We start from the raw sequence: 57,671 nt of genomic DNA on the forward strand, positions 1-57,671 counted from the left end.
GCGATGGGTCCGCTGCTGGCGCTGCATCTCGGCGTGGTGTTCTCGCTGTTCATCACCATGCCCTACGGCAAATTCGTGCACGGCATCTATCGCTTTGTCGCGCTGGTGCGCTATGCGAGGGAGCGGCGGATGATGGCGGGAGTCTAATTCCGTCATTGCCATTTCTCGGCCCTCTCCACTCGTCGTCCCGGCCTTGAGCCGGGACCCATAACCACCGGCCCGAGTTGTTGAGAGAAAGCCGTCCACCAGCGCGCTCAATAATGACCGCCGCGGCGTATGGGTCCCGGATCAGCGCTCGCTGTGCTCGCTTGTCCGGGACGACGAAACCTATTTCCGATTCGGATTTCAAACAACAGATACGCGTCCGCATTCTCGCGGCACGATTTTGCCCGAGCTTTGCATTTCGTTGTCCCTCGAGAAAGGAGGGAGCAGGGAATGCCGGGTGCGCGCTGCACCCGCGATCTCGTGTGCAAAATGTGCGAAGAAAAACGCACACGAGCATACAGGTTCAGCGGAGGCAATCCGGCATTCCCTGCGCAATGGCTTTACGGCTTATACTGTGCTCTCCTCGGCGATCAGGATTTGTTTGTCACCGTCGCCCCGCGGATTGACGGCTGGCCCGACGCCCGGTTGGGCCGGCTTCGCCTCCGCGGAACTTGACGCCAACCCAGAGGCTGTCAGGACCACACGACTTCACCGTACGCTTCAGCGCCGTCGTCAGCACGCCGTTCGGTCGCTCACGGAGTTGAACCCGCCCTGCAACCACCTGCGCGCCTGACGCTGCCGCGTCCACCGCATCCCATCCCAACGTTCGTGACGATGGCCAACGCCCCTTCCTCGGGGACAGGATGGCGGGAGTCCTAGAGATGATTTGCCCGACAACGAAAGCGAAATCTTGCCCGACGGGTTATTTTGCCGCAGCCACGCCACGCGTGATGTCCGCAATGTGCCCAACTTCAGCCGCGAGCGCGCTTCCTCCTGCGCGGGCTGGCGTATAAGAGAGAATCACTTGGTCGAAGCAGGCGCGGACGGACATTTCAACCGGGGCACGGCATGTTAAATCGATTTGCGGCGCGATCCACCGGGGCGATGCGAATTTGGGGGCCTCCCGTCATTGTGACGTTCGCGGCGATGACGGCGCTGACCGCCGGCGCCGCGGCGAGACAGGCCCGCCCCGCGCCACCCACCGAGGCTGCGGCGCCGCGCGAGACAGGCGAGCCGGTCATGGCGATCGTCTCGATCAAGAGCCAGCAGGTCACCTTCTACGACGCCGACGGCTGGATCCTGCGCGCGCCGGTATCGACCGGCACCACGGGACGCGAGACGCCAGCCGGCGTCTTCGCCGTCCTCGAGAAGAACAAGGACCATCGCTCGAACATGTATGACGATGCCTCGATGCCGAACATGCAGCGCATCACCTGGAACGGCATCGCGCTGCACGGCGGGCCGCTGCCCGGATATGCGGCCTCGCACGGCTGCGTGCGCATGCCCTTTGGCTTTGCCGAGAAGCTGTTCGAGAAGACGTGGATCGGGATGCGCGTGATCATCTCGCCTGATAACGCCGAGCCGGTCGAGTTCTCCCATCCTGCCCTGTTGGTGCCGAAGGCAGAGGCCATCGCGGCCGCGCCGGCCAGGGCCGAGGCGCTCGCCCGCGAGGCGGCCGAGGCTGCGAGGTCAGCCGGCGAGGCGAAGAAAGCCGCCGCGAAAGCACCGCGCGAGGCGGCATCGCTGACGTCGTCGCTGCGCAAGCTGGAGGGGCTCAAGACCCGCGCCGAGGCCGAACTCGCCGCCGCCGACAAGGCGCTCGCCGCCGCCAAAGCGGATGAGGCCAGAGCGCGGGCCGAGGATCTCAAGCAAAAGGGCGCCGCCAGGGCCGCGGACCTGGGCACGCAACTCGACACCGCCAGGGCCGACGCGAAACCGAAGCTCGAGGCCGCCGCCGCCGCCAAGGACGTCGCCAAGGCGGCCGAGAGGAGGAAGGCCGACACCGCCAAGGCGGCAGGCGAAGCCAAGCTCGCACTGGAGCCGGCGTCGATCTTCATCAGCCGTGCGACGCAGAAGCTTTACGTGCGGCGCAACACGCATAAGCCGGCGCCGGACGGGGGCGGCGAGGTGTTCGATGCGACCATCGAGGTTCCGGTCACGATCCGCGATCCCGGCAAGCGGATCGGCACCCATGTGTTCACGGCGATGGCGCGCAACGACGCCGGCCTGCGCTGGAACGCGGTCACGATCGACAACGCCGACGACGCCAAGGCCGCGCTCGACCGCATCACCATCCCGCAGGCGGTGCTCGAGCGCATCGCGCCGACCGCATTGCCGCGATCCTCGATCGTCATCTCGGACGAGCCGCTGAGCGCAGAGACCAACTATCGCACCGAGTTCGTCGCGGTGCTGAGCCATCAGCCGCAAGGCGGCTTTATCACGCGCAAGCCCACGCCCGATATCTACGTCGCGGAGCAGAACTTCTGGGGCGACAACAGCGGCTTCGGCTTCTTTTCCCAGCCTAATCGGGACTTCCAACCCGCCAACCCGCGTCCGCGCGGCGACCCGTACTATCGTCAGAGGCAACCGGGCTGGTGGTAGGACGCGGCACGTCACCGCGTAGACCGCATGGTTGATCGGGGGCAATAGCGCCATTTTGACCGCTGATGGGCCACTCCCGATATGCCCCGAGACATTGTCAGGCCGCCCCGACATGTCCGAAAGGTGCCAGAAGCGGACTCGCGGGGCGGCAGGTGAACAGGAAGCAGGATCACGAGCATGACAGTTCTTCGCATCGCTGCATTTTCAGACGGTAATAAAGGCGGCAATCCTGCCGGTGTTTGGATCGGCGACGATTTTCCGCCTGCATCGAAGATGCAAGCGATGGCAGCGGATGTTGGGTTCTCGGAAACGGCCTTCGCGGCTCCCGAGGGTGGCGCATGGCGCGTTCGGTATTTTTCGCCACTATGTGAAGTGCCGTTTTGTGGACACGCCACCATCGCTCTGGGGGCAGCTCTTGCACTTCAACACGGCGACCGAACCTTTGAACTGAAGCTGAATCGCGCAGATATTTCGGTCGCTGGCCGCCGAGACGGCCAGACAATTGCAGCGGCGCTTCAATCACCGCCGACACGCAGCGCACCCATTGATCCCTTGCTACAAGCGGATTTGCTGCAACTTCTTGACTACTCGATCGACGATCTCGACTTGAAAATTCCGCCCGCGAAGATCCACGGCGGTGCCGACCATGTCGTCATGGCTCTCAAAACGCGCAACGCGCTTGCTCGCATGCGCTATGACCTCAAGCTCGGCCGAGAACTGATGGAAAAAGCCGGATTAGTCACGGTCGCGCTTGTTACGGCAGAGAACCCGCAATTGTTCCATGTCCGCAATGCGTTTGCAGTCGGAGGCGTACTGGAGGACCCGGCAACAGGTGCAGCCGCCGCTGCGTTTGCAGGATACTTACGCGACATAGGCTGGCCGCACGGGGGTGTCATTAATATTGTTCAGGGAGAAGACATGGGGATGCGATCGCTTATCCGTGCGGAGATTAGCGAGATTGCGGGCAGTTCAATAAGGGTATCAGGGACGGCACGCATCATGAACGACGCATGATGTCTCATTCGTGTCCACTTTGCCGTGTCGGCGGGATGTCCGGTTAGGGGCAAAGAAGCGGCGGATGATGGAGCATAGGTTTTGGCCCATCAACGTCATTGCGAGCCCAGCGAAGCAATCCATTCTAACAAACAAAGAAAGAATGGATTGCTTCGTCGCAAGCGCTCCTCGCAATGACGGAAACCAAAAGTGTCGTGTCATTCCGGGGCGACGCATAAGCGTCGAACCCGGAATCTCGAGGTTCCGGATTCGCCCGCTTCGCGTGCGCTCCGGAACGACGACTACAGATCCACCACCACGTAATCGCTCTCGACCGACACCGCGAGCGTCTCCGCCACATACGGCCCCTTCACCACGCTCGAGCCCGGCTCGACATTGACAGGATAGGCGCGGGTGCGGAATTTTTTGGGGTCGCAGTACGATTGCCCGGTGCGAATGTCGAACTCCCAGCCGTGCCAGGGGCAGCGCAGGATTTCGCCGTGCCTTGTGTATTCGATCTCGCCGGGATTGGAGGACTGCGCGAGCCCGATCAGCGGGCCTTCGCATAGCGCCGCGCCCTGATGCGGACAGCGGTTCAACAGGCCGAAGAATTCGCCGTTGATGTTGAAGATCGCGATCGGCCGCTCGTCGATGGTGAGGAATTTGCGCGTGCCCGGCGGCAGTTCGTCCACCGGGGCGATGACGTGGCGGGTCATGAGATTCCGTACAGCTTCAGCGCGTTGGTCAGATAGAACGCTTCGCGGTTGGCGTCGCTGACGCCGGCGGGCAGCACCCGCGAGGGTTCGTCGTAATCCCAATGCGGATAGTCGGTCGCGAACAGCAATTTGTCCCAGCCGATCCAGTCGATCACGTCGAACAGATGATCGCGCCGCTCCGGGTCTTCCATCGGTTGCGTGGTCCAGAAGATGTGATCGCGGAGATATTCCGACGGCTTGCGCTTGAGGTGCGGCACCTCGCCGTGCAGCTTCTCGAAGACCTTGTCGAGCCGCCACGACAGCGACGGCGCCCAGCCGAAGCCGGCCTCGATCATGATCATCTTCAGTTTCGGGTGCCGTTCGAACACGCCTTCCAGCACGAGGCTGGCGAGCGCGGTCTGCTGGCACTGCGAATGGCCAACCATCTCCTCGATGTAGTAGCTCGGCCAGCCCGAGGCGGTGATCGGATTGCCGCCGAAGCCGAAGGCGTGCACGCCGACCGGAAGCCCGGCCTCCTCCGCCGCCTGATAGATCGGCCAGTAACGGCGCTGGCCGAGCGGCTCGACGTTGCGGCTGAGCAAGAGCACCTGGACGAAGTTCCTGTCTCCGGCGCGCTTGCGGATTTCGGCGGCAGCCGCCATGCCGTCCTCGTTGGCGACCACGACGGAGGCTTTCAGCCGGCTGTCCTTGCTGGTCCATTTCTCGATCTGCCAGTCGTTGATGGCGGTCGCCAATGCTGCGGACAGATCGTGATTGCGCATGCCCTGCCCGGTGGCGCCGAGCGGGTTGAGCACGCCGAGCGCCACATTGTTGGGATCGAGATGCTGCTTCTGCATGAACGACAGCGACGAGCCCTGCTGCCCGCCTTCCGGCGGCCAAGCGTCGCGGCGCGACGCATTCGGCTGCGTCTTGGGATAGGGCGGGCCTTCCATCATGCCCTGATAGGCATGGACGCCAAAGGTTTCGAGATGGCCGTGCCAGCGCCTGGCGAGGAACGGGTACAGTTCGTCCCTGGTGGCGCGCGCGGGATGGATATCGCAATCGGCAATCGCAGTCTTGACGCTCGCCGACGATGCCGGCTCCGGACGATCACGAAACTGCACGTTCATGGCGTCGTCTCCTTCAGCACCGCCTGCTTCAGCCGTGGGTAGGTCGCGTGCGGGTTGTCGATCATGATCTTGCGCACGAGGTCTGAAGATATCCCTTCGGGCAGCACCGCATCGCCGTCGAATTGCCAGTGCGGGTAGTCGGTCGAGAATAGGAGCAATTCGTCCGACTGCATATGGTCGAACAGCCGGTTCAGGATCGCCGGGTCCGGCGGCGCATCGACCGGCTGCAGCGAGAAGCGGATGTTGCTGCGCACAATTTCCTGGGGCGAGCGGTCCACCCACGGCGTTTCCATGCGCGCGCCGCGCCAGAACTTGTGCAGCCGCCACAGATAGGCCGGCAGCCAGGTGAAGCCGGACTCCAGCATCACCATCTTCAGGTCAGGGTGCCGCGCGAACACGCCTTCGACGATCAGGCTGGTCAATTGGGTCTGGAACGCCTGTGCCTGCGCGACGTAGTCCTCGATGTGATAGGAGCCCCAGCCGACCGAGGTCGGCGGGTTGTGATAGGCGCTGCCGGCGTGAATTCCGATCGGCAACCCCAGCCGTTCGGCGGCGGCGTAGATCGGCCAGTAGGCGCGCTTGCCCAAGGGCATGTCGCCCATCACCAGCATCAGCACCTGGACGAAGCGCTTGTCTTGGGCGCAGCGCTCGATCTCGGCCACCGACTTCTCGATGCTCTGCACCGGTATCACGATCGAGCCGCGCAGCCGCTCGTCCTTGTCGAGCCATTCCCTGACCAGCCAGTCGTTCAGCGCGCGGCAGAACGCGTCCGCCATGTCCTCGGAGAACACCATCTGCACGCCGTACAGCGGATTGCAGATGCCATAGCTGACGGCGAAACGGTCGAGCGCCTGCGCCTGCATGTCCTGAAGGCTCGAGCCCGGCTTGCCCTGCGCCGGGCGCCAGTCCGGCCGCGAGGAGATCGGCGAATGGGTCGGATAGGATTGCGACACCAGATCGGTCATGCCGCGGGTCGTGACCTGATCGCGCCAGTAATCGTTGAGATAGGGCAGAAGGCTGGTCAGATGAGGAACGGCTGGATGCAGATCGCAATCCACGCCGCCCGCGATCGGTGACGTCATGACCTCAAGGTTTCCTCTTCGCTCTAGTTAGCGCTTGTTGGCTCTTGTTCGCTCTTTGGCGCCCTTCGAATTCGGCGTTGGCTCGCTGAATCCCGGCGCAGAATATGGCCCGCGCGCTTCCCCGTCCATCGGCGGGCCAGCTGCCCACGAGTCGGCAGCCATGCAATCCTGTGCTAGGAGATGACAAAGACGTCGCCAGGGAGGCATGGCATGCAAGGACTGGGAATGGCCGCAGTCACAGCCCTGCTGGCGTTGTCCGCGCCGGCCTTCGCGCAGCAGCAGCCGGCCGCGTCACCGCCGCCGATGGATTATTCGAAGGTCGAGATCAAGACCGTCGCGCTCGGCAACAATGCCTACATGCTCGAAGGCCAGGGCGGCAACATCACCGTGGTGGTGGCGAAGGATGGCATCATCCTGGTCGACGGCCAGTTCGCGCCGCTGCACGACAAGATCAAGGCCGCCGTGGCCGCGATCTCCAGCCTGCCGATCAAATATCTTGTTAACACGCGTTATCCTGGCGACGACATCGGCGGGAACGAGGCCTTCGCCAAGGAAGGCGTCACGGTCGTCGCCCAGGACAATGTCAAAAAGCGGCTCGCGGCGGGCTCCACCAATGGCCTCACCGGCGCCAAGACGCCGCCGGCGCCGCAGGGGGCGCTACCGTCCGACACCTATACGAATTTTTCCAAGATCAGGCTGGGGGGACGCGTTGCCGACCTCAAGCACATCCCCAATGCGCATAGCGACGGCGACACCTATGTCTGGTTCAAGACCGCCCGGGTGCTGGCCACCGGCGATACCTTCACCAATGGCCGCTATCCCGATATCGATTTCGCCAATGGCGGCAACATCAAGGGGATGATCGCGGCCGCCGACGTCTATCTCAAGCTGACCAACGCCAGGACGAAAATCGTGCCGGGTCACGGGCCGGTCGCCGACAAGGCGGCGCTGGCGGAATTCCGCACCATGCTGGTCACCGCGCGCGACCGGATGGCGAAGCTGGTCAAGGACGGCAAGACCGAAGACGAGGCGGTGGCCTTGAAACCGTTCGCCGATCTCGACGCCAAATGGGCGCCGGACGAGCTCGCCAGCAAGAACTTCATCCGTGTCGTCTACCACTCGCTCGCCGACAAGCCCGACAGCAAGCCGGGATTGTTGAAACGAATCTTCCGCAGGAATTGAGAATTCGATGAAAGACCTTGTCCCGATCGCCGAAAACATCGCCGCCAGACTGATCGAGCGGCGCCAGACCATCGCTGTCGCGGAGTCCTCGACCGGCGGATTGATTTCGGCCGCATTGCTCGCGGTGCCCGGCGCCTCGGCCTATTTTCTCGGCTCCGCGGTGGTCTATACGCGCGACGCGCGGCGGATCCTGATGGACATCCCCGACGAGGCGATGAAGGGCATCCGCTCCGCCTCGGAAGTCTACGCCAAACTGCTGGCGAACCAGATCCGCCAGCGCTTCGCCACCGACTGGGGCCTGTCGGAAACCGGCGCCACGGGTCCTGCCGGCAACCGCTACGGCGACGCCGCCGGCCATTGCTGCATGGGAGTCGCGGGTCCGGAGAATGCGGTGATGACGCTCGAGACCGGCAGCGCCGACCGGCTCGGCAACATGCATGTGTTCGCTGCGACGGCGCTGAATCTGCTGCTGCAGAATCTGTCGCGGTGATTGCTGGCCATGTAGACCCGTCATTCCGGGATGGTGCGTAGCACCAGACCTCAGATGTGCAATTGCACATCGGGGAATCTCGAGATTCCGGGTTCGATGCTTCGCATCGCCCCGGAATGACGGCTTGGATGGATTTGCCGAGCCTGTCAGACGACAGCGTCTCACCGCTCGCGGAACGAGCGCATCAGCTGGTCGCTCAGCGGCTTCATCAGATAGGACAGCATGGTGCGGTCGCCGGTCTGCACGAAGGCCTCCACCGGCATGCCGGGGATGATCTTGACCTCGCCGAGGCGCGCGACTTCTTCCGGAGACATCGAGACCCGGATGGTATAATAGCTCTGGCCGGTGCGCTGGTCGGTGGTGACGTCGGGCGAGACACGGGTGACGATGCCGTTCAGCTCCGGCGTGGTGCGCTGATTGAACGCCGACAGCCGCAACACGGTCTTCTGGCCGACCTGCAGCTTGTCGATATCCTGCGGATTGACCTTGGCCTCGACCGAAAGCGCATCGGCTTGCGGAACGATCAGCATGATGGCGTCGCCTGCGGTGATCACGCCGCCGACGGTGTGCACCGTCGACTGCAGCACCACGCCGTCCTGCGGCGCGCGGATGTCGATCCGGCGCAACTGGTCTTCGGCCGTCACCTTGCGTTCGACGAATTCGCCGATCTTGTCGTTGGTCTCGCGCAGATCCTTGGAGACTTCGCTGACCAGGTCCTTGTCGACCTGAATGATCTGCAGCTCGGTCTCGGTGATCTTGCCCCTGGCCTGCGCCCGCGCCGCGATGTATTGCGCCCGCTCGCCGTTGAGCCGCGCCGCGTCGCGCTCGAGCACGGTCAGGCGCGACAACTGCACCAGGTGCTGTTCGTAGAGCGAGCGAACCCCGACCAGTTCCTTTTCGATCAGCGCTATTTCCTTGTCCTTGGCCTTCTCCTGCGCGGTCAGGCCGGCGATCTCCTCGTTCAGCTGCGCCACGCGCTCGCGCAACTGGGACTTCTGTCCGGCGCGTCCGGTGGTGCGCACCTCGAACAGCTTGCTTTCGCTGGCCATGACGTTCTGGACGTCGGGATCGTCGGCGCGATCGAGCAGCATCGGCGGGAATGTGATCCTGTCGAGGCCCCGCTGTTCGGCTTCCAGCCGCGCCGCCCGCGCCCATAGCCCGTTGAGACTCTTGGTGACGATCGCAAGGCTCGCCTTGGTGACGGTGTCGTCGAGCCGCACCACCACGTCGCCGGCCTTGACCGCGGCGCCATCGCGCACGCGCACTTCGCCGACCACGCCGCCGGTCGGATGCTGTACCTTCTTCACATTGGTATCGACGACGATCTGTCCCGGCGCGATCAGCGCGCCCGAGATCTGCGCGGTCGCCGCCCAGCCGCCGAGCCCGCCCGCCAGGACGACGATGACGGCGAGACCGATGACCAGATGCAGCCGGATCGAGGCTTTCGCAGTCCGCATTTTGCTGCCGCTCATGACTTGGCGACTCCTCCCTCGGACACGATCTTGATCGGCGAAGGCGGCGCGACCCGCTGCTGCAGCACCTGCCCCAGCACGGTTTCCTTCGGCCCGAAGGCCTGCATGCGGCCGTCCTTCAGCACCAGCAGCATGTCGACCGCCTCGATCCCGATCGGCCGGTGTGCCACCACCACCACGATGGCGCCGCGCTCGCGCGCGCCGCGCACCGCGCGCGTCAGCGCCTCGTCGCCTTCGGTATCAAGATTGGAGTTCGGCTCATCCAGCACGATCAGGAACGGATTGCCGTACAGCGCCCGCGCCAGCGCCACGCGCTGCGCCTGGCCGGCCGAGAGCGCGGTGCCCTGCTCGCCGATCTGGGTGTCGTAGCCTTCGCGCATCTTGATGATCATGTCGTGGACCCCCGCCTCCTTGGCGGCGGCGATGATCCCCTCCGAGGTGGCGTCCGGATCGAACCGGCAGATATTCTGCGCGACCGTGCCTGCGAACAGTTCGACGTCCTGCGGCAGATAACCGACGTGGCGGCCGAGCACGTCGCTCGACCACTGGTCCAGCGCCGCGCCGTCGAGCCGCACTTTGCCGCGCAGCGGATGCCAGACGCCGACCAGCGCGCGCACCAGCGACGACTTGCCCGATCCGCTCGGCCCGATCACGCCGAGGCCGTTGCCGGCCTCCAGCGCGAACGTCACGTCCTGGACGATGATCTTCTGATCGCCCGGCGGCACGATGCTGACGCTCTCGACCGACAGCCGCTTCGACGGGGTCTGCAGCTGCGTCGGCGCCGTCTGCGCCGGCAATGATTCCAGCAGGCGGTTGAGGCGGTGCCAGCTCTGGCGCGCGGCGACGAAGCCTTTCCAGTGCGCGATGGCGAGATCCACCGGCGCCAGCGCCCGCGCACTCAGGATCGAGCCGGCGATGATGACGCCGGCGGTGGCCTCCTGATTGATCACGAGATAGGCGCCGACCGCGAGCACCGCGGACTGCAGCGTCATGCGCATGACCTTGGCAATAGCGCCGAGACCGCCGGCGACGTCGCTGGCGCGCTGGTTGCCCGCCAGATAATTTTCGTTGGCCTCGCTCCAGCGCCTGGTCAGGCGTCCGGACATTCCCATCGCGACCAGCACTTCGGCATTGCGGCGGCTGGTGGCGGCCAGATCGTTGCGGCGCGCGGCAAGCCCCATGGCCTCGCGCGCCGGCGCGCGCGACATGTATTCGGTGATGATGGTCAGCGTGACCAGAATGATCGCGCCAGCCAGCGCGGTCACGCCGATCAGGACGTGGAAGGCGAAGCAGATCGCCAGATAGAACGGCAACCACGGCAGATCGAAGAACGCGCCCGGCCCCATGCCGGACAGGAACGAGCGGACATTGTCGAGATCGCGCAGCGGCTGCAGGCCTTCGTTGCGCCCGCCCACCATCAGCGGCAGGCGCACCACGGTTTCGAACACGCGGGCATTGAGGGCCTCGTCGAGCGAAGTGCCGATGCGGACCAGGACGCGGCCGCGGATCAGGTCGAGAATGCCCTGGGCGATGTACAAGCCGCCGGCGAGGATGACCAGAGCGACCAGCGTCGGGATGCTGCGGCTCGGCAGCACCCGGTCGTATACCTCCAGCATGAAGATCGAGCCGGTCAGATACAGCAGATTGATCATGCAGCTCATGACGCCGACGCCAAGAAACGCGCTGCGGCAGGCGCGCAACGCATCACCGAGTTCGGAACGCCGGACACCGGGAGCGGCTGCCATCAATTGATCTCTTCACGAGGGGTGCAAGGCCGCTAGTTCTACCGATGTTTGCGGCCATCGTCCATGCAACTGGCGTTAACCTAAACGTCATCGGCAAGCCCACGCAGCGGTCCCATCCTCCGAACGGGGGAGGAGCGGCCCCATGGGCGGCGCAACCGGTATGCGGGGAGCCGGTCGCGGGGGGTGCAGGGAGCTAGTTTGCCGCCGCTGCGGGCTTCGGAAAGGGAACCAGCACGACCGCCATCGAGACCCGGCCGATCTCGCCATGGACGTCGAGCAGCGCGCCGCTGCCGATGCCGAGCCCGGCGGCCGGTCGCCAGCGGGTTTGCGCGCGGACGCCCACCCATTCCCCCAATGGCTGCCTGAACAGCTGCACCGTCAGGTTCGGGTTGGGATCGGCCACGGCATTCTCCAGCGGCCGCGCAATGCCGTGGGTCCAGTCCGCCGGACCGAGCACGGAGGACAACGGCCCGGCGCCGTCGATGATCCTGTGATTGAGACGAAACCAGGCGACGCCGTCGCCCGCACGCGCCTCCATCGCGTCCATGAACCAGCGACGGCCATGGGCGGCCTGCCGGGTGCGGACCGGAAACCGCAAGGGATCGGCGGCCTCGCCGGCGGCGTCGACAAACCCCGGCAGCTCGACCGCGCGTTCGCGCGACAGCGTCACCCGCGCGGTGGCGCAGGGCTGCGCTTCATCGTCGGGCCACAGCGTGTTGTCGATCACGCTGACACGGCCGCCCTCGGTCAGCACGGAAAGCCGCGTCCGCAAATTCGCCATCGGCGTCGGCCGCAGGAACCACGCGGTCACGCTGACCGCAGCCCCCCATTTTCGCTCCGCGGCGAGCGCCTCGACTTCGGCGGTCAGCAGGCTTGCGACCGCGCCGCCCTGCAGCCCCGCGAAGGGACCTGCGGCCAGCGCCGACGGCTGCCAATGATTGGGGGCGCTCAATGGTTCGAAAATCGCCATGATGATCCAGATGAGGAATATTGAGTGATACTGCAATCTGGCCGATAATAATGCCTATTACAAAAGGCATTTGGTCACCTGAGATGAGCCCTATTCATCTATCCGCGGCCGACGGGCCGCTGCGGGCGATCCCACCGCTCTCCGCGCTGCTGGCGTTCGAGCGCGCCGCCTCGCAATTGAGTTTCCGCCGCGCCGCGCGCGATCTGGCGCTCAGCCCGTCCGCGATCAGCCATCAAATTCGCGGACTGGAAGAGCTGTTCGGCGTCAAACTGTTCGTTCGCGGCGCCCGCTCGGTGCGCCTGACCGCGGACGGCGAGCGTTATTTCGCAAAGATCTCGGTGGCGCTGGCGGCGCTGCAGGACGCCGGCCGCGAGATGCTGCGGCACCGGCGCGACGCCGGCGGCGAACTCTGGATCAGTTCGCTGCCGTTCTTCACCAGCACGGTGCTGATTCCGGCGCTGGGCGATTTCAGGCGGCGCAATCCGACCCTGACGCTGCGGATCGAGGCGACCCATCAATATGCCGACTTCAACGCCTCCCGCGTCGACGTCGCTGTTCGCTACGGGCGCGAGCACTCGGCCGGCCTGAAATTCGAACCGCTGATCGAGGTCAGGGGTTTGCCGGTCTGCGCGCCGGCCCTGGTCAAGGGCGGGCTGCGCCGTCCCGAAGACCTGTCCCGGGAGGTCCTGATCCATCTGACGACGCAGCCGCGCACCTGGGCGACGTGGCTCGAGCAGGCCGGGATTCCGGACCTGACCCCGCGCGGACATCTCTGGCTCGACAGCGTGCCGGCGATGCTGGAGGCCGCCGAGCAAGGACTCGGCGTCACCCTCGCGATGGCGCCGCTGATCAGGGCACGCCCGGGATTCGGCAAGAAACTGGTCGCGCCGTTCGATGCCGCGGCGGTCAGTTCCATGGAGACGATCTATCTCGTTTCGCGCACCGAACAGGCGCGCGACCGCCGGATTGCCGCGCTGCGGCGATGGATCCTGGACGCCGTCGGCCGCGCCAGCCGGTAGGCCAGGGCGCTAGCTAGAGCCCCGTTCCGATTGAATCGGAACGGGGCTCTGTCTTTTTGTTTTGACGCGTTTTCTTCACGCGAACCGGTATCCACTTCGCTTGAAAACGCTCTACAGCCGGCCGCCGGTTCGAACCAGCCGCACTACCAGCAGCAGCAATACGGCGCCGATCGCCGAATAGATGATCTCCGAGACCAGGCCGCTGCCGATATGGATACCGAGTTTCGGAAACAGCAGGCTGGCGACCAGCGCGCCGGCGATGCCGACCAGGATATCGCCGATGATGCCGAAGCCGGTGCCGCGCACGATCTTGCCGGCCAGCCAGCCCGCCACTAGGCCGACGAACAGGATGACGAGAATGCCTTCGTTGGAAATCCGCATGAGTAACTCCCCCTGTCGGCGCACGTTGTTCCCGCGCACGGCACCGGAGCCTATCCGATAATGGCCCGGGGCGACGACTCCAATGTTGCGGTGTCAGGTTGCGGCCGCGGCCTCGGTACGTTCGGCCAGAATGCATCGCGCGATCCGGTCTGGTCCGACCTGGACATTGGGCGGCAGTTGCTCGACGCAGCGGGCCTGCGTGAAACTGCAGCGCGGCGCGAACGAGCAGTTGACCGGCGCCTTGTCGAGCGAAGGCGGCGTGCCCGGGATGGTTTCCAGCCGCTGACCGCGTTTGGCGCCGTGCACAGTGGAAGCCAGCAGGCCGCGCGCATAGGGATGAATCGGCGTGCGCACGATCTGGCTGAGCGTGCCCTGCTCGACGACCTGGCCGGCATACATCACGGCGACCCGGTCGCAGATTTCGATCGCGACGCCGATATCGTGGGTCACGAAAATGACGGACATGCCGAACTCGCGCTGCAGTTCGCGCAGCAGCAGCAGGATCTGGATCTGCACGGTGGCGTCGAGCGCGGTGGTCGGTTCGTCCGCCAGCAGGATCTTCGGCTTGCAGGCCAGCGCCAGCGCGATCATCGCGCGCTGCCGCATGCCGCCGGACATCTCGTGCGGATAGGCATCGAGCCGGCGTTTCGCCGAGGGAATGCGCACCACTTCCAGCATTTCCAGCGCACGCGCCATCGCGTCGGCCTGGCTCTTGCCCTCGTGGCGCATCACGGTTTCCGCGATCTGCCGACCGATGGTGTAGACGGGATCGAGCGCCAGCGCCGGCTCCTGGAAGATCATCGAGACGGTCTGGCCGCGAAACGCCGACAGCTGCTCGTCGTCGAGCGCCAGCACATCGCGCCCGAGCACCTGCACGCTGCCCGAAATCTGCGTCCGCTTCTTCGGCAGCAGCCGCATCAGCGCGCGCAAGGTGACGCTCTTGCCCGAACCGGACTCGCCGAGCAGGCCGAGCACCTCGCCCTCGCCGAGCGAGAGGCTGAGATCGTTGACGGCATGCACGGTGCGCTCGCCGCTGAAGCGAACATTGAGGCCGCGGATTTCGACGAGATTGCTCATGGCTTAATTCGGCACCCGGTCGTGGAAATCGGTGGCGCGCTGGAACGCCGCTCCGATCCGCAGCAGCATCGCTTCATCGAACGAACGGCCGACCAGCTGCATGCCGACGGGAAGCCCGCCCTGCGTGAAGCCCGCGGGTATCGCCAGCGACGGCAGGCCGAGATAATTGATCGGGCGGGTGAAGCGCGTCAGCCGCTGGATCACCGCTTCGGCGTCGGGACTGTTGCCGACATCGCTCTCGGCGATGGTGGGAGCCGCCACCGGCGCCGCCGGCGCGATCATGGCATCGACGCCGGCGACCGCGGCATTGTGCGCGGCCAGCGCAGGCCCGCGCCAGCGCATCGCTTCGAGATAGGACACGCCTGAAATCGCAAGCCCGTTCTGCAGCCGCATCAGGACCTGGGGACCGTAATCGCCCGATCGTTCGATCATCCAGCGCTTGTGGAAGGCGGCGGCTTCGGTAGCGAGAACGAACTGACAGGCCGCCGTGAGCTGGCGCTGCTCCGGCAGTTCGACCTGAACGATCTGCGCGCCTTCGCGCTTCAGCGTCGCAATGGTCTCGTCGAGAATGCGCGCGACTTCGGAATCGAGGTCATCGACATAGAAGGAGGTCGGCACGCCGATGGTCAGGCCTTTGATCGATCCGTGCGTTGCCGCCACGTAGTCCGGCACCGGCCCGATGACCGCGGTCGGGTCTTCTGGATCCGCACCCGCCATCAGGCCGAGCAGCAGCGCGCAGTCCTCGGCGGTTCGCGCCAGCGGCCCGACGGTGTCGAGCGACTGCGATAGCGGCATCGCGCCGGCGCGGCTGATGCGGCCATAGGTCGTCTTCAATCCAGTGACGCCGCAAAAATGCGCGGGCAAGCGGATCGAACCGCCGGTATCCGAGCCCAGGGCCGCGAACGTCAGCCGTGCCGCGACGGCGGAGCCCGACCCCGACGACGAGCCGCCGGTGATGCGATCGAGCGCCCACGGGTTATGCACCGCGCCGTAATGCACGTTGTGGCCGGTTGGCCCATAGGCGAATTCCACCATCTGCAGCGAGCCCAGGCGGATCGTGCCGGCGTCCTTCAGCCGCTGCAGCGCCGTCGAAGTGGTGGTGGCGACGAAATCGCGCCGGATCTTCGAGCCGCAGGTGACCACGTGGCCCGCGTCGTAATACATATCCTTGTGCGCCAGCGGCACGCCGTGCAGCGCGCCCTTGGCGGCGCCCTTCGCCAGCGCCGCATCGGCCACATCGGCTGCGCTGAGCGCCGCTTCGGCTTCAATGGCCATGAAGGCGTTGAGACGGGGCTGCCACTGTGCGATCCGGTCGAGACAGGATTGCGTCACCTCGCGCGACGAGATCTTCTTCTGCGCGATCGCCTGTGCGACCGACGTCAGCGACATCAAGGCAAGCTCGGTGCTCATTTCGACACCTTTGCAGCTTGCACGAGCAGAAAGCTCGCAGGCTCCAGGTCGAACGGCAGCGTGCCGGCGACCGGCGCAAAGCCTTCGAACGCCGGGCCCATGGAATGGGCGATACGCCCGGCGACATCGGCATCGACGGGCACGCCCGCAACGTCGGTCATCGCCTTGATCTCTTTCGCCGTAGGTTTGGTCATGTCGCGTCCGCTCCCTCTTTATTGCGCATGATCTTTTCGAAAAACCGGTGCCCACTTTTTCGGATCATGCGTGTGCCGGTGCGCGGCTGTGCCCGGATCCTGATATGGCCATATAGCACGCCGCTTCATGCCCCATTCTATCCAGCGCGGTGAGTTTTGGTGTGGCATTTGCGCAAAGCGGCTCCGCAAACGGGCAGCGGGTGTGAAACCGGCAGCCGGAAGGCGGATCGATCGGATTGGGCGGATCGCCCGAAATCGGCGGCGTCTCGGTGCGGTTGTCGGGATCGGAGGACGGCATCGCCGCCAGCAACGCCCGCGTATAGGGATGCGCCGGCGCGTCCCATACCCGGTCGACCGGGCCGAGCTCGACCACCTCGCCGAGATACATCACCAATACACGGTCGGAAATGTAACGCACCACGTTGAGATCGTGGCTGATGAAGAGATAGGTCAGTCCGAACTCGCGCTTGAGATCGACCAGCAGATTGAGCACCTGTGCCTCGACCGACTTGTCCAGCGCCGACACCGCCTCGTCCAGGATCACCAGCCGCGGCGACAGCGCCAGCGCACGGGCGATGTTGACGCGCTGGCGCTGGCCGCCGGAAATTTCGTGCGGATAGCGATTGGCGAAATTTTCCGGCCGCAGGCCCACCTTGCCGAGCAGTTCGCGCGCCAGCGCGCGCGCCGCCCCGTCGGCCATGCCGTGAACCTTCGGCCCGAACGCGATCGATTCCTCGATGGTCAGGCGCGGATTGAGCGAGGCGTAGCTGTCCTGGAACACCATCTGCATGCCGCGGCGCAGCTCGCGAAGCGACAGTGCGCGCCCGACCTGCATGCCGTCATAGATGATATCGCCGGCATCGCGCTGCATCAGGTGCATCAAGAGCCGCGCGGTGGTCGACTTGCCGCAGCCGGATTCGCCGACGATCCCGACCGTTTCGCCCTTGGCGATGGCAAACGACACGTCGTCGACCGCGCGCACCGTCTTGCGCTTGCTGAAGAGATCGCCGCGCACCGGGAAATGCTTGGTCAGGCCATTGACCTGCAGCAGCGGCTGCGCAGCCCCGCCGACATCCTCGACCGGCTCGAGCAATTCGACTGAGTTGGCGAGTTCGGTCATGGCGTCAGTTCCGTATGTCCATGGCGCTGCGCATGCCGTCGCTGAGCAGGTTGAAGCAGATCGATACCGCGAAGATCATGACGCCCGGCAAGGCCGCTACCCACGGATTGATGTAGATCGCGGTGCGCAGCGTGTTGAGCATCAACCCCCATTCCGGCTCCGGCGGCTTTGTCCCCAGGCCCAGGAACGACAGCCCCGCGGCCAGGATCATCGACACCGAGATCAGGCCGGTGGCGTAAACGAAGATCGGCCCCAGCACGTTGCCGAGCATGTGCACGCGCATGATGGTGAAAGGTCCAGCGCCGGAGGCGCGCGCTGCCTCGACGAAATCCATGTTGCGCACGCCCGTGGTGACGCTTTCGGCGACCCGGGTGATCTGCGGTACGAACACGACCGTCAGCGAGACGATGGAGTTGACGATGCCGGCGCCGAGCGCGCCGGAAATCGCGATCGCCAGCAGCACCGAGGGAAAGGCGTAGAAAACGTCGACGGTGCGCATGATTGCGGTATTGATCCTGCCGCCGACATAGCCGGCGACGAGGCCGAGCGAGGTTCCGACCGCGAAGGCAAGGATGACGGGGAGAATGCCGATCAGGAGCGACAGCCGCCCGCCATAGACCAGGCGCGCCAGCATGTCGCGGCCGAGTTCGTCGGTGCCGAGCGGATAGTTCGGCGTGCCGATGTGGCGGAGACGGCGGATCATCGAGCCCTGATAGGGATCGGCGAGCCCGAGCCACGGCGCGAGCAAGGCGGAGAGAAAGATCAGTGCCAGAATTAGGGCGCAGAACATGCTGACCTTGTCGCTGGCGATGCGGCCGCCGACCGTCGCCCAGTAGCCGCGCGCCTTGGTGGCGGGCGCGGCCTGCAGGGCGGCATCTGATATCGCGCTCATGGACGGATACTCACTGGCTTCAGCCCCGCTTGATTCGCGGATCGATCGCGGCCTGCGCGATATCGACCATCAGATTGAGGCACACGAAGAACAGCGCCAGCACCAGGATGGTGCCCTGCAGCAGCGGCAGGTCGCGCTGGAAGATCGCGGAATTGAGCAGCAGCCCCGAACCCGGCCATGAGAACACGGTTTCGATCAGGATCGAGCCGCCGAGCATGTATCCGAGCTGCAGTCCCATCACCGCCATCGCGGTCGGCGCGGCGTTCTTGATGACGTGGCGGAACACATGGGTTTCGCGCAGGCCCTTGGCGCGCAGGGCCTCGACGAAATCCTGCGAGAGGATATCGCCGGTCAGCGCGCGCACGGTGCGGGTGACGATGCCCATCGGGATCACCGAAGTCGTGATCGCGGGCAGGATCAGATAACGGATGTGCTCCCAGTCCCAGCCCCAGGCGCCGGAGCCGCCGGGACCGGCGCCGACCGCGGGCAGCCAGTTGAGCTGCACCGAGAAGATGATCACCAGCACCATGCCCAGCCAGTAATGCGGCACCGAGACGCCGGCAATCGCGATCGAGGTCGCCAATTTGTCGACCCAGGTGTCGCGGAAATAGCCGGCAATCAGACCGAAGAACAATCCGAGCGTGAAGCCGATCGTCGCGGCCGCAATCGCAAGCGTCACGGTGTTGCCGACCGCGCGCATCACTTCGGTCAGCACCGGCCGGCCGGTGGCGATGGAATGGCCGAGATCGCCATGGACCGCTTTCCACAGCCACAGCCCGAACTGCACCGGCAGCGGCCGGTCGAAGCCGTAGGCGATGCGCAATTGCGCCGCCAGCTCCTGCGACGCGTCGGCGGGGAGGATCGCGACCAGCGGATCGCCGGGCGTGATGTGCACCAGCAGGAAGCACACCAGCGCCACGCTGACGACGATCGGGATCACATAGACGATGCGGCGGGCGACATAGACGAACACGGAATTACCTTGCTGTAGTCAGATCGAATTTCTCGGCCGTCATGGCCGGGCATAGCCGTCCGAAGGACGGCGTCGCTTCCGCTCGCCTATGCCCGGCCATCCACGTCTTCGTCAAAGATAGGAAAGGCGTGGATGCCCGGGTCAAGCCCGGGCATGACGAAGAGAGAGCAAGCCCACACTACGGCGTCATGGAGATCGGCGAGAAGTCCACGAACCAGCTCTTCGGTTGCACGAAGCCCTTGACCTTGGGGCTCATGGCGCGGGGCGCGACGTCGTGGGCGACATAGAGGAAGGCCGCGTCGTCGACCGAAGCCGCGTGCAGTTCGGCAAGGGCAGCGTCCCGCGCGGCCGGCTCGAAGGTCTGGCGCGCCTTGGTCACCAGCTCATCGAACTTGGGATTGTTGATGTAACCCCAATTGTTCGACACCGGCGGCGCCATCGACGACTGCAGGAAGCGCACCAGGGCGAAGAACGGATCCATCGCCGCATAGGTGACGTTGGTGGCGTTGGCGCCGTTGGCGGACGGGTCCTTGGTGCCGCGCCGCCAGTTGGTGAACAGCGTATTCCATTCGATGACGTCGAGCTTGACGTCGAAATAGCATTCGGCCAGCGCCTGCTGCAGGTACTCGTTCATCGGCAGCGGCAGCATCTGGCCGGAGCCCGACGCCGAGGTCTGGACCTTGACCGACAACTTCTTGTTCGGACCGAAGCCGGCCTCCTGCATCAGCTTCTGCGCCGCCGGCTTGTCATACTTGATCTTGAAGGTGACGTTGCCGCGCCAGGGGTGACCGGGCTCGAAGGTGCCGGTGGCCGGCACCATCAGGCCGCCGAGCAGGCCGTCCTTGAGGCCTTCGCGATCGACGCAGAGATTGGCCGCCTTGCGAACCCGAATGTCATTCCAGGGCGAGCCTTCGACGCGCGAGAACTGCCACGGCCAGACATGCGGCGACTCGTTCGACTTGAGAATGAACCCGCGCTGCTTGATTTGCGGCACGGCATCCGGCGCTGGCGCTTCGATCCAGTCGACCTGGCCGGAGAGCAAGGCCGCAGTCCGCGCATTGGCCTCGGGCATCGGCAGCAGCAGCATCTTGTCGACCTTGGGAACGCGCGCCTTGTCCCAGTATTTTTCGTTCTTCACCAATTCCAGCCGCTCGCGCGGCGTGAAGCTCGACATTTTCCAGGGGCCCGTTCCGGAGGCGTCCTTCGCGAACGCGGCCCACGCGGCCTGCGATTTCGCCTTGGCGTCGGCGCCCTCGGCCGTATCGTAAAACTTCTGCCATTTCGAGGGGCTCGCCATGAACAGGTTGGTGAGGTTGATCGGCAGGAAGCTGTCCGGCTCCTTGGTGGTGAGTTCCACCGTCATGTCGTCGATCTTGCGGGCCGAGGCCAGCGTCGGCATCCGCGACGCGGTCACGCCGACCTGGCTCGGATCGAACTGCGGTGCATCCTGCTTGAGCACCTTTTCGACATTCCAGACCACGGCGTCGGCGTTGAACGGCGAGCCGTCATGAAAGGTGACACCGGGGCGAAGCTTGAACGTCCACTTCTTCTTGTCGGCATCGTCGACTTTCCATTCGGTCGCGAGCGCCGGGATCATGACGCTCGCCTTGTCGGCGGAGGACAGGTCCCACATCGTCAGCCCGTCATACATGGTGAGGCCCGTGAAGCGGTTGCCCTCGAAACCCTGATCGGGCTGGCCGAGTGTGCGCGGAATGTCGGCGGCGGTCATGCCGATACGCAGGGTGGTTTGCGCGGAAGCGGCCAGCGGCATTGCAGCAGCCAACCCGACCACCAGCATCGTGGCCGTCGCGGCAGTCCGGCACTTCCCTTGTTGTTCGACACGCATCGCAGCAACTCCTTTTTCTTTTCGATCTTGATGATTATTTCTTATGCAACGTTATGCAATGCCCGTGCCAATGGCGACAAACCGTCTCGCATTGCGATTTGCTGCACAATTTCTTGTAAGCGCTCGTGCAAAAGGGACAGCGCTGCCTAATCTGGCATCAAGCTTGCAACGCACGCTCCAATTCCCCTCCAATGGAGCTTAGTTGATGCGCATTCGAAATTCGATGCTTCTTGCTGCCGCGGCGTTCGCCATGGCTACCGCCTTGCCCGGCATTTCGGCGCAGGCCGAAACGGTGGTGCGATACGGCATCTCGATGGCGGATATTCCGCTGACGACGGGGCAACCGGATCGCGGCGCCGGCGCTTACCAGTTCACCGCCTATACGATTTACGATCCGCTGGTCGCCTGGGAAATGGACGTGTCCGACAGGCCCGGCAAGCTGGTGCCCGGGCTCGCCACCGAATGGAAGGTCGATGAGTCGGACAAGAAGAAGTGGCGATTCACGCTGCGGCAGGGCGTCAAGTTCCACGACGGCAGCGACTTCAACGCCGATGCGGTGATCTGGAACCTCGACAAGGTGCTCAACGACAAGGCACCGCAATTCGACAAGCGGCAGAGCGCGCAGGTCAAGACCCGGCTGCCGTCGGTTGCGAGCTACGCCAAGGTCGACAACTCCACGATCGAAATCACCACCAAGACCGTCGACTCCTTCTTTCCCTACCAGATGCTCTGGTTCCTGGTCTCCAGCCCCGCGCAATATGAGAAGCTCGGCAAGGACTGGGACAAGTTCGCTGCCTCACCTTCAGGCACCGGACCGTTCAAACTGACTAAATTAGTGCCGCGCGAACTCGCCGAACTGTCGAAGAACCCGGACTACTGGAACAAGAAGCGGATCCCGAAGGTCGACAAGATGGTCCTGATCCCGATGCCCGAAGCGCTGACGCGGACCAACGCGCTGCTGGCCGGACAGGTCGACCTGATCGAAACGCCGGCGCCCGATGCGGTGCCGCAGCTGAAATCGGCGGGCATGAAGATCGTCGACAACATCACCCCGCATGTCTGGAACTATCATCTCAGCGTGCTGCCCGGCTCGCCCTGGACCGATATCCGCTTGCGCAAGGCGCTCAATCTCGCGATCGATCGCGAAGCGGTGGTCGGGTTGATGAACGGCCTCGCCAAACCGGCCAAGGGCCAGGTCGATCCGTCGAGCCCCTGGTTCGGCAAGCCGGGCTTCGAAATCAAATACGATCTGGCGGCGGCGAAGAAGCTCGTGCAGGAAGCCGGCTACTCCAGGGAGAAGCCGCTGAAGACCACCTTCGTCATCGCGCAAGGCGGCACCGGGCAGATGCTGTCGCTGCCGATGAACGAATTCCTGCAGCAGAGCTTCAAGGAGATCGGCATCGATATCGACTTCAAGGTGGTCGAACTCGAGACATTATATACGGCGTGGCGCAAGGGCGCGGCGGACGAGATGAACGCGGGCATCACCTCCAACAACATCGCCTATGTGACCTCGGACCCGCTCTACGCCATCGTGCGCTTCTTCCATTCCGGCCAGATCGCGCCGGTCGGCGTCAACTGGGGCGGCTACAAGAATCCGAAGGTCGACGCCGTTATCGACGAGGCCAAGCAGACCTTCGATATCGCCAAGCAGGACGAGTTGCTGGCGCAGGCGCACGCGCTGATCGTCGACGACGCCACGCTGGTGTGGGTGGTGCACGACACCAATCCGCACGCGCTGTCGCCCAAGGTGAAGAAGTTCGTGCAGGCGCAGCACTGGTTCCAGGACCTGACCACGATCGGACTGGAATGAGATTCTGATTTGCGGAGCACCTCCTAACCGCCCACCAAGGCCGTCATACTCCGCGAAAGCGGAGTATGACGCGGCCTTTCGATTCCATCTCTGGCGTCTCTGGAATACTGGATCGCCCGCTTTCGCGGGCGACGACAACCGCGAATCGCGCGCGCTACTTCGTCAGCAGCGCGAAGGCGCCGTTCCAGTCTTGCGGCGGCGGACTTTCCTGGTAGCCGCGGATCCGCGTCTCGTATAATTTGTATAGATATTCCAGCGCGTGCCCGTCATCGCTCTTGCGGCCACGCTCGATCGTTGCCAGCGCGCCGTCCCAGTCGCGGTTGCGATAACAGGTCAGCATCTCGATGGTCAGGTTGCGCAGCCGCTGGAAATGTTCGGACTGCGCGGTATCCTCGCGGCCGGCGATGGCGTAGATCACCTCGGGCTCCTGCTTGCCCTTGACCATGATGAAATCGAGTTCGAGGATCGCAAACCTGTCCTTGACCGCCATCGCGGTCCTGGAGCCGATGATGATCGGGAATCCGTATTCCTTGGATTGTCCTTCCAGCCGCGACGCCAGGTTGACGCTGTCGCCCAGCACCGAATAGTCGAAGCGCAAATTGGATCCCATGTTGCCGACGACGCAGACGCCGGTATTCAGACCGACGCCGACATTGATCGGAATATAGGCGTGACCGCCGTCCTGGGCCTCGATCTCGCGCTCCTGGTTGAGGGCGTCGATCCGCTCCAGCATGTCGAGCGCCGCCTCGCAGGCATTGATTTCGTGTTCCTTGTCGTCGAGCGGCGCATTCCAGAACGCCATGATGGCGTCGCCCATGTATTTGTCGATGGTGCCCTTGCGATCGAGGATGGCGTTGGTCAGCGGCGTCAGGAACCGGTTCATCAGCGCCGTCAGGCCCTGCGGATCGTGCTTGTAGGACTCCGAGATGGTGGTGAAACCGCGGACGTCGGAGAACATGATGGTCATCTCGCGCTCCTCGCCGCCGAGCTGGAGCTTTTCCGGCGACTGCGCGAGCTGCTCGATCAGCGCGGGCGACAGATACTGGCCGAATGCCGAGCGAATCTGCCGGCGCTGCTTCTGCTCCCTGACGAAGCTGGAGAAGATCAGGGTGAGGTAAATCGACGTGGTCGACGCCAGCGGGTAGGTGAAATCGATCAGCAGGCGGTGCTGGGTGTAGAAGTACCAGGAGGTCCCCATCAGCACCGTCGCAAACAGGGCGCCGACCGCAACGAGGGTGATCGGTCCGAACATCGGAGCAAACGCGATCACCAGCAGCCCGAGGAGGAGAGCGGAGAGAAATTCGGCGACGATGGCGTAATTGGGCCGCGACAGTTCCGTTCGGGTCAGCACGCTCTCGAGCACCTGGGCGTGAATTTCGACGCCGGGCATCACGGGATCGACCGGCGTGGTCTTGACATCGAGAAGCCCGACCGCCGAGGTTCCGATCAGCACCAGCTTTTGCGCAATCCTATCCGGCGCGACGCGGCCTTCGAGCACGTCGACCGCCGAAACATAGATCGACGGATCGCGGCGCGCGAAATGAACCCAGATCTGGCCGTTGTTATCGGTCGGAATTTCGAAACCCCTGACGCCGACGCTCTGCAGGCCGGCCTTTTCGGCCTTGGTCAGAATGGTGCCGCTGCCGCTGGCGACCCGCAGCATCTCGAAGCTCAGGGACGGCATGGTGGCGCCCTGCGCCAGCATGATCATCGGCACCCGCCGCACGATGCCGTCGCGCTCGTTCTTGATCGAGAACAGCCCGCGCCCCGCGGCCGCCTCCTCCAGGACATGAACGTTGCGCACCAGCCCGGGGAAATCGAGCAGGAACGGTTGCGGCTCCTCGCCGCGCATGGCGAGCCCCGTTACCGGCAGCGACTTGTCGAATTCGGTGAGGACGTAGGGAAGCCCGGATTCGCCCAGCACCACGCGGGACCGCTTGATGGCATCGGCCAGGATTTGATCGTTGCTCGGCAGCGCACGCAGCTTGGCCCGGGTTTCCTCATCGAGGTTGCGGATCGTGTCGGCGGCCTCGCCCGGATTGAGCCGGTCGGGCTCCGCGAACACGATATCGAAGGCGATCACGATGGCGCCGAGACTGGTCAGTCTGTCGACCAGATCCGCGATCCGCGTGCGCGGCCAGGGCCACTGGCCGAGCTTCGCCAGGCTCTTTTCGTCGACGTCGATGATGGTCACCGGCTTTGCGGTCTTCACCCGGGGGTCAACGACCTGGAATTTATCGAAGGTCCTGACCCGGAGTTCCTCGACCGCGGCGGGATCGGCGACGCGCAGCGCCGCCAGCCCGATCAGGATCGCGAGGCACAGCAGCCTCGCAATCCCGAACTTCCGCATGAACCAGCGCCGTAATACTCTCAGTCGCTTCATGCTGCTTGGGTATCACGCTTGCGCGGAAGGATCACGTTGCTTGTTTCGAAAGGCGCACGCCGGTCGCGCCTCCGGGAAACGGAGCGCGATTCGCTTCCGTCGTCAACCAATGCCGAAACCGGAAGGCAGGATAAAGTCGTTGGCATGCAGCCCGGCGATGCTGATGTTTCGCACCAGGATCGTGTCGTGACCATTCAGGTTGATAAGCAGGTCGCCGCTATCGGGGACCGGCGTGACATGGTTCGTGTACCAGGCATTGAAGCTTGTTGCATCGTTCGGATTGAATGCGGCGTAGTCAAGCTGGATATGGTCCTGACCCGGCGTGAAATCGCCAATCGTATCCTGGCCGATGCCCAAGGCCTGATTGAACACGAAGGTATCGTTGCCGCCGTTACCGAACAGGATGTTGTTGCCGGCATCGCCGATCAGCGTGTCGTTGAATTGCGACCCCGTCAGGTTGGCGATATTCGTCAACGTATCCGTTCCAGCCCCGCCGGTATTTTGGGGATTCGAGGTCGATAGATCGACTGTCACGCCGCTGCCCGCGTGCTCGTAGCTCGCGGTAACGCCTGACTGACCAGCATGACTGATCAGATGATCATCTCCAGCGCCGCCTTCCAGCACGCTGTTGCTGTTACCGGTCAGGATATCGTTGAAATTCGATCCGCGAAGTCCTTCGAAGTTCGTCAGCGTGTCGAAGCCGGCGCCGCCCGTGGGCTGGGCGCCCGCCACGACGAGGCTCACGGAAACGCCATCGGTCGCATGCTCATAACTGGCGGTGTCGACGCCGTAGCCGTTGGCGCCGCCATCGAGCGTGTCGTTGCCCAGCCCGCCCTCGATCACGTTGTTCTGGCCGTCGCCGGTCAGGGTGTCGTCGAAGTCGGTGCCGCGCAGGTTCTCTATCGAAATATAGGTGTCGCCCGCGGCCGCGCCGGTGTTGTTCGCAGGCGCCGCGAGATTTGCAATAATTCCGAGCCCTGTCTGCGCATTGACCGCAGGCGCATGAAAATAATCGACAGTATCGCGGCCGGGATCCATCTCACCGAACGGACCGGGCATGCCATTGAAGACATCGGCCTGATTGCCGCCGAGGAACACGTCTGCGCCAATATGGGGCTGGCTTTGGTTGTCGGCGAAGCCGCCGCTGCCGACATAGCTGTAGGTCGCCGCGCCGAAGATGCCGTTGAGACCGGCAAGGCCGTAAGCGTGCGTTTGCGGGCCGTTGTACTGGCCGAGGTAGCCCACCAGACCGGCCGCATCGATGCTCCAGCCGTTGCTGTTGACCAGCACATGGTCCTGGGTGAGCTGAGCCGGATCGGCCGGATTGATCGTATTAAGAATGTTGATTTCGGTGATGGTGCCGCCGCCAGGCAGATGTCCGCCGTCGTAAGTGAACCCCATCCCGATCAGTTCAAACATAATGCCCCTGACTGTGTCGACGATGAACATATGGGTGTTGGTATTGACCGAGGCAAAAGTGCCGGACGCAAGGCCGGCGTAGCCGGCCGCGAGACCGTCATACACCGCGCTGAAGTCGTAGCCGGCAGGGGTCTGCACCGAGACGGCGACCTGTCCGACGAAAATAAAGTCGCTGGCCTGCAGCGTTCCGAGGGCGACTCCCTGAAGGTCCAGATGATTGCCGCCCCCGAAATTTCCGGCCGACGTGATGCTGACACTGTTCGGGTTCCCGTTGACCGTGGCAGCAGCGATTTGGAGGTCCGCCAGGCTATGGATATTCCCAAATGCCCGCAGATCGATCCTGTCCCCTTGGAAATGGTTGAAATCGGCGATCCGATCGTTGCCGGCGCCATCGTAAACGAAAATATCCGCGCCGGCTCCGCCGGCCAGCGCATCGTTGCCGTCCCGGCCATCGAGAACATCATTGCCGGCCTGGCCCTCCAGGGTGTTGTTCGCGCTGTTGCCGGTGATGATGTCGTTGAACTCAGAGCCGCGCACCCGGGTGACGCCGCTGACGATATCGTCGACGCCGCTGGATGCTCCGACCGCGCTGCCATGGGTGGCGCCGTCTCCGAGCGTCACCACCACGCCGCCGGTCGCGTTGTAGAACGCGATGCGGGTGTTGCCGTTGCCGATGACGGTGTCGTCGCCGCCGCGGCCTTCGAACTCGTTGAAGGCGTCCCCGTTGCCATTGGCTCCCGCACTGCCGGCATTGGGCAAAGCGAGCGTGGCCGTGGCGACAAACCCCGTCGCGTCAAAGGTATCCGCGAAATCGGTGCCGCTGATGCCCTCGACCGAGTCCAGCGTGTCCTGGCCGACATCGGAGCCGCCGGTCACCGTCCCCGCAGCGAGATGGACGGTGATGCCAGTCCCCACGAAGGCGCCGCCATAGATCGCGCGGTCGAATCCGCCGCCGCCATGGATGATATCGTTGCCGCCGAGCCCTTCGAAATTCTCTGCGGTGTTGAACGGATTATTGCTGCCGAAGAACGTGTCGTCGAAGAAGGAGCCGCGCACGCGCGACACGCCGGTGAAGGTATCGGTCCCGACCGAGTTGTCGCCGATGGCGTGCCCTGAGGCGCCCTGCCCGACCCAGCCGCCATCGAACGTCACCGTGACGCCGGACGTCGCATGATAATAGGAGATGCGGGTGTCGCCGTTGCCGGTGACGGTGTCGTTGCCGCCACGCCCTTCGAACTCGTTGAAGGTGCCACCCACGTTGAATGCGACGGTGCTGCCGGCGTTGGTGCTGGAAGCGTTGAAACCAGTCGGGTTACTGATCGTCGCGCCGGCGTTGAACGTGTCGTCATAATTGCTGCCGGTGACGAATTCGATCGACTGCAGCGTATCGGTGCCGACCCCGCTTTCGCCGAGGGCGGTGCCGGTGACAATACCGTCGGCAAGCTGGACATTGATCGGCCCTGTCGCGCCGCCATAATTGGCGCGGTCATAGCCGAATTCGCCCCCAAGCGTATCATTGCCGCTCCGGCCGGTGAAGATGTCGTTGACGTCGCCGGCGAAGAAGGCATCGGCGCCGGAATTGCCGACGAAACTGAAGGTCCACTGACTGACCAGCGCCTCGATCGGGCCTTGGTCGCCATTCGACTGCGCAACCACGGCGCTGTACCAGTCGGCGGCGGACACATGCAGGCTGAAGGTCGCAAGCGGCGTATGGTTGTCGTCAGTCACCTCCTGGATGAAGGTGATGGTGCCGCCGGTCAGGACATTGTTGCCGCCGTAGGTGAAGTCCGTGCCGGAGAAGATGAAGTCGCGATTCTCCAGACCATTGACGATCCTGAAGGAATGGATGGGGTCGGCGCCATCAGGCACCACGTTGCCCCGCCCCATGGCGCCGATCGGATCGTCCTGATCGAAATCATATCCGTCCGCGGTCAGCACCGTAAACTGCGCATCCACGATACTGGCGCCGACAAAGACCGTTCGCTCCGGACTGGCGCCATCCGACAAGGTGAGCGCGACGCCGCCGGCGCCCGCATAATCCGGGTCATCTGTGACGAAGAGAATCATGTCGGCCTGAATGTCGCCGAGCGTGAAATGATCTCCGGGCGCGATGGTATTGCCCGAGTCCGCGTTGACCAGATGGCCGTGACTGGATTCGACAACCGTGAAGGTCAGGCACGCCGGATCGCCGTCCAGATCGTCGGCCTTGAGGTCAGCCGTGGTGAGCGCGACCGAGCTGCCTCGCACGACGGCAATGGCCATGTCGCCATCGACGGTCGGCGCCTGGTTGGCGACGATAATAAAATCAGCGGCGTGCAGCTCTGCGGCCGCAACGTTCTTCAACAGGAGAGTATCGTCCGGCGACAGATGGATCAGCGTGTCACTGCCCTGAGACTCGAAGACGCCGGGGGTGGCCCGCCATGCATCGAGGTCGGCCTCGGTGAACACGCCGTCGGCACCGAGCGGAACACCGCTGAAATGATCCAATTGGATCCGGTCGGCGCCCGGCGTGAAATCATGTATCGTATCGTGACCTGCACCGGGTGCGAAAACAAACGTGTCTGCGCCGCCAAGACCGATCAGCAGGTCATCGCCGCCGAGGCCATCAATCGTGTCGTTCCCCGCGGCGCCGTAAAGCGCATTGCTGCCGTCGGTCGCGACGTTCGCGGTGGTGAAATATGTGATCTGAACGTGGCCTCCGGCAACCACCGTGCCGATATCATTCGTCAGTGAAATCGCCAGGTCGGCGAGCGCGCCGTTGGGATCGACCGGGGCATCGAAGGCCCCCGGAACGTAGGGATCGGTGTTGGTAAAGCCGAAAACCGACCCCCGCCACTGGCCGCCGAGGCCGACAAGCGCGGCATGGACCTCCGAAACCTGACCGGTGGCCGAGACGATAGCGAACGACGCGGAGCCGTCCGGATTTTGAGCAACGTCGTTGAACGTGAAAAATGTGCCGAAAGGCTGCAGATCCTGGTCGGGATCAAAGCTGCGCATGAACCTAACTCCCATCAGGTCCGACGTGCCGCCGTTGTCGATATCGATCGTGGTCGTGAAGAAATTGGCGTCGGTTCCGAGCTCGATGGTCTGAGTCAGGGTGACATCGTTACCGGCATCAAGCCTGGTCACGACAGACGATCCGCCGTCGAAGGAATGGAACACGGAACTGATGGGGGTGAAGTCATAGACCCCCAGCATCGGATCGCTGTTGAGCACGACGTGATTTTGGCCGATGTCGTACCCGAGCACGATGCGATCTTCCGGTGAGCCGGGCGTCGTCACATTGCCTGCACCCGGGAAGACGAACCCGTTCGTTGCGCCATCCGGCGTCACCACGATGCTGACACCTGCGGTGGATGTCAGGGTAGAGGTCGCCAACTCATTGAGCACGAAATCATCGGCGACGAGGCTCGCAGGCGGGACGTTGCTGAGCGTCAGCGAATTTCCACCGCCGAAATCGATGAGCGTACCCATACCGCTCGGCGTGACATGGGCCAGCACATCCGCGAATGAGTGGATGCCCGGCACGCCGGTCAGGTCGACCCGGTCGCCGTCGGCATGGCTGAAGTCGGCGATGGTGTCGGCGCCGTAGCCGGCGGCATAGACGAACGTATCGGCACCAGTACCGCCGCTCAGGAAATCGCTACCGCCGCGGCCGTCGAGCGTATCGTCGCCGCCACGGCCGTTGAACTGCTCGATCGTTCCCGGAGCATTGTCGCTGCCGAGAAGCACGTCGCCAAAATTGCTGCCGACGACGGAGTTCACGCCACCGGTAATGGTGTCCTGTCCGATGTTGGCGAGATCGCCGGGCGCGGTGCCGTGCGCCATGTGCGCGGCAAGATCGACCGTTACGCCAGCGCCGGCATTGGCGTAGAGAATGGTGGTGTTGCCGTTGCCGGTGATCTGGTCGTCGCCATCCCATCCCTCGAACTGGTTATAGGTGCCGTTGTTGCCGACGTTGAACTGCAAGGGATCGAGAAAGCCGGCCGCACCGAAGTTCGTGGCGTTGAAGTTGTCGTTGAAATTGGTGCCTTGCACGCTTTCGATCGAACGCAGCGTGTCGGTGCCGATCGAGGCATCGCCGGTGACAATGCCGGCAGTAAAATCAACGCTGATCCCGCCGGTGGTGTAGGTCATATTGTTGTATTGGGCGGTATCGAAGCCGCCGCGGCCGTCGATGAAGTCGTCGCCGGCGAGACCCTGGAAGGCCTCGCCGTTACCGCTCCCGAGCAGTGTGTCGCCAAACATCGAGCCCGTTACGGCATTGACGCCGCCATGGATGGTGTCGATCCCGACCGACGCCAGATCGAGGCTAGTGTGATTGATCGCGTCGGCCCTGTCCTGCGCAACCCCTGTGCCGCCGGAGTCGGTATTGGCGAGGTCGACGAGCACGGCCGCGGTCGAATTGGAATATTGAACCCGGGTATTGCCGTTGCCGTAGATGATGTCGTTGCCGCCGTGGCCATCGAAATTGTTGAAGGTGCCGTAGCTGCCGACGTTGCCGGTGGCCGGATTCAGATAGCCCGGGCCGCCGAAATTTCGCGCATCGTAAGTGTCGACGAAGTTGGTGCCGCGGACGGCTTCTACGCTGCGCAGCGTATCGGTGCCGATTGACGCATCGCCGACCACGGTGCCCGCGGCAAGGTTGACGGTGATGCCCGAAGTGGTGGCGAGGTCGCTGTTGTAGGAAGCGAAATCGTAACCGCCGCGGCCGTCGATCAGGTCGTTGCCGCCGCGGGCGTCATACTGCTCATAGGTGCCGTTGGGATTGTCGCTGCCGCGCAGTATGTCGGCGAAGCCCGATCCGATCACCGCATTGACGTTGGCAAACTGATCTGATCCGACCGAAGCATTGCCGATCGCCGTGCCAGCGGCGAAATCGACGGTCACCGCCGCAGTGGCGCTGGCATAGGAAATGCGGGTCAGCGCCTGGCCCTGCACGTTGACATTGCCGATGATGAAGTCGTCGCCGGCCATGCCTTCGAAGGTGTTGAGGCCAATGGGCACGCCCGGCACCCCGGAAATCCCGGTGAAGCCGACCGCCGAGTAGTGATCGATAAAATTGCTGCCCTGGATCGCCTCGATGTCGGTGAGCGTGTCGGTGCCGACGCCCTGGCCGGACACCGTCCAGGCAGCCATATCCACGGTGATGCCGCCGGTCGCATCGGTGTAGACGGCGCGGTCGAGGCCAGTCAGGCCGATGATGGTATCATCGCCGCCGAAACCCTGGAGGATGTCGTTGCCGGCGGTGCCGGTCAGGATATTGCTGTCGTTGTCGCCGGCGATGGTGCCGGGATTGGCCACCACGGCGGCAACCGGCTGGTCCGCATCATAGACGCTGACGCGGACCGGTATCGTCGTCGTGCCGACGCCGTTGCTCAGCGTGATCGTGAAATTCTGGATCGCGAACTGGCCGGGCAGCAGCGAGGCGAAATCCGACCTCGGCTCGCTGAAGTGCCATACGATATTTCCATCGGCGTCGAACTCAGCGGTGAACCTGCCGGTCGGATCCGAAACGCCGAGCGCGACGCCGTTGTGGTCGCCGGTCAGCGTTATGATACCGCTCGCCTCGAGTATCGACGGCGAATTCGCGGTCTCCCGGATGATCGCGCTGCGGCCCGAGGTCGAATCGGCGAGGAAGATATCGCCGGTGCCGGGGGTGTCGCCCTGCGAAAGATTGGAGGCGCTGCTGCCGAACGCGACGAACAGCCCGCCGACGCTGATCGCCGCGCCCAGATTGGAAGCGGCGTCGGGCTGCGTTCCGTCGGCGAGGCTCGAAACCAGCCGATAGACGGGGTTGCCGGGATCGCTGACGTCCACGACATAGGTGTCCGTGACCGCATTGGTGTCGCCGGACGTCAGATGCGCGTCGCTGGCGAAGATGATGAAATGACCGTCCGGGCTGATTACCGGATTGTAGCTGGCACCCGAGGCATTGGCGGTGTGGAACACGACCTGCCCGGTGGAGAGATCGTAGAGGTAGATTTCCGAGTGCCCGCCCGGCGCGTCGCTTTGACAGACGATATAGCGTCCGTCGGCGCTGAACGAAGCCGCACTGTTGCCGGCATCCGTCGCAGTGCTTGCGATGTCCGTTACCGTCCCGGTCGACAGGTCATAGGTGAAGAGATGGCCGGATCCGCCCGGCGTCGACGCATCGGTACTCCAGAACGCGATCAAATGACCGTTAGCGCTGATCGCCGGCAGCCAGACCGATCCGGATTCTCCGATCGCGGCCGGCGTGATCGTGGCGAGCACGTGGCCCTGCTGGTCATAGACTCCGATGCTGTTGCCGCCGCGCTCGACGACGATGACGCTGCCATCCCCCGAGACCGCCGGCGCGCCGCCGGCGACGAGCTGGATCGTTTGCTGGTAGTGCGCCGAATCGGAGGGATCGTTGTTGTAGATGAAGACGTAGGACTGGGTGCCGTCCGAGCCCTGGAAAACGATGTAATGGCCGTCCGCGCTGATGGTCTGGCCGGAGTAGGTGAAGCCATTGCCCGCCTGCGCGATCGTGATCGTGGTGTTGCTTGGCCGATCGTAGAGGAAAATCGAGCCATCGGGGTCGTAGACGATGGACTGCCCGTCGGCGCTCATGACAGGACCGAAATGGTCGCCGCCATCCCCGGAGATGCGGGACACGGTCGGCGAGGTCACCACGAACGGCAGCGGCGTGGCAGGAATGACGACCTGGACCACGATCGGGTCCGCCGGTGCTGTCGACGTTCCCGTCGGCCCGAAGCCGGAATTGATCACGACTTGAACGGGCGTTCCGGTGCCGGTTGGCAGCGGATTGCCGGTGTTGGCGCCGACCGGCACATTGAATTGGGTAGAGGTCGAATCGGTCGGCTGGATCTGGGTGCCGGCAAACCTCGTCGGCTGCTGCGGATTGGCGTTATCGGTGTGTTCCGGCAGATTCGGGAATAGCTGCCTGCCGACGTCATAGGTCTGCAGCAGGGTCTGGAAGGCGTTGAACTCCAGCGCAATCTGCGCGACCGTCTTGTTGCTCTCCTGGGCGATCACCTCGAAGTTGGCCACCGGCGTCAGCGTCAGCGTCGAGCCGTTGCTGGTGACCGTGCCGATCAAGACTCCCTGGGTGTTGAACACCTGAACCGCATGAACCTGGCCGTCGCGCTGGTCGACGACCGAGATCGACACCCTGCCGTCGACCGCGGAAATGTCGAGGATGACAGCGGTGCCGCGAATGCCCATGGTCGCGACCGGCGTGCCGACCTTCATGTCGCCGGTCTTGGCGACCTGGCCGGCGACGAAGCTCGCCGCGCCCTGCACCAGCGTGAACAGCGCCGAGTTCGACGTGCTTCCCGCCTCGTAGGTCAGGTCACTCAGCATCAGCCGCGCGCTGGCGGTGAGGTTGAAGGTCGTGCCGTCGATCAGCACCAGGCCGAGCGTCGAACCGCTACCGGTCTGCACGACGTCGTTCTGGTAGACGTTGTCGCCCTCGTTGAGCGTGATGGTGACGCCGTTGCGCACGACGCTGGCGCTGCCGGTCATCTTGACGACGTGGCCGACCACCTTGCCGGCGGCGGCGGTGCCGGAGGCCTGGGCGTATTGAACGTGTCCAGTCAAGGCTTCGATGACGCCGGGGTCGAGCGGCGCGCCCTCGGGCGAAACCAGCATCGGACGCTTGTCGCCGTGGAAGTAGTTCGGCACCACCACGCGGTGGAACTGATCCGAGACGATCAGATCGGTGCCGGATCGCGAATAGTCGCCGGAGAACAGAAGATGCGCATCGGGGATGGTGACGGCGTCGCTGCCGCCCGGCGAGTCGGTATTGAGTGCGACACTGGAAAAAGTGTCCGCAGCGCCCGATCCAAATTTGCCGGCAAAGTTCAATGCGACACCGTAAATGGTTAATACTTAAATAATATTCCGTATGGTTCCGTGCTTATCACTGCGCGGAACAATGCGAAACCATCTCCAGCTTGTGCAAATCTTATTCCGCAGAGCCCCCGCCGGACGCCTCTTCTTGGGAGGCACCAGGATAGCGAAGTATTCAGAATCGACCCCACATGTATTCAAGCGCCTTTCAATTCAGAAATCCGCCACCCTGGCGTAGTTCGATGTATAGAAATCGGCACTGATACTCTTATGATTTTCCACCTGCATCCCAGTATAAAATACTGCGCCAGTTCCAGAACAAAAACTGTGATCTGGATAACAGAACGACGCGATTCTCCCCGAATTAGCCATATCCGGCCGAAATCGCCGCCAATACAACCTCAGAGTGTCTCCTTGCGCCATTGCGGGCCGGCCCGGGGCCCGGGACCGGGCGATCCGTAAAATTTTCAGCAAATCGGCGAGACAGGTTTCAGCCTGTTTCGCACTTTCCGGCCCGCTGCGCCCGGTTTTAAGCAGATCAAAAGCTGCCCCGCCCATCCTCGCCTGTGAAACGATCCGGTCGCGAGCTGGCTGATGAGGCCTCGCCGATGCCCGGACATTGGGGCGTCAGATGGGGATTTTCAGTCACTCGCGCGCGTTGCGTGCGGTCATGCTTGCCTGCGGCATGGCCTTTATCGGACCAGCGGCAGAGCTTTCGGCGGCAACGCTGAATTCATCGCAGGCGTCGGATCCGATCGAGCGATCCGCCGAGCCGTTCGGGCTGTTTGCTTCGGCTCTCCCCAGCGGAGGCCTGCGGGAAAAATGGCTGGGCATCCAGCGTCGTCTCGACGACGAAATGGTGCAGCTGGCGCTATGCGAAGGCGACCCCGATCGCTGCGCCGCTCCGGCCGCGCTGCAATTTCTCGCCATTGTCGAGACCGCCAGAGCCCGCGAGGGCCGCGCCCGGCTCGGCGAGATCAATCGCGCGATCAATCTCGCCATCAGGCCGATGGGCGATCTCGAGCAATATGGCGCGATCGACGTCTGGAGTTCGCCGCTCGCGACCCTGACCCGTGGCGCTGGAGATTGCGAAGACTACGCGATCGCCAAATTCGTTGCCTTGCAACGGGCCGGCATCTCCCCCGACGACCTGCGCATCGTGATCATGCGCGACACCATCCGCGGCGAGGATCACGCCGTCGCCGCCGCGCGGCTGGACGGGCACTGGCTAACGCTGGACAATCGCCGCATGGCGATGGTCGAGGACGCGCAGGTCAGAAACTACCGGCCGAGCTTCGTCATCGATCGCGACAGCGTCAAACGCTACGAGGATGCGCCGATGCCCGCGCTCAGGGACCGAAGCCTCGTTTCGGAAGCGACGAGCCATTCCGGAGTCGAAACCTCGCCAATGTAACGCCGCCTCCCGGACCGCCCCACGGAACGACCGATCGAGATCCCCGGCCGACAATTTCACTTCGTCGCAGCGGCTGAAGAAGCTATATGGTTCCGGCAGGCCCGGGTTCGATGCTTGTTCGGCGAGGGTGAATGCGGGCGATTATTCTGGCCATCGTTGGACTGCCGCTGGCATTGATGCACCCGGCATGCGCACAGAACGCCGCGGACCCCGACCGATTGATCCGCGAGATGCTCCCGCTGTTTGACAGCAATCGCTGCGCTATATTCAGCGATACCGCGGAGCGGCTGTTTTGCGGCGCCCCCGAATTAAACCGGCTATCCGCACGGCTGAGCAGTGCGGTGCAGGACAGGCCGGACCGGATTCCCAACTGCCGCCTCGCGATCGAAGAAAACGCGGAATGGATCAGAAACCGCAATTCGAGCTGCGGCATCTTCAGAGAGCAGAGACTTTCCGCGCCCGAAATCAAATACATCAAGGGCTGCCTGTTGAAGCAAACGGAAGCCAGGATCGATATCCTGGACGACCCCAATTTCGATTGCCTGTCCTCGAACAACGCCGCCGGCCTGCTGATATGCAGCGACCCCGATCTGGCCGCCGCCAAGGCTGACTTCAACAGCATGGTTGTCGGCCTGGTTGCGAAGTTGAAGGGCGAACGCCGTTCGATATTGCAGTGCATCCGAAATGCGGGTGGCATTTTGCTTGGCGAAAATTATGGCGACAAGAATTTTCTCTTTTGCGCTTCGCCGCTACCTTTGATTGACGCCCTGCTTTGTACCGGCATACCATCGCCGCAGATCCGCTAGAGATCGCCAGGGAGGGAAAGATGACACGTTCGCCGCGCGTTGATTTTGCTCGCCGTTTTTTTCGCAACATCGCCATTGACCGACACCGGACGGCCCGCCTCGCCTGCGCCGCCACGGCAATCGGCTTCGGTCTGGCGATTTCGTTCAGTCCAGCCATCGCCCAGAACGCCGCCAAGGGCTCGCCCGATCATATCAAGGCCGTGACATCGGCGGTCGACGGCGCCTCGATCAAGGCCAATACGGCGACGTCAAACGACTGGCCGACCATCGGTCTCGACTACGCCGAGACGCGCTTCAGCAAGCTCAACCAGATCAACGCCGACAACGTCAAGAAGCTCGGCCTGGTGTGGAGCTATCCGCTCGAATCCTCCCGCGGCGTCGAAGCAACCCCGGTCGTGGTCGACGGCATCATGTACCAGACCGCATCCTGGAGCGTGGTGCACGCCATCGATGCGCGCACCGGCAAGCGAATCTGGACCTTCGATCCGAAGATCGATCGCGAGAAGGGCTACAAGGGCTGCTGCGACGTGGTCAATCGAGGTGTCGCGCTGTGGAAGGGCAAGGTTTTCGTCGCCGCCTATGACGGACGGCTGATCGCGCTCGACGCGGCGACCGGCCAGAAGGTCTGGGAAAAGGACACCCTGATCGACAAGGAGCATTCCTACACCATCACCGGCGCGCCGCGCGTGTTCAACGGCAAGGTGGTGATCGGCAATGGCGGCGCGGAATATGGCGCGCGCGGCTACGTCACCGCCTATGACGCCGACACCGGCAACCAGGCGTGGCGCTGGTTCACGGTGCCGGGCGATCCGAGCAAGCCGTTCGAGGATGAATCGATGGCGGCCGCGGCCAAGACCTGGGATCCGGCCGGCAAATACTGGATCAACGGCGGCGGCGGCACCGCGTGGGATACCATTACCTTCGATCCCGAATTGAACATGGTCTATATCGGCACCGGCAACGGCTCGCCCTGGAACCGCGACATCCGCAGCCCCGCCGGCGGCGACAACCTCTATCTGGCGTCGCTGGTGGCGCTGAACGCCGACACCGGAAAGTACATCTGGCACTACCAGGAAACGCCGGGCGACCATTGGGACTACACCTCGACCCAGCCGATGATCCTGGCCGACCTTACGATCGACGGTGCGCCGCGCAAGGTCATCCTGCATGCGCCGAAGAACGGCTTCTTCTTCGTCGTCGACCGCACCAACGGCAAGTTCATCTCGGCCAAGAACTTCGTCGATGTGAACTGGGCGACCGGCTACGACGCCAATGGGCGGCCGATCGAGGTGCCGGCGGCGCGCGGCGAAGCGGCCTATGACAGCATCCCCGGCCCGTTCGGCGCGCACAACTGGCACCCGATGTCGTTCAATCCGCAGACCGGCCTCGTCTACCTGCCGGCGCAGAACGTGCCGCTGAACCTCACGCCGGAAAAAGCCTTCAAGCAGAACGCGGCCACGCCCGGCAAGTTCGGCGGCGCCACCGGCTGGAACGTCGGCTTCATGCTCAACGCCACGCCGCCAAAGGCGCCGGCGTTCGGCCGGCTGCTGGCGTGGGATCCGGTCAAGCAGAAGGAAGCATGGCGGGCGGAGTATGTGGCGCCGTGGAACGGCGGCACCCTGACCACCGCAGGCAATCTGGTGTTTCAGGGCACCGCCGACGGCCGCTTCATCGCCTACAACGCCACCACCGGCGAAAAGCTCTGGGAAAGCCCGACCGGCACCGGCGTGGTGGCGGCGGCCGGGACCTACATGATCGACGGCAAGCAGTATGTGACCATCGCGGTCGGCTGGGGCGGCGTGTTCGGAATTTCGCAGCGCGTTACCGAGCTGCAGAGCCCGGGCACGGTCTATACCTTCGCGATCGACGGCAAGGCGCCATTGCCGACGTTCGTGAAGTACCAGACCGAGGGACTGCTGGAGGGCGTGAAATACGACCCGAAGGATGTGCCTGAAGGCACCGCGATCTACGTCGCCGCCTGCGCCACCTGCCATGGCGTCCCCGGCGTCGACAAGGGCGGCAACGTGAAGAACCTCGGTTACGTTTCGAAGGAAATAATCACCAACCTGAAGGACTTCGTATTCAAAGGCCCGTTCAGCGATCAGGGCATGCCGGATTTCACCGGCAAGCTGACCGAAGCGGACGTGGTGAAGATCCAGGCCTTCATCCAGGGCACCGCGGACGCGATAAGGCCGAAGAAGTAGCAGGTGTCATTGCGAGCGAAGCGAAGCAATCCATCGCCGACAAGGAAGAATGGATTGCTTCGTCGCTTCGCTCCTCGCAATGACGGGGCTGTATGCCGGGCCGTCAAAAAAGCAAAAGGGCTGCGCGAGACCATCGCGCAGCCCTTGGCCGTTTAGAGCGAGACTACACTTAGAACATCAGGCCCTCCTTCACCAGCACCCAGCGGCCGTTCTTGATCTGCTGGACCTGCGTGATGGTGTTGGCGAGATGGTTGGTCTTGGAGAACTTGGTCGGCGGCGAATTGAAGATATCCTTGAACTGGTCGCCGGACTCCAGCGCATCGAGCATTTTCTGACCGGTCAGATCCTTGCCGGCCTTGTTCGCATAATGCGCGAACGTCGTCACCGTATTGTAACCGATGATGGCCTGGGTGTTGGCGTCGGTGCCGAACATCTTCTTGTAGTTGGCGAGCCAGTCCTTCACTTTTCCCTTCGCGGTGTCTTCGTAGGGAATTTCGAAGCCTGATGCGGCATAGAGACCTTCCACCGCCTCCTTGCCGAGCGCCGGCACTTCGAGCACGTTGGTGGGCGTGGCGCCGAGGAAGGTGACGTCCCACCCGAGCTTCTTGGCTTCGCCCATCGCACCGATGGTCTCGCGGATCACCGTGCCGAGCACGACCATGTCGCAGCCGTCGGCTTTCATCTTGGCGACCTGCGCGCTGAAGTCGGATACGCCGCGCTTGTAGCTGGTGACCGAGGCCGGCGTCAGCTTCATCGCAGCGACCTGCTGGTTGAAGCCATCGAGCACATTCTTGCCGTACTCGTCGTCCTGATGCATGATGCAGGGCTTCTTGAAATTCTTCGCCTCGATCATGTATTTGACCGCCGCGCGGGTGCTCTCGACATAGGGCAAGAGGTTGTTGAACTTCAGCCGTTCCTGCGGCTTGGCCGGATCGAACTTGAAGGTGAATTCGGCAGCCGTCAGCGGGAACAATTGCAGCACGCCGGCATCGAACAGGACGTCCTGCGAGGCCAGCACGGTCGGCGAACCCATCGGGCCGACCATGGCGAAGATCTTGTCGCGCTCGACCATCTTCTGCGACGCCAGCACCGCGCGCTTCGGATCGTAGCCCGAGTCCTCGAGGATCAGCTTGATCTTGCGGCCGTTGATGCCGCCGGCGGCATTGATTTCCTCGACCGCCATCTTCATGCCGTTGGAAACCGGCACGCCCCAGACCTTGATCGGGCCGGACAGGTCCTGGTGGGTCCCGATGACGATCTCGGTCGCCGAGATGCCTTCATTGGTGACTTTGGTCTGGGCTGCGGCCGGCAGGTGGGTCAGCGCGAGGGCGCCCACCGCAAGGCCCAGCGCCTTGAACGATTTCGACATTGCAGTCTCCTCTTGGTTTGGCCCGTGTTGAGCGAAGGGTGGGGCCTCTGAATCCTTCGCCGTTTTCGATTGTCGGTCTGCTCGTTGCCTACGCGACCGCCCGCTGGCCATACATGGCTTCGATCTCGCTCGCGTAACGCTTGTTCACGAAACTGCGCTTCAGCTTCATGGTCGGGGTCAATTCCTCGTCCTCGGGCGTCAGCTGGCGCTCGATCAGGAAGAATTTCTTGATGGTTTCGACCCGCGCGAAATTGACGTTCACCGCCTCGATCTCGCGCTGGATCAGATCCTGGATTTCCGGTGCCCGACACAGGCTCGCATAATTGGTGAAGGGAATGTCGTGGTCCTGGGCGTATTTTTCGACGTTCTCCTGGTCGATCATGATCAGGCAGGTCAGGTAGGGCCGCTTGTCGCCGATCACCACGGCGTCCGAGACATAGGGCGAGAACTTGAGCTGGTTCTCGATTTCCGAGGGCGTGATGTTCTTGCCGCCCGAGGTGATGATGATGTCCTTCATCCGGTCGGTGATCTTGACGAAGCCCTCATTGTCGATCGAGCCGACGTCGCCGGTATGCAGCCATCCCCTGGGGTCGATGGTCTCGGCGGTCTTCTCCGGCTGGTTGAGGTAGCCCATGAACAAATAGTCGCCCTTGATCAGGATTTCGCCTTCCGGCGAGATCTTGACTTCGCCCCAGGGCGCGGCCTTGCCGACCGAGCCGAGCTTGACGCGTTCCGCCGGCATCACGGTGGCGACGCCGCAGTTTTCGGTCTGGCCATAGACTTCGCGCATGTCGATGCCGAGCGCGAGGTACCAGCGGATCAGATCCGGCGAGATCGGCGCCGCACCGGTGAAGGCCAGCCGGCAGCGATCCAGCCCGAGCATGCGGCGGATGTTGCGGAACACCAGCCAGTACGCCGCCTGATTGGCGAGCCGCAACGACAACGGAGCCGCATCGCCCTGCAGCTTGTATTCGGTCTGGCGATAGCCCACCGCCAGCGCCTGGCGGTACATCCAGTTCTGGAACGGGGTGGCGTCCTTCAGCGCGATCGTGATGCCGGAATAGAATTTTTCCCAGACTCGCGGCACCGCCAGAAACGCGGTGGGCTGCACTTCGCGCAAATTGTCGGGCACCGTCTCCGGGCTTTCGGCGAAGTTCATCACCGATCCCAGCGCCAGCGAGATGTAATAGCCGCCGATCCGCTCGGCGACGTGGCAGAGCGGCAGGAACACCAGCCGCTCTTCGCTGTCGGTGGACGGAAACAGATCGTTGGCGTGGCGCATCTGATGGGTGACGCCACGGTTGGAATGCATGGCGCCCTTGGGTGGGCCGGTCGTGCCCGAGGTGTAGACCAGGATGGCGAGATCGTCGGCGCCGCGGCTTCCGACCATCTCGTCCCACAGCGTTTCGTGGCCCTGGACGTGATTGCTGCCGAGCGCCATGAACTCGGCGAGCGACATCACCATCGGATCGATGAAGCCGCTCAGGCCCTCCATGTCGAACACGACGATCTTCTCGAGGGTCGGGCAGCGCGCGCGGCACGCCAGGATCTTGTCGAGCTGCTCCTCGTCCTCGGCGAAGATGACCTTGGTGCGGGAATCGTTGATGAGATATTCGACCTGGACCGAAGAATCGGTCGGATAGATGCCCGAAGAGACGCCGCCGGCGCACAGGATGCCCATGTCGGCGTAAACCCATTCCGGCACCGCGTTGGCGATGATCGAGGCGACGTCTCCGGGCTGGAAGCCGACGGCATGCAGCCCGTAGGCGATTTCCTTGGAAATCTCCAGCCACTGGCGCCAGCTGGTCGGCTGCCAGATACCGAACTTCTTCTCGCGGATCGCCGGCCGGTCGCCGCGTTTTTCCACGGCTTGCAGAAAGCTCCTCGCGATCGTGTCCGCCACAGTCAGTACTGCGGGTCTGGCCATTCTTCGTTCCCTCCGCCTCTCAGCCCCGCCTTGGACGCCGGCTTTGACAGCCGGTCTTTTCGCAAGGCAGCTCCATATTTAACGCCAAAACCGGCTCAAACGCCAAATCTTCCTTGAAGTCTTCCCTGAGGTCTTCCTTGGCCTCAAGTCCCTCTCAACGCCACGTTTTCTTCTTTTTCCAGCGCCGTTCGCCCCGCGCGCCCTCTTCCTTGGCACCGAGATAGAATTCCTGGATGTCCTTGGAATGCATCAGCCGCTCGCAGCTGTCGTTCATGACGACCCGGCCGATCTCCAGCACGTAGCCGTAATGCGCCGTCTCCAGCGCGATCTTGGCGTTCTGCTCGACCAGCAGGATCGACATGCCCTGCTCCTCGTTGACCCGCTTGATGATCGTGAAGATCTCCTTGACCAGGATCGGCGACAGGCCGAGCGAGGGCTCGTCGAGCAGCAGCAGCGTCGGGCGGTTCATCAGGGCGCGCCCGATCGCGAGCATCTGCTGCTCGCCGCCCGAAAGCTGCCCGGCCGGCTGGTTGATCCGTTCCCGCAGCCGTGGGAAATAGCCGTAGACCCGCTCCAGATCCTCGGCGACCGCCTCACGGTCGCTGCGCGGATAGGCGCCCATCATCAGGTTCTCGCGCACGCTCAGGAACGGAAACACCTCGCGCCCCTCGGGAACGTGGCTGAGGCCGAGCCGGACGATCTTGTCGGCCTCCATGCGCTGGATCGGCTTGCCGAGAAATTCGATCGAGCCCTTCTGCGGATCGAGAATGCCGGAAATGGTCTTGAGCACCGTGGTCTTGCCGGCGCCGTTGGCGCCGAGCAGGGTGACGATCTGGCCGCGCGGCACCTCGATACTGATGCCTCTGATGGCCATGATCGGCCCGTAATAGCTCTCGATATTGCTGAGCTTCAGGATGATGTCGGGAGTGCTCATGGCATCATCCTCTAGGCGCCGAGATAGGCGGCAACGACGTCGGGATGACGCTGCACCTCGGCCGGCGATCCCATCGCCAGCACCTTGCCGTAGTTCAGCGCGATCACGCGGTCGGACACGCGATTCACCAGCGTCATGTCGTGTTCGACCATCAGCACGGTGACGCCGAGTTCGGTCTTCATGTCCCGGATCCAGAACGACATGTCGTCGGTTTCCTCGACATTCAATCCGGACGACGGCTCGTCGAGCAGGATCAGCTTCGGCTCGCTGCACAGCGCCCGCGCCAGCTCGATCACCTTGCGCACGCCATAGGGCAGCCCCGAGATCAGCTTGTCGCGGTACGGCTCGAGGTCAAGAAATTCGATCACCTGCTCGACGCGGCGGCGATGGATCTTCTCGTTGCTGCGCACGCTCGGCAGAAACAGGAACTCCTGCCAGAGCTGGGTGGTGGAATGCCGGTGCCGGCCGACCAGCAGGTTGTTCAGAACGGTGGCATTCTCGAACAGTTCGATGTTCTGGAAGGTGCGGGCGATGCCGAGCTTGGCGATGCCGAACGCGGGCTCCTCGGTGATGTCCTGATCCTCGAAGAATATCTTTCCCGAGGTCGGGGGATAGATCCGCGATATCAGGTTGAAGATCGAGCTCTTGCCGGCCCCGTTGGGACCGATGATGGAAAGAATCTCGCCTTTCTCCACCGCGAAGGAGACCGCGTCGACGGCCTTCAGGCCGCCGAAATGCAGCGACAGGTTTTCGGCGCGGAAATAGCTCATCGGTTACGCTCCGATTTCACGTAGATCTTCTGCCGCTTGAAGGTAGCGCGCTTGTAGAGCGGGAACAGCTGGAAGAACAGTTTGATCTTCAGCCAGCGCCCGTAAAGGCCGAGCGGCTCGAACAGCACGAACAGCACGATGATCACCCCGTAGATCGCGCCCTTCAGCCCGTTCGCCGAAGCGAACGCGGCGACATTGCTCTGGATCTTGGCGGCGAGCTCGGCGCCGGCGCCAAAGGTCGCGGCGACGGCGGCGATCATTCCGGGCACATCGTCCTTCAGGTAGGTCAGGAACGGATCGATCATCACGATGAAGATCGCGCCCAGCACGGCGCCGTGCGGACTGAAGGCGCCGCCAATCAGGATCACGATGATGAACTCGATCGAGAGCTGCAGCGTGAACATCTCCGGGCTGATGAAGGACATCTTGTGGGCGAACAGGACACCGGCGAATCCGGTGATCGCCGCCGAGATCGCAAACGACTTGACCTTGTAGAGCGATACGTTGACGCCCATGCTGCGAGCCGCGGTCTCGCTGTCCCGGATCGCGACGAAGGCGCGCCCCGTAGGCGAGCGCAACAGGTTGAGCGTACCGACGATGGTCAGGGCCAGCACTGCAAGACAGAGGAAGTAGAACGAGGGGCTGTCGCGCGACACCGTGGTGCCGAGCGCTTGCAGGGCCTTGACCCGCATACCCTCATTGCCATGGGTCACGCTTTCCCAGCGCGCCAGGATTTCCTCGATGATGAAGGCGAAGGAAATCGTCGCGATCACCAGATAGATGCCCTGCAGCCGAAGCGCCGGAAACCCGACCATCGCGCCGACCACGCCGGTCAACAATCCGGCGACGAGAAAATACACCGGGAACGGGACGTTATATTGCTGCAGGTACCCGGCGGTGTAGGCGCCGATGGCGAGAAAGGCGGCATGGCCGAGCGAGGCCTGCCCGGTGAAGCCGGTCAGGATCATCAGCCCGACGCCGACGGTGGCGTAGATGAAGACGAAAACCAGCTGGCTGACGAGATAGCTGGAGAGAACGAACGGCGCGACCATCAGGAACGCGAGCAGAACGCCGTAGGTGACCATGTAGCCCGAGTGCGGAAACAGCTTTATGTCGTCTTCATAGTCGGTCTTGAACATGAAACGCATGGCTGCTTCCTAGACCTTCTTGCGTACGTGATGGCCGAACAGGCCTTCGGGCTTGAGCAGCAACACCGCCAGCAGAACGACGTAGGGCGCGACGTCCTTCCATCCCTGCGGCAGATAGAAGCCGGCCATGCTTTCGATCACGCCGATCAGCACGCCGCCGACCACCGCGCCCGGTATCGAGCCGAAGCCGCCGAGCACGGCGGCGGGGAATGCCTTCAACCCCAGCACCAGGCCGACATTGGAATGAATGAAGGTGATCGGCGCCAGCAGCACACCAGCCGCGGTCGCGACCGCCGCTGATATCGCCCACACGATCGACACCACGCGCTTGACCGGGATGCCCATGTAATAGGCGGCCAGCATGTTCTCCGAACTCGCCCGCATCGCGGTGCCGAGCGTGGTCCGGTTGAAGAACAGATAGAGCAGCGCACAGAGGATGATGGTCGCCGCGATCACCGAGAGCTTGTCATAGGCCAGCACCAGAGAGCCGATTCGCAACACGCCCTGGCTGAACGGCGTCTCGATCTTGAGATCGTCGGTGCCCCAGATGATGCCGGCGACGGAGCGCAGGAAATATCCAAGCCCGATCGTCGCCATGATGATGGAAAACTGCGGATAACCGAGGATCGGGCGCACCACGACGCGCTCCGCCAGCATGCCGAACAGCGCCATCGCCGCGACCGCGCCGGCAAATCCGATCCAGTAATTGAGTCCGAGAATGCCGATGAAGGTGAAGGCGAAGAACCCGCCCAGCATCATCAGGTCGCCCTGCGCGAAGTTCACGACCTCGGTAGCCTTGTATACAAGGACGAAGCCAAGCGCGATTAGGCCGTAAACGCAGCCGAGCGCAATACCGCTCACCAACTGCTGAACAAAGTCCAGCATTGCCGATTTCCCTCCCCCGATGCACGGCGACTCTATCGATCGCCTTTGTCGCATCTTGTGTCTAGTCGCTGCCCGGCGTCGCCTGTGGCGAAGCACGCACGAACAACTGGCGGTTATACAGCCTAAAGCACCGAGCCCTGTCAACTTAACGCTGGTTGCCCTCCCAAGGCCGGGTTGCGGACAAATGCCGCAGCTTTGGGCAACCTTGCGCATCGGCGGGATTTGCCGTCCTCGATTCACCGCGCCGAAAGTTCTTGGGTCCATGGTTCGCATCCCATTCAACGGCTGGATCTTTCGACATGAAGCCCGATGAATCCGCGCTGGAGTTACGAGGGTTAACGAAGCGTTTTGACCGTATGGCGGTCGATGCGCTCGATCTGACCGTCCGGTCAGGCGAGTTCTATGCGCTGCTCGGGCCCAATGGCGCCGGCAAGACCACGACGCTGCGCATGGTGGCCGGCCTGCTCAGGCCGGACGCCGGCTCGGTGTCGGTGCTCGGCATCGACGCGCTGGCCGATCCGGTCGCAGCCAAGCAGGTCACCGCATGGGTTTCGGACGAGCCGATGATTTATGACAAGCTGACCCCGCTGGAATATCTCGAATTCGTCGCCGGGCTCTGGGGCATCGACCCGGCGGTCTCGGAACCGTCGGCGCGCAATCTCCTGGTCTCGCTCGGCCTGGAACCGCATCTGCACGAACGCTGCGAGGGATTTTCCAAGGGCATGCGCCAGAAGGTGGCGCTGGCCGGGGCATTGGTCCACGATCCGCGCCTGATCATCCTGGATGAACCGCTCACCGGCCTCGACGCCGTCTCGGCGCGTCACGTCAAGGGCCTGCTCGGCGAACGGGTCCGTTCCGGCTGCACCGTGATCATGACCACGCATATCCTGGAAGTCGCCGAACGGATGGCCGACCGGATCGGCGTCATCGCATCCGGACGGCTGGTCGCCGAAGGCACGCTCACCGAACTGCGCCAGCAGAACGGGCGCAACGACACCAGCCTCGAGGACATGTTCATCGCGCTGGTCGATACCGAGGCCGCCGCCGCATGAGTTCGTCAGCGGACCTGACATGGTTTGCCCGGCATGAAATAAGGCTGGCGTGGCGCGAGGGGCTGGCGATGCTCACCGCCGGCCGCAAGGGGCGGAAGCGCACCGCGATCATCGGGCTGATCGTCTTTGCCGCGATCATGCACCTGCCGGCCTACGCCGTGATCGGCCGGTTCGCCGACCTGCAGGAACCCCTGGATAAATCCACCCTGATCGTCATTACCGCGACCATATTGCTGGCTTGGGCCCTGATGCTGTCGCAGGCGATCGAATCGGTGACGCGGGTGTTTTACGCACGCGCGGATCTCGATCTCATCATGTCGTCGCCGGTGGCACTTGCCAACGTGTTTTCGGTTCGCATCGCGGCAATCGCGCTGGCGGTGATTGCGATGGCGCTGTTGCTGTCGACGCCCTTTGTCGACGTTCTCGTGATCGGCGGCGGCTGGCGCTGGCTTTCGGCCTTCGGCGTCGTCGTGGCCATCGGACTTACGGCGGCGGCGGTTGCGATCGCCGTTACCATCATGCTGTTTCGCCTGATCGGACCGAGCCGCACGCGGCTGGTCGCACAAATTCTCGCCGCCGTGATCGGCGCCGGCTTCGTCATCGCGCTGCAGGTCGCCGCGATCCTGTCCTACGGCACACTGTCGCGGTTCGCGGTTCTGACTTCGGATGCCGCGGCGGCCTTTGCGCCCGACCTCGACAGCATCGCCTGGTGGCCGGCGCGCGCCGCGCTCGGCGACGACGAGGCGCTATTGTGTCTTCTGGCCGGCGGCCTCGTGCTGCTCGGGGCCGTGATGGCGATCTTCTCGCCGCGCTTCGCCGACACCGTCGTCAGCGCCGCCGCCAATGCCGCAACGACCCGCCAAGGTCCCCGCACCAAAGCGTTTCGCGCCGGCTCGCGGCAGCAGGCGCTGCGCTGGAAGGAGTTCGTGCTGCTGAGGCGCGATCCGTGGCTGGTGTCGCAGAGCCTGATGCAACTGCTCTATCTGGTGCCGCCGGCGCTGCTGCTGTGGCGAAGCTTTGCCGACAGCTCCGCCGCCATCGTGCTGATCACGCCTGTGATCGTGATGGCCGCGGGACAACTCGCAGGCGGTCTCGCCTGGCTGACGATCTCCGGCGAGGACGCCGCGGATCTGGTGGCAACGGCGCCGCTGCCGGCTTCGCGCGTGACCCGCGCCAAGATCGAAGTGGTGCTGATCGTGATCGCCGTCATCTTCGCGCCGCTGGTTGCGGCCCTTGCCTTCACCGCGCCGTGGCAGGCGGCGGTCACCGCGCTTGGCGTCATCATCGCATCCGCATCGGCTACCGCGATCCAGCTCTGGTTCCGCGTACAGGCCCGGCGCAGCCAGTTCCGCCGCCGCCAGACCTCGTCGCGATTTGCGACCTTCGCGGAGGCCTTTTCCTCGATCGGATGGGCCGCGACCGCGGCGCTGGCGCTGTCGATCCCGATCGCCGGCCTGATCAGCGGCCTGATGACCGCAGCCATCATCGCCGCGACCTGGAAGATCAGCCCGCGGCGGGAGTAGTCCGGGGCATGAAGCACCGACGATCAGGTGCCCCGGGTGCGCCGCAGCGCCTGCCGCAGGGCCTCCTACAAAAATCGCGAAAACGACCCCATGCAAAGTAAAATGCCGGGCTCGCAGTGCTGGTAAAACGCGTCCGCAGCAAACTATTCGAGCCAACGGGTCGCAATGACTGGATCGGAGACTACGCCCCGATCAACTCCATCACCGCGGCCACGAAGGCTTCGGGTTCTTCCTGCGGAAGGTTATGTCCCGCGCGCGGGATGACGCGGTGGCTGCGCGGACCGGTGAATTTCGCCGCGCTCGCAGTGCCGTCGGTTGCAGGAGCAACGCCGTCGCCGGCTCCATCCAAAGTGATGGCGGGAACCGCAATCGCTGGCAGCGCCGCCAGCCGGCGTTGCACGTCGGCATAATGCGGATCGCCATCGGCAAGACCAAAACGATGGCGATAGCTGTGGATCACGACGTCGACATAGTCCGGATTGTCGAAGGCAACCGCCGACCGCTCGAAGGTCGCATCGTCGAAGCGCCAGTTCGGCGACCATTGCTGCCACAGGATCCGCGCAATCTCGCGCCGGTTGGCGGCAAGCCCGGCCCGGCCACGCTCGAGCTGGAAATAATACTGATACCAGAGCGCGACCTCGCGCTCCGGCCTCATGGGAACCATGGCCCTGGCGATATCCTGGATCAGGTAGCTGTTCACCGAGACGAGGCCGATGCAGCGGTCCGGCCACAGCGCCGCGCCCACGCAGGCGGCGCGCCCGCCCCAGTCATAGCCGGCGAACACGGCACGTCTGATGCCAAGCGCATCCATCAGCGCGATCAGGTCGGCGCCAACGGCGGCCTGCTCTCCGGAGCGCGGCGTCGACGGGTGGCGAAAACGGGTCGGCCCGTAGCCGCGCAGATAGGGAACGATGGTGCGGCAGCCCTTCGCGGCCAGCTGAGGGACGACATCGACATAGGAATGGATGTCGTAGGGGAAGCCGTGCAGCAGCATCACCACCGGTCCGTCGGCCGGACCCGCCTGGTAGTAGGCAATGTTGAGAACGCCGGCTTCAATGTGATGCAGAGGCTCCAACCGCCGGGAAGAGGATGCGCGTGGCAATCTGAACTCCTTGGCTACACTCCCGTTGCGGCGCGCTGGCGCGCGTTCCGTCCGGGTTTCGCCGTCCCGGGTAGCTTAATCGCTTGACCGGCGCTGCGGCCAATCGAAAAACGCGCCTGCGGTCGCGAGAATTCCGGCGGGCGGCAATTCAACCGTGACCTCTTGTTCCAGCCTCTTGTTTCAGCCCCGCCGCCGCCCGCATCACCGGCCGAAATGGATGCCGCCATGACGGCCGCCGGATTCGGCGATACAGTGTCATTCCGGGGCACCTTTGGAGACGGGTCTTGCCATGTTGCGATCCTTCCCTGTCGTCATTGCCATACTGGGTTCGCTGCTGGCGCCGGCTGCCGCCCAGCAACCCCTGCGCAGCGAATGCCTGGCGATGGCCAATGCGCCGCCGCGCGCCACGCCGGTCAGTTTTCGCCGGATTGCGGCCAAGGCCGAACAGGTCGCCATCACCTATGCCGGCCATTCGACTTATTACATCGAGACGCCAGGCGCCGTGCGGATCGCGACCGACTACAGCGGCGCCTACCGGACCGGCCGCCTGCCCGACGTCGTCACCATGAACCGCGCCCACAGTACGCACTATTCGCTGTTTCCTGACCGCGGCATCCCGCATGTGCTGCACGGCTGGGGCGATGACGGCAAGCCTGCCACCATCTCGCAACGCATCGGCGACGTCTACATCCGCAACGTGACGACCGACATCCGCCGCTATTACAGCGACGATTCCAGCGGCGAGATGATCCGGGACGGCAACTCGATCTTCATTTTCGAGGTCGCCGGCCTGTGCATCGGCCATCTCGGCCACCTCCACCACAAGCTCGACGACAGCCATTTCGCCGCGATCGGCCGGCTCGACATCGTGATGGTGCCGATCGACGGCAGCTATACGATGTCGCTCGACGGCATCTCCGACATCACGCGGCGGCTGCGCGCCTCCGTGGTGCTGCCGATGCACCGCTTCATGACTCCGCTCGACGACTTCATGCGCCGGATCGGCCAGCAGTTCGAGATCGACCGGCGCGGCGAACGGACGCTGACGATTTCTCGGGATTCGCTTCCCGCCACGCCGACGGTTATCATTCTAGACGGGGTTTGACGCGCCGCGCTTCGAACGATTTCCATAACAGCAAGAACCGGGAGTGAAATGATGGCCGCCAGCACCGCGCCCGCCTCGAAGAGCGGGCTGTTTGCCGATCCGCGCGAAGACTGGCTCGCGCAGCACACCGAGGAGATCATCGACCCAAAGCGTCCGATCGTCGACCCGCATCATCATCTGTGGGACCGCGGCGGGCTGCGCTACATGCTGGAGGACATGGCGGCCGACATCGCCTCCGGCCATAACGTCATCGCGACCGTCTATGTCGATTGCCGCTCGATGTATCGCGCCTCCGGGCCGGAAGCGTTTCGCCCGGTCGGCGAGGTTGAATTCGCCAACGGCGTCGCGGCGATGAGCGCCAGCGGCGGCTACGGTCCCGCCGCGATCTGCGCCGGCATCGTCAGCCACGTCAACCTGCTGCTCGGCGACGGCGCAAAGCCGGTGCTGGAGGCGGAAACCGCCGCCGGCAACGGCCGCTTCCGCGGCATCCGCCACTCTTCCGCCTGGGATTCGGAGCTTGAGGTCGCCGGCATGTATGCCAAGCGGCCGAAAGGCCTGCTGCTCGATTCCACCTTCCGCAAGGGATTTGCCTGCCTGGCGCCGCTGGGCCTGAGTTTCGACGCATGGTTGTTTCATCCGCAGATCTCCGAGCTCACCGATCTCGCCCGCGCCTTTCCCGACACCAGAATCGTGCTCGATCATTGCGGCGGCCCGGTCGGCGTCGGCCGTTTCGCCGGCAAGCGCGAGGAGACCTTTCCGCAGTGGAAGGCCTCGATCCGGGAAATCGCGAAATGCCCCAACGTCTCGGTCAAGCTCGGCGGCCTCGCGATGTGCCTGCTCGGCTATGACTTTCATCTGCGGCCGAAGCCACCGTCGTCGGAGGAGGCCGCCGCGGCCTGGCGTCCCTATATAGAGACCTGCATCGAGGCCTTCGGCCCCGACCGGGCGATGTTCGAGAGCAACTTTCCGCCCGACAAGGGCCAGTGCAGCTACCAGGTAATCTTCAACGCCTTCAAGCGCATCGCCGCCCAGTACAGCGAGGCCGAGAAGACCGCGCTGTTCTCGAAGACGGCGGCGGATTTTTACAAACTGAAACTCGGGTGAGCCGCGCCTTCAGCGCAGACGCTCACCCTGCAGTCACTGGGATGCCTCGGCGACCGTCATAATCAGCCTTCGTCATAATCAGCCTTGGCGATTCTTCTTCTTTTTCTTCTTTCCGAACGCGGCTTTCGCAGCAGGCGCGCCGGCATGCTGCGCTTGTCCGGCTTGGGCCGGCCTGTCCCGGTGTCGCTTCTTCTCGAAACCGGGCTCCCTGGCAAATTCCGGCCCGCCTTGGCGGTGAGGCTTGCCGTGCGGCTTCGGCCCTCGCTCCTCGCGGGGGTGCTCGTTTCGGCGATCGCCGCGGACGATCTCCTTGTCCTCGCGCCGGGGCGGGTGTGAGCGCTTCTCCGAAGGCGCCTGTGCCTGTGGCGCGCCAGCCAGCGGCTCGATCCGGATATTGTCTTCCTTGTCGGGGCGCCGGATCATGGCAGCAAAGGATTCCGCGGCCCGTGCGGAAATCTCAAACTCGGTGGTGGTGTCCATGATGCGGATGGCGCCGATGTCCTGCTTGTCGATGCCGCCGCGGCGGCAGATCATCGGCAGCAGCCAGCGCGCTTCCGCATTCTTCCGGCGGCCGATGGCGGCACGGAACCACACGCTGCCCTCCGCCATGCCGTGACGCGGCGACGGTTTTCCCGGCTTCGGCCGCGGCGCGCCGGCGCGATCCTCGCCGCGCGACGGCCCGCGGTCTCTCTCCCGGCCGCGATCGTCACGCGATCGGCCAGAGCCCTGGCCGGGATCGAGTATGTCCTCCGGCGAAGGCAGCCGCGCGCGATAGAGCCGCGCCAGGGCCGCTGCGATATCCTCGGGCGTCCGCTCGGCCAGCATCGCCTGCGCCAGCACCAGGTCCTCGGCGGTGGTCTCCTCCGCGAACAGGGTATCCTTCAGCATGCGCTCCTGATCGAGCTTGCGGATTTCTTCCGCCGTGGGAGCCGTGCCCCAGACGGCGTCGATGCCTGCGAGATTGAGCAGCAATTCCGCGCGCCGCTTGCGCGCCGGCGGCACCAGGAGAACGCTGACCCCCTTGCGGCCGGCACGGCCGGTGCGGCCGGAGCGGTGCTGCATCACCTCCGGATCGTTCGGCAGGTCGGAGTGAATGACGAGGTCGAGATTCGGCAGGTCGATGCCGCGCGCCGCCACGTCGGTGGCGACGCAGACCCGCGCGCGTCCGTCCCGCAACGCCTGCAGCGCCTGGGTTCGTTCGTTCTGCGTCAATTCGCCCGACAGCGCGACCACGGAAAACCCGCGCTCCAGCAGCGTCGCCTGCAGATGCCGCACCGCGTTGCGGGTGTTGCAGAACACCAGCGCGCTCGGCGATTCAAAGAAGCGCAACACGTTGACGACCGCGTGCTCGACATCGCCCGGGACGATGCGGATGGCGCGGTACTCGATATCGGCATGGCCGCCTTCGTCGCCCGCGACCTCGACGCGAAACGCTTCGCGCTGATACTGCTTGGCCAGCGCTATGATGCCGCGCGGCAAGGTCGCCGAGAACAGCAGCGTGCGGCGGCTGTCAGGCGTAGTTTTGAGTATGAATTCCATGTCCTCGCGGAAGCCGAGGTCGAGCATCTCGTCGGCCTCGTCGAGCACGACGGCCTTCAATTCCGAGACGTCGAGACGGCCGCGCCGCAAATGATCGCACAACCGGCCGGGCGTGCCGACCACGATGTGGGCGCCGGCGGCCAACTCGCGCTGCTCGCGGCGCGGGTCCATGCCGCCGACGCAGGATACCACCCGCGCATCGGCATATTGATAGAGCCATGCGAGTTCGCGTTGCACCTGCAGGGCGAGTTCGCGGGTTGGCGCCACGATCAGGGCCAGCGGCGCGGCCGCCCGCCCGAACCGCTCGGCGCCGTCGAGAAGGTTCTCGGCGATGGCGAGCCCATAGGCGACGGTCTTGCCGGAGCCGGTTTGCGCCGAAACCAAGAGGTCGCGGCCGCCGGCTTGGTCCGCCAGCACGGCGGTCTGCACAGCGGTCAGTTGATCATAGTTGCGTTCGGCTAACGCCCGGGCCAGCGGCGGAATGGTGGTCGAAAATGTCACGAGATGAAAAACCTTGGTTGGCGTTCAGCGGGAACGCTGAACGGCGCCTCGAACCCTCAAGGGGTCGAAGCTTGCATGTGGCTGGCAGATGCACAGCCGCGTCGGCGGTGGATTTGATTGAGTTGGGTGTCCTTTAGGCCAAATGCGGCCAAAACGCCATGGCTATGGTTGCATGCGAGATCGGCCGCATTGCGGCGCATTGGCGCAATCGACGGCGTTAGGGGCGAAATACGCTCGCTTTGGCGTCGGGCGGCAATTCGCACCGCCCGTTAACCACATCAGGCCCACTCACCCTTGCGGAACACCGGCACCCGCCGGCCGTCGGCGTGGATGCCGTCGATGTCGGTCTGATCCGAGCCGATCATCCAGTCGATGTGGATCAGACTCTTGTTGCCACCCTGCGCCGCGATCTGTTCCGGCGTCAGCTTGCCGCCGTCGACAAAACACTTCGAATAGCACTGGCCGAGCGCGATATGGCAGGCGGCGTTCTCGTCGAACAGCGTGTTGAAGAACAGCAGCCCGCTTTTCGAGATTGGCGAGGAATGCGGCACCAGCGCCACTTCGCCGAGCCGGCGCGCGCCCTCGTCGGTATCGAGCACCTTGTTGAGCACCTCCGCGCCGCGCGTGGCCCTGGCTTCGACGATGCGGCCTTCCTCGAACCGCACCCCGATGCCGTCAATCAGCGAGCCCTGATAGGACAGCGGCTTGGAGCTGACGACATGGCCGCTGACCCGCCGGCAATGCGGCGTGGTGAACACTTCCTCGGTCGGAATGTTGGCGTTGCAGGTGATGCCGTTCTTGGCCGTGGAGGCGCCGCCCTGCCATTCGTGGCCGTCGGCAAGGCCGATCGTGAGATCGGTGTCCGGCCCGGAATAGTGCAGCGCGCTGAAGCGCTGGCCATTCAGCCATTCGGTGCGCTCGCGAAGCACGGCGTTGTGCTTCTGCCATGCCGCGACGGCGCCATCCTTGTCGACACGCGAGGCGGCGAAGATGGCGTCGGCGAGTTTGGCCACCGCGACGTCTTCCTCGTCGCCGGGAAACACCTGCTTGGCCCAGGCCGGGCTCGGATAGGCGATGATGTTCCAGTTGATGTCGAAGCCGACGATTTTCTCCAGCGCCGGCTGATAGGCCATCGAATTGGCCTTGCTGGCGCGCGAGACCTTGACGGGGTCTTCATTCGCCAGCAGCATCGGATTGTCGGCGACGATGGCGAGCCGCGCGGTGTTGGCGGCAAACGCCTTCGACATCCCCTCATAGAGCCAGCCGGCAGCGCGATCGAAACTGTCATCCGGCGCGAAGCGGTAGCGCGCCAGCGTGACCTCTTCGTCGGACAGGATCGGCGTCACCAGGCCCGCGCCTGCCTTGTAGGCGTGCTCGGCGATCTTCCGCACCAGAGGCAGCGCCACGCTCGGCGCGGTCAGGAGCAGGTCCTGACCCGGCTGCAGGTTCAGCCCGACCCTGATGGCGACCTCGGCGAGCCGGTCGAGTTTTGCCGGATCGATCGATGCCGAGATGTTGCGGTCGTGGATGGTCATGGCGGGGCCTCTTTGCAGCAAAGTCTTCTATCTAAACCTGCCATCGCAGGGCGCAATAGCCACGCGCGCAAGCGTTTCGCTTCGTCGTCCCGGGCTCGCGCTCACTTGTCCGGGATGACAGCAAGAACTTATGGCTCAGCCGTTGATTTGAATGTCACTGGAATGTGATTGCCTCGGACATTCGCACGATAACGATAAAAATTAATGCCTGTTGCGCGCTATTTGATCTCGCATTGGCGGGGACCAATACCTATTTATGGAGCAGGTAGGAAATTTGCCCCAAGGACAACTCCGCAAAGGAGCCATCCAATGGCGAACGTGCTGACCTCTGGGGCTTGGCTTTCTGCCCCGACCAAAAAACCCTCATTTTTCGCACGATTGTTGCGCGTTCAGATCGAATCCCGTCAGCGACGGGCCGACCGCGTTGTTGAGCAGTACATTGCCACCCGCGGGCTGCAAAAGCTGTCGGATGATACAGAGCGTCAAATTGAGCGTCTGCTTTTTAAGGCGGGCCAATAGCCATGGTCATACTCATCATCATGCAGATAGCAACCAAGCTCGCTCGTTTCGCGAAAGAGGTTCGTGAAACGTGGTTCGAAGCTCAGCGACTTCGTCGCATCCTTCGCGGCCCGACCGAAGAGTAGCTAAACCCCGCGCGGGCCCATCCGTTTGATCCCGCGCCTGCTGTGCATATTCAACTCCGGACGATCCGCCCGTGCGGCTGATTGGTCTGTCCGGCCGCGTCGCGGATCAGCGCGTGTACATACGCATGAGGAAGGTGTCGCCCAGGTGGAGTGAGCGAAGTTGAACGGCAATCTACCCTCGTCCGCCGTTCCCACAACAGCGGACACTGCTGCGTCCACCAGTGACCTCCGCCGGTGGGTTACTCTCGCGGCAGCCGGCTCACCGGCCTTGCCGGCGAGCCTGAAGAACCGCGCCCGGACCGGTGCTGACCGAATCAGTCTAGCAACGCTGCCCGTTTGACAGACGACACTGGCCGCTACCGGGCTGGCTCTTTGCGTCGGAAGCGGTCTGGGCTTGCGCAAGTGATCCCCCGACGAAAACCGCAAGCGCAAACGTCGCTGCAACCAGAGCCGAAAAACGATTCATGGAATCCTCCTGGTTCAAGAACGCCACCTCCGGCTCGGCGGAGGTGGGTGACAAGGAATGTCGCGCCAACAGTGAGGTCGGCCGGTCGGCGCGTCATCCTCCAAATAGATGAAGACGGCCGAAATGGAATGAGGGTTGCACCGCCCTATCCCAGCTTCGCGGCCGCCAGCACCCGATCCACCATCACAGGCGCAAGGCCGAGATAATTCTTGGGCGAGGTCAGCCGATCGATGGTGGCGCGATCGATGCGCCCGGACACCCGCGGGTCCGCCGACAGTGCGTCGGCGAGCGTCATGCCGTTTTCGCTGGCGAGGCGGCAGGCGTCGTAGACGATATCATGCGCCTGCTGCCGGCCGATCTGGGGCGCCAGTCCCATCATGACGGCTTCGGCGACGATCAGCCCGCGGCTGATGTCGAGATTGTCGGCCATCCGCTTCTCGTCGACGACCAGGCCCTCGAGCGCGAACTTCGCCTGATGCAGGGCGCCGGCGGCGAGCACGAAACTCTCCGGAATGGCCATCCATTCGGCATGCCATGGCCCGGTGGCGCGTTCGAAATCCTGAACCATGGCATCCAGCATCAACCCGGCGTGCTGCCGCACGGCCTTCGAGGCCGCCAGCATCAGCTCGGACGAGATCGGATTGCGCTTCTGCGGCATGGTCGAGGACGCGCCGCGGCCCTTCACGAAGGGTTCGTAGACCTCGGCGAATTCGGTCGAGGCCATGATCATGATGTCGAGCGCGATCTTGCCGAGCGAGCCCGTCACCAGCGCAAGGAAATTCACGGCTTCCGCAAAGCCGTCGCGGGCGACGTGCCAGGTGGACACGGGAACGCCGAGGCCGAGTTCCTCGCAAAGCGCCTGCTGGACTTCCAGCCCCTTGCCGCCGAGCGAAGCCAGCGTGCCGGCTGCGCCCGCGAACTGGCCGACCAGCACG

General features: G+C 63.8%; 41 protein-coding genes (2 of these 41 running past the window's edge). 15 read left to right on the forward strand and 26 right to left on the reverse strand.

From position 1 onward, the window contains the following. The 3 genes from tcuB to KMZ29_RS24620 all read left to right on the forward strand — a co-directional run. Positions 1–147: the end of a tricarballylate utilization 4Fe-4S protein TcuB gene (tcuB, locus tag KMZ29_RS24610; protein WP_215621605.1), read on the forward strand. Its footprint begins 960 nt before the window's first position; 147 of the gene's 1,107 nt are visible here — the last part of the coding sequence; its start codon lies beyond the left edge, outside the window; the stop codon is at positions 145–147. A 906-nt stretch (positions 148–1,053) separates the two neighbouring features. Next, positions 1,054–2,586 (forward strand): L,D-transpeptidase, encoded by a 1,533-nt coding sequence (locus KMZ29_RS24615; RefSeq protein WP_215621606.1) that lies wholly within the window; start codon positions 1,054–1,056, stop codon positions 2,584–2,586. Between the two features lie 177 nt (positions 2,587–2,763). Then, positions 2,764–3,600 carry a PhzF family phenazine biosynthesis protein gene (locus KMZ29_RS24620; RefSeq protein ID WP_215621607.1) on the forward strand — a complete coding sequence of 279 codons (837 nt, stop codon included), beginning with the start codon at positions 2,764–2,766 and terminating at the stop codon, positions 3,598–3,600. 281 nt (positions 3,601–3,881) lie between these two features. On the opposite strand, the gene KMZ29_RS24625 is transcribed toward KMZ29_RS24620, so the two are convergent. From KMZ29_RS24625 to KMZ29_RS24635, 3 genes are read right to left on the reverse strand one after another with little or no spacing between them, the layout of a single operon-like run. Further along, entirely contained in the window at positions 3,882–4,295 is a 414-nt protein-coding gene (locus KMZ29_RS24625; RefSeq protein WP_215621608.1) for a Rieske (2Fe-2S) protein, read from the reverse strand. Continuing rightward, complete coding sequence (locus tag KMZ29_RS24630) at positions 4,292–5,404, reverse strand: amidohydrolase family protein (RefSeq protein ID WP_215621609.1); 1,113 nt, start codon at positions 5,402–5,404, stop codon at positions 4,292–4,294. The genes KMZ29_RS24625 and KMZ29_RS24630 overlap by 4 nt, the downstream gene beginning before the upstream one ends. Continuing rightward, positions 5,401–6,486 (reverse strand): amidohydrolase family protein, encoded by a 1,086-nt coding sequence (locus tag KMZ29_RS24635; protein WP_215621610.1) that lies wholly within the window; start codon positions 6,484–6,486, stop codon positions 5,401–5,403. Before KMZ29_RS24635 ends, KMZ29_RS24630 begins: the two co-directional genes overlap by 4 nt. Positions 6,487–6,711: 225 nt before the next feature. On the opposite strand from KMZ29_RS24635, the gene KMZ29_RS24640 reads away from it, so the two are divergent. Beyond that, positions 6,712–7,668 (forward strand): MBL fold metallo-hydrolase, encoded by a 957-nt coding sequence (locus KMZ29_RS24640; protein WP_215621611.1) that lies wholly within the window; start codon positions 6,712–6,714, stop codon positions 7,666–7,668. Positions 7,669–7,675: 7 nt separating this feature from the next. Next, complete coding sequence (locus KMZ29_RS24645) at positions 7,676–8,158, forward strand: CinA family protein (protein ID WP_215621612.1); 483 nt, start codon at positions 7,676–7,678, stop codon at positions 8,156–8,158. Between the two features lie 161 nt (positions 8,159–8,319). Here the strand turns inward: KMZ29_RS24645 and KMZ29_RS24650 are convergent, their stop codons facing one another. The 3 genes from KMZ29_RS24650 to KMZ29_RS24660 form a co-directional block, all read right to left on the reverse strand. Next, positions 8,320–9,630, reverse strand: a complete 1,311-nt coding sequence (locus KMZ29_RS24650; RefSeq protein WP_215621613.1) for an HlyD family type I secretion periplasmic adaptor subunit — start codon at positions 9,628–9,630, stop codon at positions 8,320–8,322. Continuing rightward, positions 9,627–11,375: a type I secretion system permease/ATPase gene (locus tag KMZ29_RS24655; RefSeq protein ID WP_215621614.1), complete on the reverse strand. Its 1,749-nt coding sequence runs from the start codon at positions 11,373–11,375 to the stop codon at positions 9,627–9,629. Before KMZ29_RS24655 ends, KMZ29_RS24650 begins: the two co-directional genes overlap by 4 nt. A 193-nt stretch (positions 11,376–11,568) precedes the next feature. Beyond that, positions 11,569–12,345 (reverse strand): acyl-CoA thioesterase domain-containing protein, encoded by a 777-nt coding sequence (locus KMZ29_RS24660; RefSeq protein WP_215621615.1) that lies wholly within the window; start codon positions 12,343–12,345, stop codon positions 11,569–11,571. Between the two features lie 83 nt (positions 12,346–12,428). Here KMZ29_RS24660 and KMZ29_RS24665 point away from each other — a divergent pair, with 83 nt between their 5' ends. Next, entirely contained in the window at positions 12,429–13,364 is a 936-nt protein-coding gene (locus KMZ29_RS24665; protein WP_215621616.1) for a LysR substrate-binding domain-containing protein, read from the forward strand. A gap of 111 nt (positions 13,365–13,475) precedes the next feature. Here the strand turns inward: KMZ29_RS24665 and KMZ29_RS24670 are convergent, their stop codons facing one another. From KMZ29_RS24670 to KMZ29_RS24705, 8 genes are all read right to left on the reverse strand, one after another. Then, on the reverse strand, positions 13,476–13,745 hold the full coding sequence (locus KMZ29_RS24670; RefSeq protein WP_215621617.1) for a GlsB/YeaQ/YmgE family stress response membrane protein: 270 nt from the start codon (positions 13,743–13,745) through the stop codon (positions 13,476–13,478). 93 nt (positions 13,746–13,838) lie between these two features. After that, entirely contained in the window at positions 13,839–14,822 is a 984-nt protein-coding gene (locus KMZ29_RS24675; protein WP_215621618.1) for an ABC transporter ATP-binding protein, read from the reverse strand. A 3-nt stretch (positions 14,823–14,825) separates the two neighbouring features. Beyond that, the gene (locus tag KMZ29_RS24680; protein ID WP_215621619.1) at positions 14,826–16,232 is read right to left on the reverse strand and encodes an amidase; all 1,407 of its coding nucleotides are present in this window, start codon (positions 16,230–16,232) and stop codon (positions 14,826–14,828) included. Further along, complete coding sequence (locus KMZ29_RS24685; protein ID WP_215603819.1) at positions 16,229–16,426, reverse strand: hypothetical protein; 198 nt, start codon at positions 16,424–16,426, stop codon at positions 16,229–16,231. Before KMZ29_RS24685 ends, KMZ29_RS24680 begins: the two co-directional genes overlap by 4 nt. 64 nt (positions 16,427–16,490) lie before the next feature. Beyond that, entirely contained in the window at positions 16,491–17,546 is a 1,056-nt protein-coding gene (locus KMZ29_RS24690) for an ABC transporter ATP-binding protein (protein WP_215621620.1), read from the reverse strand. Between the two features lie 4 nt (positions 17,547–17,550). Continuing rightward, the gene (locus tag KMZ29_RS24695; protein ID WP_215621621.1) at positions 17,551–18,438 is read right to left on the reverse strand and encodes an ABC transporter permease; all 888 of its coding nucleotides are present in this window, start codon (positions 18,436–18,438) and stop codon (positions 17,551–17,553) included. 19 nt (positions 18,439–18,457) lie between these two features. Beyond that, positions 18,458–19,411 carry an ABC transporter permease gene (locus tag KMZ29_RS24700; RefSeq protein WP_215621622.1) on the reverse strand — a complete coding sequence of 318 codons (954 nt, stop codon included), beginning with the start codon at positions 19,409–19,411 and terminating at the stop codon, positions 18,458–18,460. A 178-nt stretch (positions 19,412–19,589) separates the two neighbouring features. Further along, positions 19,590–21,209: an ABC transporter substrate-binding protein gene (locus tag KMZ29_RS24705; protein WP_215624402.1), complete on the reverse strand. Its 1,620-nt coding sequence runs from the start codon at positions 21,207–21,209 to the stop codon at positions 19,590–19,592. Between the two features lie 253 nt (positions 21,210–21,462). Here KMZ29_RS24705 and KMZ29_RS24710 point away from each other — a divergent pair, with 253 nt between their 5' ends. Continuing rightward, positions 21,463–23,070 (forward strand): ABC transporter substrate-binding protein, encoded by a 1,608-nt coding sequence (locus tag KMZ29_RS24710; protein ID WP_215621623.1) that lies wholly within the window; start codon positions 21,463–21,465, stop codon positions 23,068–23,070. A 154-nt stretch (positions 23,071–23,224) separates the two neighbouring features. On the opposite strand, the gene KMZ29_RS24715 is transcribed toward KMZ29_RS24710, so the two are convergent. Then, positions 23,225–25,453 (reverse strand): CHASE2 domain-containing protein, encoded by a 2,229-nt coding sequence (locus tag KMZ29_RS24715; protein WP_215621624.1) that lies wholly within the window; start codon positions 25,451–25,453, stop codon positions 23,225–23,227. A 102-nt stretch (positions 25,454–25,555) separates the two neighbouring features. Further along, a complete protein-coding gene (locus KMZ29_RS24720; RefSeq protein WP_215621625.1) occupies positions 25,556–34,723 on the reverse strand; it encodes a cadherin-like domain-containing protein in 9,168 nt (3,055 codons plus the stop codon). Positions 34,724–35,339: 616 nt separating this feature from the next. On the opposite strand from KMZ29_RS24720, the gene KMZ29_RS24725 reads away from it, so the two are divergent. The 3 genes from KMZ29_RS24725 (at position 35,340) to KMZ29_RS24735 (ending at position 39,132) form a co-directional block, all read left to right on the forward strand. After that, entirely contained in the window at positions 35,340–36,122 is a 783-nt protein-coding gene (locus KMZ29_RS24725) for a transglutaminase-like cysteine peptidase (RefSeq protein WP_215621626.1), read from the forward strand. A 131-nt stretch (positions 36,123–36,253) separates the two neighbouring features. Continuing rightward, a complete protein-coding gene (locus tag KMZ29_RS24730; protein WP_215621627.1) occupies positions 36,254–36,928 on the forward strand; it encodes a hypothetical protein in 675 nt (224 codons plus the stop codon). 20 nt (positions 36,929–36,948) lie between these two features. Next, positions 36,949–39,132 carry a PQQ-dependent dehydrogenase, methanol/ethanol family gene (locus KMZ29_RS24735; protein ID WP_215621628.1) on the forward strand — a complete coding sequence of 728 codons (2,184 nt, stop codon included), beginning with the start codon at positions 36,949–36,951 and terminating at the stop codon, positions 39,130–39,132. A 169-nt stretch (positions 39,133–39,301) separates the two neighbouring features. On the opposite strand, the gene KMZ29_RS24740 is transcribed toward KMZ29_RS24735, so the two are convergent. The 6 genes from KMZ29_RS24740 to KMZ29_RS24765 form a co-directional block, all read right to left on the reverse strand. Continuing rightward, positions 39,302–40,501, reverse strand: a complete 1,200-nt coding sequence (locus KMZ29_RS24740; protein ID WP_215621629.1) for an ABC transporter substrate-binding protein — start codon at positions 40,499–40,501, stop codon at positions 39,302–39,304. 88 nt (positions 40,502–40,589) lie between these two features. Continuing rightward, the gene (locus tag KMZ29_RS24745; RefSeq protein WP_215621630.1) at positions 40,590–42,428 is read right to left on the reverse strand and encodes an AMP-dependent synthetase/ligase; all 1,839 of its coding nucleotides are present in this window, start codon (positions 42,426–42,428) and stop codon (positions 40,590–40,592) included. A gap of 154 nt (positions 42,429–42,582) precedes the next feature. Continuing rightward, positions 42,583–43,362 carry an ABC transporter ATP-binding protein gene (locus tag KMZ29_RS24750; RefSeq protein ID WP_215603832.1) on the reverse strand — a complete coding sequence of 260 codons (780 nt, stop codon included), beginning with the start codon at positions 43,360–43,362 and terminating at the stop codon, positions 42,583–42,585. An 11-nt stretch (positions 43,363–43,373) separates the two neighbouring features. Continuing rightward, a complete protein-coding gene (locus tag KMZ29_RS24755) occupies positions 43,374–44,132 on the reverse strand; it encodes an ABC transporter ATP-binding protein (RefSeq protein WP_215603833.1) in 759 nt (252 codons plus the stop codon). Further along, complete coding sequence (locus KMZ29_RS24760) at positions 44,129–45,280, reverse strand: branched-chain amino acid ABC transporter permease (RefSeq protein ID WP_215621631.1); 1,152 nt, start codon at positions 45,278–45,280, stop codon at positions 44,129–44,131. Before KMZ29_RS24760 ends, KMZ29_RS24755 begins: the two co-directional genes overlap by 4 nt. Positions 45,281–45,289: 9 nt before the next feature. Then, positions 45,290–46,165: a branched-chain amino acid ABC transporter permease gene (locus KMZ29_RS24765; protein WP_215621632.1), complete on the reverse strand. Its 876-nt coding sequence runs from the start codon at positions 46,163–46,165 to the stop codon at positions 45,290–45,292. Between the two features lie 299 nt (positions 46,166–46,464). Here KMZ29_RS24765 and KMZ29_RS24770 point away from each other — a divergent pair, with 299 nt between their 5' ends. Beyond that, positions 46,465–47,217, forward strand: a complete 753-nt coding sequence (locus KMZ29_RS24770; RefSeq protein ID WP_215621633.1) for an ABC transporter ATP-binding protein — start codon at positions 46,465–46,467, stop codon at positions 47,215–47,217. Further along, positions 47,214–48,740: a permease gene (locus KMZ29_RS24775; RefSeq protein WP_215621634.1), complete on the forward strand. Its 1,527-nt coding sequence runs from the start codon at positions 47,214–47,216 to the stop codon at positions 48,738–48,740. The genes KMZ29_RS24770 and KMZ29_RS24775 overlap by 4 nt, the downstream gene beginning before the upstream one ends. Before the next feature lie 181 nt (positions 48,741–48,921). Here the strand turns inward: KMZ29_RS24775 and KMZ29_RS24780 are convergent, their stop codons facing one another. Next, positions 48,922–49,842 carry an alpha/beta fold hydrolase gene (locus KMZ29_RS24780; protein ID WP_249779784.1) on the reverse strand — a complete coding sequence of 307 codons (921 nt, stop codon included), beginning with the start codon at positions 49,840–49,842 and terminating at the stop codon, positions 48,922–48,924. Between the two features lie 289 nt (positions 49,843–50,131). Between KMZ29_RS24780 and KMZ29_RS24785 the strand changes: the two genes are divergently transcribed. Together KMZ29_RS24785 and KMZ29_RS24790 are read left to right on the forward strand one after the other, a co-directional pair. Beyond that, entirely contained in the window at positions 50,132–50,947 is an 816-nt protein-coding gene (locus KMZ29_RS24785; RefSeq protein ID WP_215621635.1) for an MBL fold metallo-hydrolase, read from the forward strand. Between the two features lie 51 nt (positions 50,948–50,998). After that, a complete protein-coding gene (locus KMZ29_RS24790) occupies positions 50,999–52,051 on the forward strand; it encodes an amidohydrolase family protein (protein ID WP_215621636.1) in 1,053 nt (350 codons plus the stop codon). A 78-nt stretch (positions 52,052–52,129) separates the two neighbouring features. On the opposite strand, the gene KMZ29_RS24795 is transcribed toward KMZ29_RS24790, so the two are convergent. Together KMZ29_RS24795 and KMZ29_RS24800 are read right to left on the reverse strand one after the other, a co-directional pair. Next, positions 52,130–54,091, reverse strand: a complete 1,962-nt coding sequence (locus KMZ29_RS24795; protein ID WP_215621637.1) for a DEAD/DEAH box helicase — start codon at positions 54,089–54,091, stop codon at positions 52,130–52,132. 278 nt (positions 54,092–54,369) lie between these two features. Beyond that, positions 54,370–55,626 (reverse strand): aminopeptidase, encoded by a 1,257-nt coding sequence (locus KMZ29_RS24800; RefSeq protein WP_215621638.1) that lies wholly within the window; start codon positions 55,624–55,626, stop codon positions 54,370–54,372. Between the two features lie 309 nt (positions 55,627–55,935). Here KMZ29_RS24800 and KMZ29_RS24805 point away from each other — a divergent pair, with 309 nt between their 5' ends. After that, positions 55,936–56,145, forward strand: a complete 210-nt coding sequence (locus KMZ29_RS24805; RefSeq protein ID WP_215621639.1) for a hypothetical protein — start codon at positions 55,936–55,938, stop codon at positions 56,143–56,145. Between the two features lie 736 nt (positions 56,146–56,881). Here the strand turns inward: KMZ29_RS24805 and pcaB are convergent. Continuing rightward, positions 56,882–57,671, reverse strand: partial view of a 3-carboxy-cis,cis-muconate cycloisomerase gene (pcaB, locus tag KMZ29_RS24810; protein WP_215621640.1) — the 3' portion only. It continues 575 nt past the right edge of the window; the window shows 790 of its 1,365 coding nt (coding positions 576–1,365); its start codon lies beyond the right edge, outside the window; the stop codon is at positions 56,882–56,884.

The sequence above is a fragment of the Bradyrhizobium sediminis genome (genome assembly GCF_018736085.1).
In the GTDB taxonomy this organism is placed as follows: domain Bacteria; phylum Pseudomonadota; class Alphaproteobacteria; order Rhizobiales; family Xanthobacteraceae; genus Bradyrhizobium; species Bradyrhizobium sediminis.

Bases quoted from the DNA above. Each gene is read 5' to 3' on its own strand.
- KMZ29_RS24615 (WP_215621606.1), top strand. From the start codon at position 1,054: ATGTTAAATCGATTTGCGGCGCGATCCACCGGGGCGATGCGAATTTGG.
- KMZ29_RS24620 (WP_215621607.1), top strand. From the start codon at position 2,764: ATGACAGTTCTTCGCATCGCTGCATTTTCAGACGGTAATAAAGGCGGC.
- KMZ29_RS24625 (WP_215621608.1), bottom strand. From the start codon at position 4,295: ATGACCCGCCACGTCATCGCCCCGGTGGACGAACTGCCGCCGGGCACG.
- KMZ29_RS24630 (WP_215621609.1), bottom strand. From the start codon at position 5,404: ATGAACGTGCAGTTTCGTGATCGTCCGGAGCCGGCATCGTCGGCGAGC.
- KMZ29_RS24635 (WP_215621610.1), bottom strand. From the start codon at position 6,486: ATGACGTCACCGATCGCGGGCGGCGTGGATTGCGATCTGCATCCAGCC.
- KMZ29_RS24640 (WP_215621611.1), top strand. From the start codon at position 6,712: ATGGCCGCAGTCACAGCCCTGCTGGCGTTGTCCGCGCCGGCCTTCGCG.
- KMZ29_RS24645 (WP_215621612.1), top strand. From the start codon at position 7,676: ATGAAAGACCTTGTCCCGATCGCCGAAAACATCGCCGCCAGACTGATC.
- KMZ29_RS24650 (WP_215621613.1), bottom strand. From the start codon at position 9,630: ATGAGCGGCAGCAAAATGCGGACTGCGAAAGCCTCGATCCGGCTGCAT.
- KMZ29_RS24655 (WP_215621614.1), bottom strand. From the start codon at position 11,375: ATGGCAGCCGCTCCCGGTGTCCGGCGTTCCGAACTCGGTGATGCGTTG.
- KMZ29_RS24660 (WP_215621615.1), bottom strand. From the start codon at position 12,345: ATGGCGATTTTCGAACCATTGAGCGCCCCCAATCATTGGCAGCCGTCG.
- KMZ29_RS24665 (WP_215621616.1), top strand. From the start codon at position 12,429: ATGAGCCCTATTCATCTATCCGCGGCCGACGGGCCGCTGCGGGCGATC.
- KMZ29_RS24670 (WP_215621617.1), bottom strand. From the start codon at position 13,745: ATGCGGATTTCCAACGAAGGCATTCTCGTCATCCTGTTCGTCGGCCTA.
- KMZ29_RS24675 (WP_215621618.1), bottom strand. From the start codon at position 14,822: ATGAGCAATCTCGTCGAAATCCGCGGCCTCAATGTTCGCTTCAGCGGC.
- KMZ29_RS24680 (WP_215621619.1), bottom strand. From the start codon at position 16,232: ATGAGCACCGAGCTTGCCTTGATGTCGCTGACGTCGGTCGCACAGGCG.
- KMZ29_RS24685 (WP_215603819.1), bottom strand. From the start codon at position 16,426: ATGACCAAACCTACGGCGAAAGAGATCAAGGCGATGACCGACGTTGCG.
- KMZ29_RS24690 (WP_215621620.1), bottom strand. From the start codon at position 17,546: ATGACCGAACTCGCCAACTCAGTCGAATTGCTCGAGCCGGTCGAGGAT.
- KMZ29_RS24695 (WP_215621621.1), bottom strand. From the start codon at position 18,438: ATGAGCGCGATATCAGATGCCGCCCTGCAGGCCGCGCCCGCCACCAAG.
- KMZ29_RS24705 (WP_215624402.1), bottom strand. From the start codon at position 21,209: ATGCTGGTGGTCGGGTTGGCTGCTGCAATGCCGCTGGCCGCTTCCGCG.
- KMZ29_RS24710 (WP_215621623.1), top strand. From the start codon at position 21,463: ATGCGCATTCGAAATTCGATGCTTCTTGCTGCCGCGGCGTTCGCCATG.
- KMZ29_RS24715 (WP_215621624.1), bottom strand. From the start codon at position 25,453: ATGAAGCGACTGAGAGTATTACGGCGCTGGTTCATGCGGAAGTTCGGG.
- KMZ29_RS24725 (WP_215621626.1), top strand. From the start codon at position 35,340: ATGGGGATTTTCAGTCACTCGCGCGCGTTGCGTGCGGTCATGCTTGCC.
- KMZ29_RS24730 (WP_215621627.1), top strand. From the start codon at position 36,254: ATGCGGGCGATTATTCTGGCCATCGTTGGACTGCCGCTGGCATTGATG.
- KMZ29_RS24735 (WP_215621628.1), top strand. From the start codon at position 36,949: ATGACACGTTCGCCGCGCGTTGATTTTGCTCGCCGTTTTTTTCGCAAC.
- KMZ29_RS24740 (WP_215621629.1), bottom strand. From the start codon at position 40,501: ATGTCGAAATCGTTCAAGGCGCTGGGCCTTGCGGTGGGCGCCCTCGCG.
- KMZ29_RS24745 (WP_215621630.1), bottom strand. From the start codon at position 42,428: ATGGCCAGACCCGCAGTACTGACTGTGGCGGACACGATCGCGAGGAGC.
- KMZ29_RS24750 (WP_215603832.1), bottom strand. From the start codon at position 43,362: ATGAGCACTCCCGACATCATCCTGAAGCTCAGCAATATCGAGAGCTAT.
- KMZ29_RS24755 (WP_215603833.1), bottom strand. From the start codon at position 44,132: ATGAGCTATTTCCGCGCCGAAAACCTGTCGCTGCATTTCGGCGGCCTG.
- KMZ29_RS24760 (WP_215621631.1), bottom strand. From the start codon at position 45,280: ATGCGTTTCATGTTCAAGACCGACTATGAAGACGACATAAAGCTGTTT.
- KMZ29_RS24765 (WP_215621632.1), bottom strand. From the start codon at position 46,165: ATGCTGGACTTTGTTCAGCAGTTGGTGAGCGGTATTGCGCTCGGCTGC.
- KMZ29_RS24770 (WP_215621633.1), top strand. From the start codon at position 46,465: ATGAAGCCCGATGAATCCGCGCTGGAGTTACGAGGGTTAACGAAGCGT.
- KMZ29_RS24775 (WP_215621634.1), top strand. From the start codon at position 47,214: ATGAGTTCGTCAGCGGACCTGACATGGTTTGCCCGGCATGAAATAAGG.
- KMZ29_RS24785 (WP_215621635.1), top strand. From the start codon at position 50,132: ATGTTGCGATCCTTCCCTGTCGTCATTGCCATACTGGGTTCGCTGCTG.
- KMZ29_RS24790 (WP_215621636.1), top strand. From the start codon at position 50,999: ATGGCCGCCAGCACCGCGCCCGCCTCGAAGAGCGGGCTGTTTGCCGAT.
- KMZ29_RS24800 (WP_215621638.1), bottom strand. From the start codon at position 55,626: ATGACCATCCACGACCGCAACATCTCGGCATCGATCGATCCGGCAAAA.
- KMZ29_RS24805 (WP_215621639.1), top strand. From the start codon at position 55,936: ATGGCGAACGTGCTGACCTCTGGGGCTTGGCTTTCTGCCCCGACCAAA.